A 56,435-nucleotide genomic window follows, 5' to 3' on the forward strand; every position below is an offset into this window, starting at 1 on the left:
TGACGCCGTGCAGCAGCGCCGAACCATCGGCACGCTGCGTGATCTGGACGCGGTGATCCGGGGGTTCGGCGCACCACACGGCCCAGCGGCTATTCGCCATCGTGGGCGCGGGCAACGCCTGCAACTCCGCCAGGATGGCGAGCGCATCGGTGTGGCCCTCGAAAAGCTTGGCGAGGCTGAGATCCGCTGCCGCCACGCGGGCCAGCGCCTGCCACCGTTCGCGCGTGCCGCCCGAAGCGGGCAGCGGCAGCCGGTCGCCCCCCTGCTCGACAAGGGTCCGCAGCCACCGCCCCGGATCGAGCGGCGCATGGGCAGCTGAAAGCGCCTCATCGAGGATGTCCAGGCAGGACGGTTGAGCGGCAAGGCCGCGATGGTCTGTCATGAAGATTGGGGCACAAGGTGCGCAAGAAGATGCGCCCCGTTCAGCAAACGCCGTGCCCGTCACGGCGGGGGTGGCGACCACGCCAGCGCCAGCGCATCGCCTTCCACGCACGCGACTAACGACGCGCCCTGCCCGCCTTGCACCGGATGCCCGCCCGTGAAGTCGGAAAACGCCGGCAGCACGGTGATGCCGGGGCGCAGCCAGAAGGCCGGCCAGCTGCGCGGCACGCCCGGCACGCGCGTCTTCGGATGCACGTGGCCGGCAATGACGTGCCGGCCCTGCGTGTCCGGCGTTGGCAGATGCCGGAATAGGAATGGACCGTCGGCCCACGCCTGCCCAAGCTGGCGCATGCCCAGCGCCGGCGCGTCCAGGGCCCGGTCGTGGTTGCCGGCCAGCACCGCCACGTCCACGCCCGCATGCACCTCGCGCCACGCGATCCACGCATCGCGCCAGGCGGCCTGCGCGGCGGGGCCGTGCAGCACGTCGCCCACGATCAGCAATTCGGTCGACTGCGTCGCCGCGATCAGCGCCGACAAGCGATTCAAGTCATCCATCGTCGCGCCGCGCGGCACGGCGATGCCCGCCTGGCGAAAGACATGGCTCTTGCCCAGATGCAGGTCGGCAATCACCAGCCGGGACCGCGCCGGCCAGTGCATGGCGCGCGCGCCCAGCAGGACGACGCGTTCGCCCGCCAGCGCCATCGCCAGGCCTGCGTCAGGCGACGCGTGCATAACGCTTCTCCAGTTGCTCGGCGGCGCGCTTGACACGCGCCTGCCAGGTCTCGGTGCTGAGCTGTCCGCGCAGGCTTTCGGTCCACAGCGGAAACGACAGCGGCGTGAGCGCGCGCGGTTCGCACAAGGCCAGATCGCGGCGCTGGCAGTCCTGCAGCGCCGCCAGCAGGCGCGGCGCCTCCAGCTGCAATTCAAAGACTTCGCGCTCCGCCTGCGCCAGCAGAAGGTGATCGGGATCGTAGCGGCGCAGCACGTCGTAGAGCAGACCGCTGGACGCCTGCACCTGCCGCAGCGAGCGCGCCGCCTGCCCCGGCAACGACGGCGTCAACAGGCCGGCAACGCGGGCAATTTCCCGGAACTGGCGGCGCGCCATTTCACCCAGATTGACGCCGTCGCGCAGGTCTTCGGTCATGTTGTCGGGACTAAGCAGCGCGCGCAGCAGCGCGTCGTCCAGCGCGGCAGGTTCGGCCAGCGTCAGCATCAGCCCGTAGTCATTGACGGTGTAGGAAATCGTGTTGGGCTGGCGCCGGCCCCAGCGCAGCGCGACCATCGCGGCGATGCCCTCGTGCACGGCGCGGCCGGCGAACGGGAACAGGAACAGATGCGTGCCGCGCCGCGTCTTGATGAGCTCGGCCACCAGCCGCCCGTGGTCAGGCAGCGCGCTGGCCTCTTCCTGAATCCGCAGCAGCGGCCCGACCGCACGCATTTCCGGATGGTCGCCAGGATGGGAATACAGGCTTTCCACTTCGCTCGCCAACTGCGTCGACAAGGGCATGCGGCCGCCCTGCCACGTCGCGACGGGCCCGTCGCCGGCTTTTGCGCGGCGCACATAAGCGACCATGCCCTCCAGCCGCACCAGCTCCAGCGTGCGGCCGGCGAACTGAAAGCGGTCGCCGCGTCTCAGACGCGCCAGGAATCCTTCCTCGACGGACCCCAGGCTGCCGCCCCGCAGATACTTCACCGCTACCGCGCCATCGGACGTGATGGTGCCGATGGACAACCGATGCCGGAAGGCGATGCGCCGGTCGTGCACGCGGTAGCAGCCATCCTCGTCGCGCACCACGCGGTGGTAGTCCGGGTACTTTGCCAGCGCGCGCCCCCCTTGCACGATGAAATCCAGCACGGCCTGCCACGTTTCGGCGTCAAGCGTGGCGTAGGCATGCGTGCCGCGAACTTCCTCGTACAGCTGGGCGGCATCGAACCCGCCGCCCAGCGCCAGCGTCACGGCGTGCTGGGCCAGCACGTCCAGGCTGCCGATGGGCGGCATGCGCGATTCGATCTCGCCGCGCGCGATCGCCTGGCGGGCCGCGGCATATTCGATCAGTTCCAACGCCTGCGCCGGCACGCAGACGACGTTGCCCGATTCGCCCGGCCGATGCTTGGCGCGCCCGGCCCGCTGCAACAGGCGCGCCACGCCCTTTGGGCTGCCGATCTGCAGCACCTGGTCCACCGCCGGGAAATCCACGCCCAGATCCAGGCTGGACGTCGCGACCACGCAGCGCACCGTGCCGTCGCGCAGCCCTTGCTCGACCCCGGCGCGCAGCTTGGGATCCAGCGAGCCGTGATGCAGGGCCAGCGTGCCCGGGGCTTCTGGCCAGATCGATTCCAGCGCGCGATGCCACAGCTCGGCCTGCGCCCGGGTATTCGTGAACAGCAGCGTCGCGCGCACGTCGAAAAGGCGCTTGAAGACGCGTTCGAGCTGCGACAGCCCCAGGTGGCCCGCCCAAGGCAGCGCGCGGCTGCGTTCCGGCAGCAAGGTCGAGATCTGGATCTTGCGCGGCTTGGCGCCCGCCACCAGCGCGCTGTCCGGCGCCTGCGGCAGCAGCACCGCCCGGGCCTGCTCCAGATTGCCCAGCGTGGCGGACAGCCCCCACGTCCGTGCGGCCGGCGACAGCTTCCGAACTCGCGCCAGGCATAGCTGCAACAGCACGCCCCGTTTGTTGCCCAGGAGCTCGTGCCATTCGTCAACGACAATGCAGCGCAACGCGCGAAAGCGCAGCGACGCATCGGCGTACGACAGCAGCAGCGCCAGCGATTCGGGCGTAATGACCAGCACGTGCGCCTTGCCCTGCCGCGCCAGCCGCTTGTCACGCGCGCTGGCGTCGCCGGTACGCAACGCGACCGTCCAGTCGATGCCCAATTCGCTCGCCGTCTGCGTCAATGCCCGCGTGGTATCGGCGGCCAGCGCGCGCAGCGGCGTGACCCACAGCACGCGCGGCCCTTCGCCCGCGGCTGCGCGCACCGGTGTGTCGTCTTCAAGCGCTTCGAGCAGCGGGCCGCCAAATGCCGCCAATGTCTTGCCGCTGCCCGTCGGTGTGTGCAGCAACCCCGACTCGCCATCCAGATAACGGCGCCACGTTTCGCGCTGAAAAGGCGCGGGCTTCCAGCCGCGTGTCTTGAACCACGCGATCAGCGGCGCGTCCCTGCCCCGGGCCCCGCCACTCATCGCGCCAGCGCCTTCAGGGTGACAAGCTGATCGGCCTCGCCCGCAGGCTTGTCGTGCCGCCAGCGCAGGATGCGCGGAAAGCGCACCGCCACGCCGGACTTGTGCCGTTTGGACAGGTTGACACCCTCAAAGCCCAGTTCGAACACCTGCACCGGCTCGACCGAGCGCACCGGCCCGAAGCGTTCGCGCGTGTGGGCGCGCAGCCAGCGATCCAGTTCCAGGATCTCTTTGTCGTCCAGCCCCGAATACGCCTTGGCGATCGGCACCAGCGCATCGCCATCCCACAGCCCGAAGGTGTAGTCGGTGTAAAGCGTGCTGCGCCGGCCATGACCGGACTGCGCGTACAACAACACGGCGTCAATGGTGAGGGGATCGATCTTCCACTTCCACCAGTCGCCGCGCCGCCGTCCGCTTTGATAGGGCGCGCTGCGGCGCTTGAGCATGAAGCCCTCGACACCGCGCTCGCGCGATTGCGCGCGCAGTGCGTGGGCCTCGTCCCAGTCCGTGGGCGCCACGGCCGGCGACATGCGCAGCCGCGGATCGGGGTGGCTGCGCAGCAGCGCTTGCAGACGCTCACGCCGCTCTGCCTGCGGCAATTCGCGCAGGTCCTCGCCTTCCAGTTCAAGCAAGTCGTACGCCAGCATCTGCACCGGCGCCTCGGCCAGCCACTTGGGTCCCGGCTTCAGGCGCTGGATACGGGTTTGCAGCGCTGAAAACGGCATGGGATCCGTCTGACCATCCTGCCAGGCCAGCAACTCGCCATCGATGACGCAGTCCACGTTCAGCGCGGCGGCGGCCGCCTCCACTTCCGGAAAACGCCCGTCCAGCCGCTCTTCGCCGCGCGACCACAACGACACTTCGCCGTGGCGCCGGATCAACTGCGCGCGGATCCCATCCCACTTCCATTCCAGCAGCCACTCGTCGATGGGTCCCAGAATGGCCGGCTCGCCTTCAAGCGGCGAGGCCAGGAAGAAGGGGTAAGGCTGCTGGCGATCGCCGGGCAGTTCTTCCACGCTGAGCAAGTCGCGCAGGAACGCCGGGCTGGGGGACCACGCGCCCAGCATGCGCTGCGCGATGCGGGCGATGGGCACCCCCGACATCTCGGCCAGCGCCTGCTGCACCATGCGCTGCGACACCCCGACGCGCAGCGCGCCAGTCAGCAGCTTGTTGAACACGAGACGTTCGGCATAGGGCAGGCCCAGCCACGCCGACACGACGACCTCGCGCCGCTCGGTCTCGTCGCGATTGGCCACGGGCAGCAAAACCTCTTCGATCCAATCGGCCAGCCCGCGATCGGGCGCGGCCTGTACCGGATCCGGCACCAGCAACGCCAAGGTTTCGGCCAGGTCGCCGACCTGGTCATAGCAGGCGTCCAGCAGCCACGGGGCCGTGCCGGAGGCGTCGGCGGCCCATGCGCGCAATTCGCCCACGCCGGCAATCTTCTTGCGCGCGCTGGTGATCTTGCCGCCCGCCAGCAGATACAACGCCCAGACCGCGTCGCGCGGCGGCGCATCGCGGAAGTACGCCACCAGCGCCGCGCGCTTGTCCAAGGTGGCGGTGCTGCGGTCAAGCTCCTGATACAACCCCGCGAATCGCTTCATGCCTGCGTCCGTTCCCCTGTCGATGATCCAGGATGTTCGTGTCCTTCCTAATCGTCTTCGCCATACTGCGTCACCAGCGTCTCCGCGGCGACGCCCGAATCATTCAGCGTCCGCACCAGCGCCTCGGTGTCGCCGTGCGTGGCGATGACCCGCTTGGCGCCGGTGTCGCGGATCGTGCGCACCAGATCGGGCCAATCCGCATGGTCCGACACCACGAAACCCCGATCCATGTTGCGCCGCCGCCGATTGCCCCGCAGCCGCATCCACCCGGACGCAAACCCATGCTGCGCCTTGCGAAAGCGCCGCAGCCACGGGCTGCCGGCGGCTGACGGCGGCGCAAGGATCAGCTCTCCAGCAAATCCCGTGCCCGAGGCGGCGGGGCCGTCCGCATCGATGACCAGCCGCGTCTCGGCCAGCGGCACGCCCGCCTTGCGGTACACGTCCACCCCCGCGGCGATCGCGCCATGCAGGTAGACCGGGCGGTCGATGAATGGGATCAATTCCGCAAGCACGCGCTGCGCCTTGCCCAACGCATAGCAATACAGAATGGCCGCCTCGCCGCGCGCGCCACAGTGGTCGCGCCACTGCACGATGTCGCGCGCCACGTCCGAGGCGCTGGGCCAGCGATAGATGGGCAGCCCAAAGGTGGCCTCGGTGATGAAGGTGTCGCAAGGCACGACTTCAAAGGGGCTGCACGTGGGATCGGGCTGGCGCTTGTAGTCGCCGGAGACGACCCAGACTTCCCCGCCGACTTCGATGCGCACCTGCGCCGACCCAAGCACGTGGCCGGCCGGATGCAGCGACACGCGCGCGTCGCCCAACGTGAAGGTCTCGCCGTACGCATGGACGCGGTAATCCTGGTCGCCCAGGCGCCATTGCAGAATGGGCAAGCCTTCGGCGCTGGTGTGGTAGCGGCCCATGCCCGAGCGCGCATGATCGCCGTGGCCATGCGTCAGCACGGCCACGTCCACCGGCCGCCAGGGATCGATATGAAAGCCGCCGGCCGGACAGTACAGCCCTTCCGGACGCAATTGCACGATGTCGCGCATGGCACCTCCCGATCGGCGCGGCGCAAGGGGTTTGCGGCCGCTTGCCTTGGTTATACCCCGCGCCGCCGCGGGAAATCCGCGCCAACCGCGCGCCGCTAACATCCGATGAGAATTTAAAACTTCAGTTGCAGACGAGGGGCGTCGCAAGCAAGTAGTGTGTAGCGGTGGCTCAAAGGAGAAAATATGCGTACAAATCACATCCTCACCATCATTGCCCTGGTCGTCGTGGTGTCGATCGCCGTGTCGGTCGTGCCCTGGTAGGTAGCTAGCGACGAGGCCGGGCATGCCACGGAACGTTCATGCCCGCTGCCTTACCTCCCGCCTTGATCGCACAGACGCTGCGCGCCGTGGCGCGCCGCTACCGCGTCGCGGCAATGTCCGCACCCACGCGCGGGCTTGAAGATTCCGACCCTGCGGCGGCGCTTGCCGCCGCCATCGAAGCGGGCCGCGCGGCGCTGACTTCATGCGCCGAGCCGCAGCGCGAGCATCAGCATCTTTTTTTCGCTGCGCTGTCGCGGTTGATCCGCGACGCCCTGCGGGACCCGGGCGGAGATCCCGTTTTCCAAGCCATGGTCCTGCGCCATCAAAGTGCGCAGGTGCGCGAGCATGCTTCGCTATCGGCGCATGCGGGCGCGGACCGGCGCGCCGTGCGCACCGCGGTGGATGCGTTTGCGCATCCCGGCAAGCGTCGCCGGATGGCCGCCGGGCCGTTGGCGGATGCGCTTGCGGCCTTGCATGGCGCATCTGCGGCCGGCGAATGGCGCGTGCTGACGCAAGGCGTACAAACGCTGCTTTGCGCACTGTCGTCCGATGAAAAAGCGGACGCGGCGCTTGCCGGTCAACTGGAGGGGTTGCTTCGCGATCCCGCCTTGGCGCGTCTGCGGCGGCAGGACGACTTGGCGGCGGATCCCCAAGTTCAACGCTATCAATCCCTGTGGCAGCGCCAAGGCCCGCGCACCGGCACGCCCGAGGCCGCCGCCCAGGGGCTGGACGCCCGGCGCCGCGGTGTGGCCGTCGAGGCGCTCGCGGAATCGTCAATCGCTGCGCTGGCCAAACACCTTGAGCAGGCGGGTGGCGAGACCTATCGCGTCGCCACGTCCCTGCGCGTGCCGGCCTCGATACCCGGCAATGCCGACCGGGCCAAGACCGAATGGGACGTGGCCCTGCTGCGCCAGTCGGGTGGCGATGCGGCGAACCCGGTCTGGGACGTGTGTCTGCTGGTCGAGGCCAAGGCTTCCACAGATGCCGCGACCACGGATCTGCCCCGGTTGGTGCGCGGCCTGCGGCTGCTCAAGCATGCCGACGCGCAGACCACTTATGTGTTTGACAGCCATCAGGGCCCCCTGCGGCTGCGCGGCTCGGCGCTGGCCGCGCTGCCGGCGGACCCGGACGAGCTGGACAGCACGATCCTCTATTTTTCGGACGCACCCGCGGAACCCGCGCCCCGGCTGCTCAGCGCCGCGAGCCGCATGCAGCTGCTTTCCGCGCAAGAAAGTTTGGACTACGCCAGCCGGATGATCGCAGGCGAAGCGCCAGATTCGCAGACGCTTGCGCCGCTGTGGCATCACCTGCTCGCATCGCCACGCTGGAGCCCCGTGCTCAATCAGTTTCCGTGCTTGCAGCAGGTGCGGGCGCTGATGGTGCATGCCGACGATCTTGAGGCGGCCATCGCGCGGTTGGGTCAGGACGGCGTAGAAGCCTGATCGCTCGCGGCGGGAAGCGTCCCGCCCCAGTCCCGCGCATGCCGCTCGATGTGCTCGCGGATGAAGTCGGCAAGCACGCGCGTGGCCATCGACGGAAAGCGGTTCGGTGCAGTCAGCAGATAGATGGCATCGCCCACGCCCTCGGGCTCGAACGTGGGCAACACCTGCACCAGCGTCTGATCGCGCAGCATTTCCCACACGGCGTAGCGCGGCAGCAGCGCCACGCCCAGCCCCGCCAGCACCGCGTCGCGCAGGAACGGATAGTCGCCCGATTGCAGCCGGGGCGCCACACGCAGGATCAACGGATCGCCGTGCGCCTGCTTGAGCCGCAGATCGAAGCGCCGGCCCAGCGATTGCGGCGCGATGAGGTCGCAGCGGCCCAACTGTTCGATGTGCTGCACCGGCCCGTTGCGCGCCAGAAAGCCGGGCGATGCGCACAAGCACCACTGGATGCCGCATAGCCGCCGTGCCACGTGATCCTCGGGCGGAGACGAGGTGATCTTGAGCGCAATGTCGACCTCGGCGGAGATCAGGTCGCCGATGCCGTCGTTGATGTGCACGCGCAGCGCGATGTCGGGATGGGCGCGCGCGAACTCCAGCAGCACCGGCGCCAGATAAAGATGGCCAAGCCCCGTGGGCAGGCGGATACGCACATCGCCGCGCACCGCGCCATCGAGGCTGTCGATGGCCGCCTGCACCGCGCGCATCTCGTCCAGCAGCCTGATGCCGTGCTGGTACAGCAACTGCCCCGCCTGCGTCAGCTCGACATGGCGGGTGGTGCGCCGGAACAGTTGCGCACCCAGATCGAGTTCCAGCCGCTTCAGCCGATGCGACATGTTCGACCGCGTCATGCCGCAGCGCTGGGCGGCTGCGCTGAGATTGCGCGACTCGACCATCGCGACAAAGAGCCTGACGAGGTTCAGGTCCGGCATATTGTCAATCATGATTCACCATTCCCGGCACAAACCGATGGATTGTCCAATGCGTCGGCCGAGTCTAGCATCGTCTTCATTGCCCTAGACCCCTTGCCGAGGAGCGCCCGATCCCCATGCCGACCCCGCCCATTGACGCTTCTTGCGGCCCCTACGCCGGACTGCGTGTGCTGGACCTGAGCCAGGGGATCGCGGGCCCGTACTGCGCGCAGATCCTGTGGCAGCAAGGCGCCGACGTCATGAAGGTGGAGCCGCCCGACGGCGACTGGGGCCGGCACGTGGGCGTTGTGCGCGACGACCAGAGCGCGCTGTCCATCGCCTACAACGCCGGCAAGCGCGGCGTGTGCGTGGACGCGCGCCAGCCGCGCGGCAAGGCACTTCTGGCGGAGCTGGCGCAACGCGCGGACCTGGTGATCCAGAACTTCCGGCCGGGCGTGGCCGAGCGCATGGGGGTGGGCTACGACAGCCTCGCGGCGCGTTGCCCCGGCCTCGTCTACGTGTCCATCAGCGGTTACGGACCGGACGGCCCCTATGCCAACGCGCCGGCTTCGGATTCGGTGATGCAGGCCGACAGCGGCCTGATGTTCGCCAACCAGACGCCCGCCGGCGAGCCCCGCCGCATCGGCCTCTTGATGGCAGACATCGCCACCGCGCTGTACGCCGTGCAGGCCGCCAGTGCCGCGCTCTACCAGCAGGCGCGCAGCGGCCGCGGCCAGCATGTGCAGCTCAGTCTGCTTGCCGCCTGCGCGGCCTTGCAGGTGAACGACATTCTTGCCTACGGCATCGCAGGACAGCGCGAGGCGGTGGCGGTCAGCGCGCCCAATGGCGTGTTCGACACCGCCGACGCGCGCCTGTCGGTGCTGGCGCTGAACAACGATCAGTTCGCGCGCTTGTGCCGCGCGCTGGAGCGGACCGATTGGCTGGCCGATCCGGCCCTGTCCACCAACGCGGGGCGCATGGCGCAGCGCGACCGCCTGCATCGGGAAATGGCCGAGCAACTGGCGCTGCATCCCGCCGCGCACTGGGTGGAACGCCTGGCGCGCGAAGACGTGCTGCATGCCCGCGTGCGCGATTACGACGGTCTGGCCGCGCATCCGCAGGCCGCGCACCTGGGCTTGCTGGAACCGCTGGCGCAGCCGGGCGGCGAGCCGCTGCCCTATGCGCGCGCGGCCGGCGCCTTGTCGCGCCGGCCCCTTGCCGCCGCGCCCGCGGTTGGTGAGCACACGGTGGAGGCGCTGACCGATTGGGGCGTGCCGCGCGGGGAGATCCAGGCCCTGCTTGAGACCGGCGTGCTGCGCCAGGCTGCTTGCAGCAAGGAGGCCGTCTGATGCGCGCCCTGGTCTGCCATCGCCACGGTCCGGTCGAGGACGTCGTGCCCGGCGAGCTCGCCGACGCGCCTGCCCCCGCCCCCGACGAGGTCACCATCGCCATCGAGCATGCCAGCGTCAGCCACGCAACCAAGCTGCTGATCGAGGGGCGCTATCAAAGCCGTCCGCCCCTGCCCTTTGCGCCCGGCACGGAGGCCGCCGGCCGCGTCATCGCCTGCGGCGCCAAGGTCACACGCCTCAAGCCCGGCGACAGGGTGGTGGCGCTGGCGCGCTGGGGCTGCTACGCCGAACGCCTGACCGTGCCCGAATACACCGTCTATCCGGTGCCCGAGGACTTGCCGCTCCTGACCGCGCTGCCCATCCCGATTTCGTATGGCACCGCCTGGGCAGCGCTGCTCTGGCGCGCCGCCATGCAGCCCGGCGAGACGGTGCTGGTGCTGGGCGCCGGCTCCGGCGTGGGGCTGGCGGCCGTCGAGATTGCGTCGGCGCTGGGCGCGAACGTGATCGCCTGCGCCAGCACGCCGGAAAAGCGCCAGGCCGCGCTGGACGCGGGCGCGGCCCATGCGTTCGCCGCCGACGCGGACATGCCGCAGGCCGTCAAGGCCGCCAGCCACGGGCGTGGCGCGGACGTGGTGCTGGACGCCGTGGGCGGCGACGCCTTCGAACACAGCGTGCGCGCCGCGGCGGCCAACGCGCGCATGGTGTCGGTGGGTTTCGCCAGCGGCCGCATTCCCGACGTGCCGCTGAACCTGCTGCTTGTGAAGAACATTGCCCTGCATGGGTTTTTCTTTGGCCGCTACATCGGCTGGACGCCCGCGGACGAACGCATCGTCCACGCGCCCGCCGTGCAGCGGACCATGTCCACCCTGTTCGACTGGGCCCGCCGCCAGCGGATCCGGCCGGCTGTAACGGCGATCTATCCGATCACCGGTCTTGCCGCAGCACTCGCCGCCCTGGAAAGCCGACAAGTCGTCGGCAAGGTGGCGATCACAATAACGACGGAGACAACCCCATGCGTACCCACGACTTCCGGCGCGCCGCCTGGCCGCGCCGCGCCCGCGCGGCGATCGATGTAGCGCCCCGCATTCGCCAGCTTGCAGCCTTGGCCCTGGCGGCCAGTTGCGCCTGCTTTACGGTCGCGGCGCAGGCAGCCGATGCCTACCCCAGCAAGCCCATCACCATGGTGGTGCCCTACCCGCCGGGCGGCCCGACCGATATCGTGGCGCGGCTGGTGGCCGCGGAAATGTCCAAGACCATCGGCCAGAACATCGTCGTCGACAACAAGCCGGGCGCCAGCGGCATGATCGGCGCGGACCTGGTGGCGCGCGCCGCGCCCGACGGCTACACATTCCTGGCCAACGCCTCGCTGCACGTCATCAACCCGTACATCTACGCGTCGATGCGCTATGACGCCTTCAAGGATTTCGTGCCCATCACGCAGCTGGCGGACGTGCCGCTGGTGCTGGTGGTGCCGCAGACCTCCAAGGTGCGGACCGTGCAGGACCTGGTGGCGCAGGGCAAGACCCAGCCGCTGAACTTCGGTTCGGCCGGCTCGGCGTCTGCGCAGCAGCTTGCGGGCGAGTCCTTCAAGGTGCGCGCCGGCCTGCCGATGCAGCACGTGCCCTACAAAGGCAGCGCGCCCGCGCTGACGGATCTGGTGGGCGGACAGATTCAGCTGATGTTCGATTCCATGCCGTCGGCCATGCCCTTCATCAAGTCCGGCAAGCTGCGCGCGGTGGCGGTCACCACAAGCCGGCGCGTGGATGAGCTGCCCGACGTGCCCACGATGGCCGAGTCCGGATTTCCGGGCTTTGACATCAGCACCTGGTACGGTCTGTGGGCGCCCAAAGGCACGCCGCCGGCCATCGTGGCCAAGCTGTCCGAGCATGCGGCCCGGGCGCTTCGCCAGCCCAATGTCGTGACGCAGTATGCGGGCCTGGGCGCCAAGCCGGTGGGATCGGACCCCGCGACGTTTGCCCAATTCAACGTGTCGGAAGGCGAAAAGTGGCGGGACATCGTCAAGGCGGCGCAAATCAAGCCGCAATAGTGGGAAAGGCGGGCCGCAAAGACCATCTGACCGGACGCGGGCACGCGCGGCGCGGGTAATCCCCCATAAGCAGCGCCGCGCCGCTGGATAAGAATTCATGGTTCGCAAGCCAACCAGTCCAGAGGTCCCAGGCATGAAGGCGTTCTTTCACGACGATCAAAAGCTTCACCACCCGCAGACCTATTTTTCGCGCGGCAAGATGCGCACGCCGCAGGAGGTGCCGTCGCGGCTGGACGGCCTGGTGCAGGCGGCGCGCAAGCTGGGCTTCGACGTCCAGGCGCCGGCCGACCACGGGGCGGGCGCGATCGCGGCGGTGCACAGCCTGGATTACCTGCGCTTTCTGCAGGATGCGCACGAAGACTGGATGAAGCTGCCCGGAGACTGGGGCGGCGAGGTCGTGTCGAACGTCTTCGTGCGCGAGCCCAACGCGCTGCGCGGCGTGCTGGCCAAGGCCGGGCGTTACCTGGCCGACGGCAGTTGCCCGGTCGGTCCGAAGACCTGGCATTCGGCCTACTGGTCGGCGCAATGCGCCATCGCGGGCGCCGATGCGCTGCTGGCCGGCGACCGCAGCGCCTACGCCATCTGCCGCCCGCCCGGCCACCATGCGCGGCGCGATGCCGCGGGCGGCTTCTGCTACCTGAACAACGCCGCCATCGCCGCCCAGCGGCTGACCAGCCGGTTCCCCCGGGTCGCCGTCCTGGACACCGACATGCACCACGGCCAGGGCATCCAGGAAATCTTCTACGAACGAAGCGACGTGCTGTACGTCTCCATCCACGGCGATCCCGAGAACTTCTACCCCGTGGTGGCGGGCTTCGAGGACGAACGCGGCGCCGGCGCGGGCTACGGCTACAACATCAACCTGCCCATGCCGCACGGCTCGCCGGAATCCGTGTTCTTCGAGCGGCTGGCGCAGGCGCGCCGCGCGATCGCATTGTTCCAGCCCGATGCCCTGGTGCTGTCGCTGGGCTTTGACATCTTCGAGAAGGATCCCCAGGCCATGGTCAGCGTGACGGAAGACGGCTTCGAGCGCCTGGGCCGCGAGGTCGGCGGCCTGAACCTGCCCACACTGATCGTGCAGGAAGGGGGCTATTACATCGATGGGCTGGAATCGAATGCGACGCGGTTTTTTGCGGGGCTGACGGGCGCTGGGCGCTAGGCGACCGCCCCGGCCAGTCACGCGCCGCCGGCAACCGGCAGGCGCATCGCCACACGCCGCTGCGCGGGCAGCCCGTGCCGGGCTTCCGCTTGCAGCACCGCGTAAAGCCGCGTCCCGGGCAACGCGGCCTCCTCGCGAAACCCCATCCGCGCATACCACGGCGCATTCCAGGCCAGATCGCGGAAGGTCGTCAGCGTGACCGCGGACAGCCCCGCAGCCGCGGCATGGCCGCACGCCGCCCGCACGAGTCGCTGACCGAGCCCCATCCTTTGATGATCGGCATCGACCGCCAGCTCCCACACATGCAGGTCGTCGTCAAAGCGCTCCGCGCATAGAAATCCGCACACGCGCTCGGCCTGCTGCGCCACCCACGCCGTGCCCAGCGCGATCAGGCGCCGATGCTCGGATTCGGACATGACCGCATCGTCCGCGATCCACGCCAGCCCGGGCGCGGCGCGAAACACCGCCGCCGCGGATCGTTCGATGGCGGGCAGCAGGACGGCATCTTCGGGACGGGCGAAACGGATCGACATGGGGCGCAGGAATCTCCAAATGCAGGCGCCAGCGATTCTACGCCGCCCCATGTTGCAATCCCGTCCGTGCAATCCGTTGTTTAATCGGCGATCCCTCGCGGGACACTTCGCCTGGGCGGCCGCAATAGCCTGGCCCCGGCGATTCCAACAACAAGATTCAGGATGCCGCACGTGTTTCATGTCATCACCGCGTTTATCGCGCTCTACGTCATCTGGCGCTTCGTCTGGCGTCTGCACTGGCCGGCCGCCGGCAAGGTGTTGCTGTCGGCATTGGTGCTGCTTGCCGCCGAACATCACCTCATCACCCGCACCTTCTTCGGCACCATGGCCTCGCCCGAGGTGCCCGCCGCCGTCCTGATGGCGCTGGGCTGGGCGTTTGGCGCGCTGATTCTGCTGGCCGTCTTCCTGTTCGTCTCGGACGTGGCGGGGCTTGCCGTGTCGTTGTTTTCGCGCCGCCGCGGCCGCGCGCTGCTGGGCTGCCCGCGCCTGCGCGCCGTGTCCGCCGTGGCCGCGCTGGCGCTGTCCGCGCTGGGTGTCTGGCAGGCGGTGCGCGTGCCGCAAGTCGAAACCATCGAGGTCGCCCTGCCCAATCTGCCGCGCGCCTACGACGGCTTTCGCATCGTGCATCTGACCGACCTGCACGCCAGCCGCCTGCTGCAACGCGACTGGATGCAGGCCGTCGTGGCGCGCGCCAATGCGCTTGAACCGGACCTGACGCTTATCACCGGCGATCTGGTCGACGGCACGCCCGCGGCCCGCGCCGCCGACGTGCAACCGCTGGCCGATCTGCGCGCGCCGCATGGCGTGGTGGCGATCCCCGGCAACCACGAGTATTACGCCGAGTACCTGGGCTGGCTGCAGGCCTTCGAGAAGCTGGGCCTGCGCATGCTGCTGAACGAACACATGGTCCTTGACCGCGACGGCCAGCCGCTCGTGCTGGCGGGCATCACCGACAGCGTGGCCGCGCGCGTCGGCCAGCCGCTGCCGGATATCGACGCGGCCATGAAGGGCGTGCCGCCGTCGTCGGCGGTGATCCTGCTGAGCCACCGGCCGGTCGGCGCCAAGCGCCACGCGCAGGCAGGCGCCGGCCTGCAGTTGTCGGGCCACACGCACGGCGGCCAGATCCTGGGCCCGCACCTCGTCACGCAACTGGCCAACGAGGGCTATGTGTCCGGCCTGTACACGGTCGGCGGCATGCAGCTCTACGTGAGCAACGGCGCGGGCCTGTGGCCGGGATTTCCCATCCGGCTCGGACGGCCGTCTGAAATCACGCAGATCGTGCTGCGCGCCGCGCCCCCCGCCTGACGCTGGCGAGCGTGCCACTGCGGCGGCGCATTGACAAGCGCCGCCGCGCTGACTTAGCATTCGGCCCTGCTTTTTCAACCCTTGCCATCTTCTGGGTGCAACCGTGTCTGCCATTCGTCAATTCGCCTGAACGCCGACGAGTACCGTCCTGGTACCGCGGTCAGCCTGCCCGCATTCGCTGCTCAACGCCATGTCATGAGCACACCCCGCCCGGCAGGCGCGGATCCAGGAAGCGCAACACCACCCCACCTCTGCTTCCCCTCCCGTAAAGACTGCGTTGTCGGCTTTTCCCATCTGCTGGAGAAGACCCATGACGCTGGATTTCTGCGCCTACGCGCAATCGCTGGACCTGTTCCGATATCCCCGAACGCCCCACCTGGAAGGCTCGCGCCTGCAGGACGGCGACGAAGGCCACGGCCACGTGCCCTATCGCACGCTGGCGGGCCAGACCCTTGTCGTTGAAGAAAAGCTCGACGGCGCCAACACGGGCATCAGTTTCAGCCCGTCTGGCGAACTGCTGCTGCAATCGCGCGGCCACTATCTGGTGGGCGGCGGGCGCGAACGGCAGTTCAGCTTCATCAAGGCCTGGGCCGCCGCGCATGCGGACTGGCTTCTGGACCGGCTGGAAGACCGCTACGTGATGTACGGCGAAACCCTGTCGAAAAAGCACTCCGTGTTCTACGACGCGCTGCCGCATCACTTCTTTGAATTCGATGTACTGGACCGCCGCACCGGCGAATTCCTGTCGACCGGCGCGCGCCGCGCGCTGCTGGCCGGAGGCCCGGTGCTGTCCGTGCCGGTGCTGTACGAAGGCCCGGCGCCCGCGCGGCTGGCCGATCTGAAGGCCCTGCTAAAGCCTTCGCTCGCCAAGACGGCCGGCTGGCGCGACGCGTTCGAGGCCACCGTGCTGCGCGAAGGCCTGGACCTGGCGCGCGCCTGGAAGCAGTGCGACAAGTCGGATCTGTCCGAAGGCCTCTACATCAAGGCCGAAGCGCACGGCAAGACGCTCGCCCGCTACAAGTGGGTGCGCCGCGACTTCGTGCAGGCCATCCTGGATTCGGACATGCACCATTCGGAGCAGCCCTACATCCCCAATCTGCTCGCCGACGGCGTCGACCTGTACGCGCCGCGCCTTGCGGTGGACTGGGACACCTTGCGCGGCGCCACCCGCGACGGAGAGACATCATGAACTACGAACAGATCCGGGCACTGATTCCCACGCCTGCGCGCGGCGTAGATTACGCCGCGTGCCTGGCGGCCTTTCCCGCGCTGGAGCTGGCCAAGACCACGCCGCAGGACCCGCGCTATCACGGCGAGGGAGACGTATGGACGCACACACAGATGGTCGTGGACGCGCTGCTCGCGCTGCCGCAGTACCAGGCTGCGTCACGCGCCGACCAGGAGATCGTGTTCCTGGCCGCGCTGCTGCATGATGTGGCCAAGCACAGCACCACGGTGATCGACCCGGTGACGGGCGCCATCGGCCAGCCCGGCCACTCGCGCAAGGGCGCCATCGATGCGCGCATCGCCTTGTGGGACGCCGGCGTCCCCTTCGCGGTGCGCGAAGCCATCTGCCGGCTGATTGCCACGCACCAGGTGCCGTTTTTTGCGCTGGAAGGCTCGCGCCGCGGCCGCCCGCCGGAATTCATCGTGCGCGAGCTGTCCTGGCACGTGTCCCTTCCGCTGCTTGCCATGCTGGCCGAGGCCGACATGCGCGGCCGCATCTGCGCGGACGCGGGCCGCGTGCTGGACAACATCGCCCTCTTTTGCGAACTGGCGCGCGACGAAGGGTGCTTCGGCCAGCCCCGCGCCTTTGCCGATGCGCACACCGCCGTCAGCTATTTCCGCGGCGCGGACGTGCATCCGGACTACGCCTTGTTCCAGGAGCCCGGTTCGCGCGTCATCGTAATGTCGGGCCTGCCCGCCTCCGGCAAGAACACCTGGGTGGCGGCGCATCATCCCGATCTGCCGGTGGTGTCGTTCGACGATGCGCGCGAGGAACTGGGGTTGCGTCACGGCAAGAACGAGGGCATGGTGGCGCACCTGGCCGTCGACCGCGCGAAGGCCCTGCTGCGCGCCCGCGCGCCCTTTGTGTGGAACGCCACCAACCTCAGCGAGCTGATGCGCAAGAAGACCCTGGACCTGCTGTACGCGTATCAGGCCGACGTTGAGCTGGTGTATCTGGAAAAGCCGCGCGCCGAGCTGCTGCGGCGCAATGCCCGGCGCGACACCTCGCTGTCCAACAAGACCCTGACGGGCATGCTGCACCGCTGGGACCTGCCGCTGCCGACCGAGGCGCACCGCGTGATCTACGCGGTGTAGCGCCGGTCAGGCCGGGGCCGGCGCCAGCATGCTGTCCCGCAGCCGCAGCACGGACGCGCAGGAGGTGTCGCGATGCGTCACCAGCGACAGGGACAGCGCGCCCTGCGCGTCCGGGTCGGTCAAGGGCACAAAGGCCACGTGCGGCGTCGAATAGGCACGGGTCACGCCGGGTACCAGCGCCACACCCAGGCCGCTGGCGACCAGGCTGACCAGCGTCTGCACCTGGATCGCTTCCTGGCTGATGCGGGGCGAAAACCCCGCCTTGTGGCATAGCGCCAGCGTCACCCCGTTCAGCCCCGGCACCTTGGCCGGCGAATACAGCACGAAGTTCTCGGACCGCATGCGTTCCAGCGCGATCGGGCTGGCGCCGGCCAGCGGATGCCCGGCGGGCACGGCCAGGATCAGGTCGTCGCGCTCGACCACCCACGAATCCAGTTCGTTGTCTTCGGCCAGCGGCCCGCGCACCAGGCCGGCGTCAATTTCGTTGGCGCGCAGCATCGCCACCAGGCCGACCGTGCTGTCCTCGCGCAGATCCAGCTGCACGTCCGGGTATTGCGTCCTGAACGCGGGCAGGCAACGCGGCAGCAGCATGTAGGTGGCAGAGCCCACGAAGCCCAGCCGCAGCGTGCCCCATTCGCCCAGCGCCACCCTGCGGGCGGCCTGGCGCGCCTGGTCGGTATGAAACAGCGCGCGGCGCGCGTCGGCCATCAGTGCGTCGCCCGCCGGCGTGGTTGAGACGCCCTTGGCGCCCCGCACAAGCAGCGGCACGCCCACCGCGTGCTCCAGTTTCTGGATCGACACCGACAGCGCCGGCTGCGCGATGTGCAGCGCATCGGCCGCGCGGCGGTAACTTCCCAGTTCGGCAATCGTGACGAACTGCCGAAGCTGGCGCAAATCTATAGCCATAACAGATTCCGTATCAAGCAATACCGAAGCCATATTAGACGCGTATGTGCGGCGCCGATAGGATTTCCGCCATGACCACGCCTCCCTCCCCGACCGTCTCCGCGCTGGACGGCATCCGCATCCTGGACCTGACCTCCGTCGTGTTCGGCCCCTACGCCTCGCAGATCCTGGCCGACTACGGGGCGGACGTCATCAAGGTCGAAGCGCCCGGCGGCGATTCCACCCGGCACACCGGCCCCGCGCAGGAGCCCGGCCTGTCCGCGATCTTCCTGGGGCTGAACCGCAACAAGCGCAGCATCGTGCTGGACCTGAAGCAGCCGGCCGCGCGCGAGGCTCTGCTGACGCTGGTGGACCAGGCCGACGTGCTGATGCACAGCATGCGGCCTGCCAAGATGGCCGCGCTGGGGCTGGACCCCGCCACGCTGTGCGCCCGCCATCCGCGGCTGGTGTATGCGGGCCTGTATGGCTTTGGCGAAGGCGGCGCGTACGACGGCCGCCCGGCCTACGACGACATCATCCAGGGCCTGTCCGGGTTTGCCGACCTGGTGCGCCGCCAGACCGGCGCGCCGCGCTACCTGCCCACCGTCGCCGCCGACAAGACTTGCGGCCTGATCGCCGCGCACGCCATCCTGGCCGCGCTGTTCCAGCGCGAGCGCACGGGCCAGGGCCAGCAGCTGGAAGTGCCCATGTTCGAAAGCATGGCGTCGTTTGCGCTGGTGGAGCATTACTACGGCCGCCATCTGGCCGATGCGCCCGGCCCGGCCGGTTATCCGCGGGTGCTGACGCCGTGGCGCCGGCCTTGCCAGACCGCCGATGGACACGTCTGCCTGATGCCCTACACGGACGCCCATTGGCGCGATTTCTTCAACGCCGCAGGCCGCCCCGACCTGGCCCGGGACGCGCGCTTTGCCGACATCTCGGCGCGCACCCGGCACATCGACACGCTGTACGAACTGCAGGCGGGCATCGTCGCGGCCCACGACACGGCGTACTGGCTTGCCCTGTGCGAGCGGCTGGAAATCCCGGCCGCACCCGTGAACCGGCTGGAAGACCTGGAGACCGATCCGCACCTGGAGAGCGTCGGTTTCTTCGTGCCGCTGCAAAGCGCGTCCGGCAGCCATTACCGCTTTCCCCGCAACCCGGTGCGCCTGCAGCAGTCCAGCGTGCCGCCCGCCATGCCGCCGCGCCTGGGCGAGCACACCCACGAAGTGCTGCGCCAGGCCGGCCTTGCACCGGCCGCCATCGACGCCCTGCTGCAAGCGGGCGCCGCCGGCCAAGCGCCCTCTCCCCCTTCCGACAACGCCAAGGACACCGCATGACCCAAGACCGCAACGCCGCTCCCGCCGCCCAACTGGGCCAGGGCTACTACTGGCAGGACCTCACGGTCGGCCAGCGCTTCCTGACGTTTCGCCGCACGGTCACCGAGACCGACATCGTCAACTTCATCAGCGTCACGGGCATGCTGGAGACCATCTTCATCGACGCCACCTACAGCCACGGCGCGATAAAGGGCCGGCCCGCCCCCGGCGCGCTGACCTATGGCCTGATCGAAGGGCTGATCATGCAGGGCATGGTGCAGGGAACGGGCCTGGCGCTGCTGGAAGTCCACAAGAAAATGATCGCGCCCGTGGTGGCCGGCGACACGATCTGGGCCGAAATCGAAGTGACCGGCGTGCGCCCCACCTCGCAGCACAACCGCGCGGTGGTCACGTCCGCGATCGACGTCCGCAACCAGCACGGCAAGCCGGTGATGGCCTACACGGCCGTGCGCATGCTGGCCGGCAGACCCGGCTGAATGCCCCTGCGGCGGCAAGCGTCCCGCCAGAGGACGCGGCCGCCAGTTCGCAGTACCCATAACAGCACAAGGAGACAACCATGAAAAAAGCAATGCTGGCCGCGACGCTGGCCATCCTGGCGCTGGGAGACGCCGCAAGCGCCCAGGCCGCATGGCCCGACCGCCCGATCACGATGGTGGTGCCCTTCCCGCCCGGCGGGCCGACCGACCTGGTGGCGCGCGTGCTGGCCAAACAGCTCACCGACCAGCTCGGGCAGACCGTCGTCGTCGAAAACAAGGGAGGCGCCAACGGCAACATCGGCATGCAATACGCGGCCGCGGCCAAGCCCGACGGCTACACGGTGCTGTACAACACCTCGTCCATCGCGCTCAGCCCCAACCTGTACCGCTCGCTGGCGTTCGACCCGGTCAAGGACTTTGCGCCCGTCTCCAGCACGGCCGTCATTCCACTCGTCCTCCTGGTGCATCCCTCGGTGCCCGCCGACACAGCGTCCGCGTTTGTCGACTACGCCCGCAAGCATCCGGGCAAGCTGTCGTATGGATCGGCGGGCGCGGGCAACGTCACGCACCTGGGCGCGTTGCTGCTCCTGAAGTCGCTGAACATCGACGCGGTCCACGTGCCCTATCGCGGCAGCGCCCCGGCCATGACCGACCTGGTCGGCGGCCAGGTCCAGGTGATGACCAATACGCTGAACGACTCGCTGGGCTTCATCCGTGAAGGCAAGCTGCGCGCCCTGGCGGTGACCAGCCAGACCCGCAGCGACCAGTTGCCCAACGTGCCGACGGTGGCGGAAACGGTGGCCCCGGGCTTTGGCATGGGCGCCTGGCAAGGCGTCGTGGTGCCAGCAGGCACGCCCGCGCCCATCATCGACAAGCTGAACGCCGAGATCCTGCGCGCGCTCCAGTCCCCGGAAATGCAGAAGCAGCTCAAGGTGCAGGGCGCGCAGGCGCTGGGATCGACACCGCAGGAATACGCCGCCTACATCAAGAGCGAGATCGCGCGGTGGGGCGAGGTGGTGCAGGCGGCAAACGTGAAGCTGGACTGACTGCGCAGCCCACGCATTTGCCAAAAGGAAACGCCCGCGGCAAGCGGGCGTCTTCTATTCTGCGGGCGGGCCGGATCAGCGTCCGGCGGCCTTGGCGCTCAGACCATTGGCCACGCCCATGTCCGTCTTGGGCACGTCGCGCAGGATCACCCGCACGTCTTCGCCCGACATGTCGAGGCTGGCGCACACGGCCTGGTTCAGCGCCGCGATCAGCGCGGCCTTCTTGGCTTCGTCGCGGCCTTCGATCAGGTCCACGTCCACGCGCGCCATGCGCTTGCCGATCTCGCCCGCCACGATCACGTGTTCCGCCGGGATTTCGTGCAGCACGGCGCGCACGCTGGGCACCGGGGCCGCGATGCTTTCGACCACCGCGTTGGACGCCGCCTTCAAGAGGGCGGCTTTCTGGGCGGCCGAGTGGCCTTGCATGATCTGGACGTTCAAGAGGGGCATGACAGGTTCCGAGGGTGCATGACGAGGAAAGCCGGCCAAACCGGCCGGCAAGCCATCATATCGTGACTGCGCCCGCATGCAAGCGGGTGCACGCGGGCGCATGGGGTCATGCCGACAATGCGGGGATCAGGCGGCGGCCTTGCCCTCGCTTTCCTGTTCGGGCTGGGCCGTCAACGCAGCGGCATCGGGCGTGGCGGTGTCGCTCGCCACCTGCGTCTCGGTCAAGGCAGGAGTCACCAGCTCCACGACCTTCTTGCGCGACAACATGCCCAGGAACTCGTCGTCCTCGCCCGTCACCGCCACCGGCTGGTCGCTGTGCACCAATTGCGCCAGCACCTCGCCCAGTCCCGCGGTTGCGGGCACCGACGCCAGGTCCTCGACGAAGCGGGACACGTCGCGCACGCCTTCCTGCATCGCCTTCTCGGCGGCCTCGGCGGTCAGCACACCAGCCAGACGCTTGCCGTCCAGCACCGGCGCGTACTCATAGTTCAGCGCCTTCATGCGGTCCACGGCGTGCGCCGGGCGCGAGCGCATCGTCAGCGTCAGACGCGCCGGATTCACGGCGTGCGTGGCGTTGAGCACCTTGGTGCGGTTCACGTCCTGCAGGAACGACTGCACATAATCATTGGCCGGGTTCAGCAGGATGTCTTCCGGCGTGCCCTCCTGCACCAGTTCGCCGTCCTTCAGGATGGCGATGCGGTTGCCCAGGCGCAGCGCTTCGTCCAGATCGTGCGTGATGAAGACGATGGTCTTGTTCAGCTTGGCCTGAAGCTGCAGGAGCTGATCCTGCATTTCGCGGCGGATCAGCGGGTCCAGCGCGGAAAACGCTTCGTCCATCAGCAGGATCTCGGCATCGGTGGCCAGCGCGCGCGCCAGGCCGACACGCTGCTGCATGCCGCCCGACAGTTGATGCGGATACTGGTTCTCGAAGCCCGACAGGCCCACCTGTTCCAGCCATTCGCGGGCGCGCTTCTCGCGTTCGGCCTTGCCAACGCCCTGCACGGTCAGGCCGTACGCAGCGTTGTCCAGCACGGTGCGGTGCGGAAACAGGCCAAAGCGCTGGAACACCATGCTCATCTTCTTTTGGCGGAAGATTTCCAGGTCGCGCTTGTTCAGGCTGACCACGTCCACGCCGTCGACCAGGATGTGGCCCGCGCTGGGCTCGATCAGGCGGTTGAAGTGGCGGATCAGCGTGGACTTGCCCGAACCGGACAGCCCCATGATGACGTAGATGCTGCCTTCTTCGATGGACAGGCTGATGTCGCGCAGGCCGAGCGTGTGGCCGCTCTTGGCCAGCAGCTCTTCCTTGCTCATGCCGCCCTGCGCGGCTTGCAGCCATTTCTTCGGATGCGCACCGAAAATCTTGTAGATGTTCTTGACTTCGATCTTGCTCATCGCTGGCCTCCCATGCGCATGCGCTGTCCATACGATTGCGTGATCCGGTCGAACAGCACGGCCAGCACCACGATACCCAGGCCGGCGAGCAGGCCCCGGCCCACTTCCAGGCGGTTGATGCCCAGGAGCACTTCATAACCCAGCCCGCGCGCGCCGATCATCGACGCAATCACCACCATCGACAGCGCCATCATCGTGGTCTGGTTGATGCCGGCCATGATGTTGGGCAGCGCCAGGGGCAACTGCACGCCAAACAGCTGCTGGCGCGGGTTGGCGCCAAAGGCGCGCGACGCTTCCAGCACTTCGCGGTCGACCAGGCGGATGCCCAGGTCGGTCAGGCGGATGAGCGGCGGCACGGCGTAGATGACGGTTGCGATGATGGCGGGGATCTTGCCCAGGCCGAACAGCATCACGACAGGAATCAGATACACGAAGCTGGGCATCGTCTGCATCACGTCCAGCACGGGCAGCATGCCCGAGCGCAGCCAGTTCACCCGCGCCATCAGCACGCCCAGCGGAATGCCGATCAGCACCGACAGACCGGCGGCCATGATCATCAGCGCCAGCGTCTGCATGCCGGCGTCCCACAATCCCAGCACCCCGATGACGCACAGCAGCGCGCCCATCGCCAGACTCAGGCCGATGCGGCGGCTCACGCCGTAGGCGATCGCGATGGTGACCGCGACCACCGCCCACCAGGGCGAGTTGCGCAGCAGTTGCTCCAGCCACACCAACGCATGCAGCACCGGCTGGGAGAGTTTCTCCAGCGTGTCCGCGTAGTTGGTGACCAGATGATCGACGAAACCGTCGATCGCCCCCCGTACCTGACGGGCGGGAATAATTTCAGGAAACATACATTCGACTCCATTCTGGCGCGCTCGCCGCCCGTGTCGCCACCGGGCACGCTGGCGCAGGACAAGACATCGAGACTGAGACTGGCGCCAGGCACCCGGAAGGACCGCTGATTGCGCAAATCCATTCCGCATCGGTGCCCGGCACCGGAATCACTGCCACCGCGGGTGGCGGCACAAGCACGCTTGCCGGGCCGGACGCATGCGCCCGGCCGGCGGCCATCCCGGCAAAGAGTTCCGGCCCCTTGACGGGCCGGTACGCGCCACCGCGGCGCGCAGCCAGGATCACAGTGCTTTACAGCGCGCTTTGGACGCGCCCGGCGACGTCGGCGGGGACCCACTTGGTCCAGACGTCGGGTTTGTTCTTCAGGAACCACTTGGCCACGGCGTTGGACTCATCGCCGGACTCTTCCATGTGGGCCAGGGTTTCATTGATGACCGGCAGCGGCACCGAGACCTTGGACAGGAATTCGGTCAGCTTGGGCGCATCTTCGGAGAACTTGGTGTTCACCGCGGTAAAGACAGGGTTGTCGGGGTAGGCGCTGGGCTCGGGCTTGGCGCACTTGGGCGACGTCAGGCACTTGTGCTTTTCAGCGTCGTAGGCCGGCAGGTCCAGCTTGACCAGATCCATGGCGCCGACCAGCGGCGTGGGCGACCAGTAGTAGAAGACCACGTTCTGCTTGCGCTTGTAGGCCGACATCAGGGCCGCCTTCTGCGCCGCGCCCGTGCCGGGCGAGTACAGCGTGTAGGTGTCGTCCAGCTTCAAGGCGTGGAACAGGTTGTTGCTGGTGACTTCGCAACCCCAGCCAGCCGGGCAGCCATAGAAACGGCCCTTGCCGGGTTCTTCCGGATCCTTGAATTGATCCTTGAACTTGGGCAGGTCCGCCGCCGACTTAAGCTCGGGCAGACGCTCGGCCGTGTACTTGGGGATGTACCAGCCTTCGGCGCCCATGTACAGGTCGCCGATGCGCTTGACCTTGCCGGTCTTCTCGGCGCGGGCCCAGGGATCGGCCACGCTGTTCAGCCAGATCTCGGTGTTGATATCCAGATCGCCGCGCTCAAGGGCGGCCAGGGCGGGCAAGGTCTCGGTGGGCAGGGTTTCGGTCTTGCAACCGTAGCCCTTTTCCATGATGAATCGCTCGACGTCGACCAGGACCAGGTTGGATTCCCAGTTCATGGCGCCGAACATGACCGGACGCTTGAGTTCACATTGCGGGGCGTCGGCGGCTTGGGCCGAACCGGCAAACGCAAACAAAACGGCCGCGGCGGCCAGGGACTTGACAGGGGTAAAACGCATTGGCTTTTGCCTCCATAGGTTCAGGCACTCACGCCAGGATGAAAGCCTGGGCGGCACCGTGGAGCTAAGGGGGTTGTGCGGAAGACGGGCTGAACCGCCAATACAAACCGACACTAGCAACAAGACTGCCCGCGAGGGATGCGGCGTCTTGCAAGACAGGGAGCTTCAAAAACGGGTTTTTGAATACTCACAGAAAGAGAACAAACTGAACGAAGAAGGCAGCATCTTAAACGAAATTGCTGCGCCGCCCAACCCCAAGGGTGAATGAAACAGATACATTCGCGACGAAAAAGCTAAGGGAAAACCCGGCTATCGCTTGGGCGATTGACGATTTTCCCCAGGAGAAATTCCCCTGGGAAAGCACGATACATTTAGTTAACAATATGTTCGGATAAACACATACAGGGCGTTCCAAAGTGGGTTTTGGGGCAGCGAAACGGGCCCATCGGGGCCTGTTTCATGCGCTTTTGCTGGCGGCTACGCCAGCATTTTTCGCGCCATCGCTCGGTGCCTGACCTGCTTGCCGCAGTGCGGCAATCGGGATGGCATACGCCCTGGTGTCAGACACCGGCGTGACGCTGTCACTTATTTGATGGCAAGTGACTGCTGATACGGACCGGCATCCAGCGCCCCCGCCGGCAGATCGCCCTTGAGCGTACCGTTGTCCTTGAAAATCTGGAATTCGCGATTGAGCGTTTCCAGGTCCGCGTCGTTCAGCGAGACGCGGTAATTGTCGTTCCACAAGTCGGCAAACACCTGCGCATCCGCCTGCGGCAGGTTGCCGGCTTTCTGCACCGCGCTGACTACCTGCGCGGGATGGGCGCGGCCGTATTCCAGCGCCTTGCGCAACGCCACGATCGCCCTCACCACCGCATCCGGATTTTTCTGCTGGTAGTCCGCACGGACCAGGCCCACCGCGTTGTAGGGCACGCTATCGCTCTTGGTCAGGGTCTTCCACTCTTGGCCAAATGTCGACAGCGTGCGCACCTTCAGGTCCTTCAACTGCGCGGTCGTGACGTTGCGCAGCGCAGCCGCGTCCACCTCTTTCTGCGCGAGGAACTGCACCAGGCGCGGCTCGTTGCCGGGCACCAGCGTGAAATCCTTCTCCTTGATCCCATGATTGCCGGCCAGCACGGCGCTGGCGATGGTGGCGGTGGAGCTGCCGGCGGGCGACATGCCGATCTTCTTGCCCTTCAGGTCGGCCAGCGACTTGATGGGCGAATCCTCCAGCACCACGAAGGACACATTTGAGGGCTGGGTCGCCAGCACGATCTTCACCGGCACGCCGTCCGTTGCCAGCGCAAACGCGCCCGCGGCGGGGGATCCAAAGGCCAGATCGATAGCGTTGGCGGCGATGGCGCGGGTGGGACCATTGACGTCCGAGAAGTGCACGTACTCCACGTCCAGACCCTGTTCCTTGAAGAAGCTGCCGGCCTCAAGCACCGCGCCGTACCCCAGGGTCAGGCCGCTGGGCCAGTAGCCGACGCGGATCTTTTCCGCCTGCGCGGGAAGCGCGGCCAGTCCGCCGGCCAGCGCCGCCAAGAGCGCGGCACGTTTGATCAATTGCAAGGCTTTCATGAATGCTCCAGTAGTGAGTCCTGCCGGTCAATGCGCGGCAGGCAGGTGTCGATAGGTGGGGTCGGTTTGATCCAGGCCGCGCAGCAGCGCCTGCCACAGGCGGGGGCTGCTACGTCCGGCAGCGCGATCGAAGGTCTGTGCCGCGCGTTCAATGGCGCCGCGGTCCGGTATGGCGACGGCCTGGCCCGTCGCCTGGATCTGCAACTGCGCGCGGCAGGCGAACTCCAGGAAAAACATCAGCTCGAAGGCCTCGGCCACGGTTGCGCCGCAGGTCAGCAATCCGTGGTTGCGCAACATCAGCGCCTTGTGCGGCCCCAAGTCGCGCACGAGCCGCGCGCGTTCGTCCAGCTCGACCGCCACCCCTTCATAGGCGTGATAGCCGATGCGGCCGTGAAACCGCGCCGCGTGCTGCGTGTAGGGCAGCAGGCCATCGCGCAAGGCCGACACCGCCACGCCGGCCAGCGTATGGGTGTGCATGACGCATACGGCGTCCGGCCGGGCCTGATGCACCGCCGAGTGAATGACGAAGCCGGCCCGGTTGATGCCCAGGCCTGTGGGATCGTCCAGCAGCTCGCCTTCCGGCCCGACCGTCACCAGGTTGTCGGCCCGGACTTCGTCGAACAGCAGGCCGAAGGGGTTGATCAGGAACTGGTCTGGCGCTCCCGGCACCCGTGCCGAGATGTGCGTATAGATGAGGTCCGTCATGCCGAATTGCGCCGCCAGCCGGTGGCACGCGGCCAGGTCGATACGCATCTGCGCGCGCGCCGCGTGCAAGGCGTCAGGATCGAGCTTGGGTATCCGCGCCACCGGCAGCCTCCCAGAAGACGATCTTGCGATGCAGCCAGCGCACCGTCTGCGCGCCGGCAATGCCGAATGCGGCCAGCAGGATCACGCCGGCGAACATGGTGCTGACGTTCAGGTTGACCGCGGCCGAGCCGATCAGATAGCCCAGGCCGGCTTCGGACGAGACCAGTTCGCCCACCACGGTGCCGATCAGCGCAAGCGACACGCCGATCTGCAGACCGGCAAAGATGTCGCCAGCCGCCGCGGGCAGCTTCACGTGACGGAAGAGGTACCAGCGCGACGCGGAAAACGCGCGGCACGCATCGATCAGGTCGGGATCCACACGCCGGATGCCGACGATGGTATTGATGAACAACGGAAAAAAGCAGATCAGCACCACCAGAACCACCTTGGACGCGAGCCCGAAGCCGAACCAGACGAGGATCAGCGGGGCCAGCGCCACCTTGGGCGTGGCCTGGATTGCAACCAGCAGCGGGTAGACGAACTTCTCGAACGTGCGCGATTCCGCCAGCAGCGCGCCCAGCACCAGCGCCAGCGCGCTGCCGATGGCGTAGCCGATGAGGGTCGCGGCCACGGTGTACCCGATGTGGCGCCAGATCGTGCCGTCCTGAAATACCGACACCAAGGTGCCGAACACGGCGCCCGGCGTGGTCAGGATGTAGTCGGGCACCTTGAAGAACGCCACAGAAAAGTGCCAGGCCAGCAGCACCACGGCCAGCGTGGCGAGCGGATAGAGGATCGCGGTCAGTCTTTGCATGGTCATCCGATGAAGTGGCGCCGCAGATGGTCGGCGGCGGCCGTGAACGCGGGTTCGGCCAGCGTGGCCATCGAGCGCGGACGCGGGATGTCGACGCGGAAATCCTCGACGACCCTGCCCGGCCGCGCCGACATGACCAGCACACGGTCCGACAGCATCACGGCTTCGGCAATGCTGTGCGTGATGAACAGCACCGACTTGCGATCGCGCATCCAGATCCGCTGCAGCTCCAGCGTCAGGGCCTCGCGCGTCATCGCGTCCAACGCCGCAAATGGTTCATCCATCAGCAGCAGCCGGGGATCGCGCTGCAACATGCGCGCCAGGCCCACCCGCTGCTGCATGCCGCCGGACAATTCGTTCGGATAGTTGCCGGCAAAATCTCGCAGGCCCACGAGGTCCAGCAGTTCCCGCGCGCGGCGCTCGGCATCGGCCCCGCGCTCGCCCGCGGTCTCGCTGGGCAACAGCACGTTGTCCAGCACCGTTCGCCACGGCAGCAGGGTGGGCTTCTGGAAGGCGACACCGATGTCGCGGCTGGGGCCCGTCACGACGGCGCCCCCTACTTCGACGTGGCCCCGCGTTGGGGCCAGCAGGCCGGCGGCAAGCTTGAGCAGCGTGGACTTGCCGCAGCCAGAGGGCCCCAGGATGGTGACGAACTCGCCCTCGTCCACCGCAAGATCCACGTCGCGCAGCGCATCGATGCTGCCGCGCCGGGTCTGGTAGGACACCGACACGGCGCGCGCCTGCAGCACGGGCACTGCCGTCATTGGGCCGCCTTCGCCTGCGCCCGCACCGCCGCGGCGTCAAACGTCGAGAACTGCGGAACGAGTTGGTTGCTGAAGATCTTCTCGACCGGAATGTCGTCCGTGTTGAACTCGCCCGCCGCGTGCATCGCGCCCACGAAGGACCGGATCACGGGCAGGTCGAACTCGCCCGGCACGCGGTCCGTGCCATCGGGGCGGCGCAGGGTGCTGTCCATGCGCTTTTTGACCAGCACGACGGCTTCGTCCAGATTCTTCTGGTAGTCGCCATCCTTGGGTTTGGCTTCCGGCTGGTACTTCCAGAACGTCTCGGCGCACAAGCGCGGGTTTGCGTCGCACGCCAGCACGGCCTTGGTATAGGCGCGCCCGAAGCGGGCCAGCAGGTCGGGCTGGTCGCGCAGCGTGTCTTCATGTGCCACGAAGCCATTGCTGTTGATCTTCTGGAAGATCGGCGGATACGGCAGGCGGCGCACCTTCGTCCCGGTCAGCTCCAGCATGGCGGTCCACGAACTGTTGTAGTTCAGGGCGTCCACCCGGCCCTCCCGCAACGCCAGAAAGCCCGATCCCAGCACGCCGACCGCCACGATATCCACGTCCTTGCCAGGCACCAGCGACTCCTGGCGCAGCAACGCCCGCGTGGAGGGGATGGTCCCCCAGGTCAGCGCACCCACCCCGATCTTCTTGCCCTTCAGGTCCTTGATCGTCTTGATCGGACCATCAGCCAGCACCGCCAGCTCCAGCTCGTTGGACGGGATGGCGTTGTAGAAGTAGCGCACCGGCAGCGGCGTCTTGCCGGTTTCATAGCTCGACAGTACGGGTTCGGGCAATGGCAACCCGATGGTGACCTTCTTGGACGCCACCTGCGGCAGCAACGCGCCCGCGCCCTGGAACACGATCGTCTTGACCTCGATGTTCTCCTCGCTGAAGTAGCCCAGGTCCTTGCCTAGCCCGTATACGCCGCCGCTGGCGACGGTAAGCGGAATACCCAGGGCCACGGTGACGGTGTCGGCCGCCTGCGCGGCCGGGACGGCGGCCAGCGCCAGGGCGGCCGCGGCGAAGCGGGCCAAGGTGGATGCGGATGTCTTCATTGCAGTGTTCCGTTGTTGTTCTAGCGGGTGAGTTGTTGTGCGGATGGAAGTTCGTGGGGGGTCCCGCGCGCCACGGGTGTCAGACCGCCGGCGCCACGGGGGCGGCCAGCGCGTCCCGGGCACGCTGCTTGAGCAGGTTGCGGTCGACTTTGTTGGTGGAAGCCAGCGGCAACGCGTCCAGGAACCAGACGCGGCGGGGGTGCTGGTAGGCCGGCGCGTGCGTCAGCACATGCTGCTTGACGCCGTCTTCGGTCAGCGCGCCGGCGGTGACGGGCACCACGAATGCCACCGGCTTATGGCCCTTGATGTCGTCAGGCACCGGCACCACGCAGGCCTGCTGCACGCCGGGCAGCGTCTCCAGCACTTTTTCGACCTCGCCGGGAAAGATGTTCTCGCCGCCGGATACGAACATGTCGTCGTCGCGGCCGACGAAGTAGTAAAAGCCCTGCGCATCGCGGCGCAGCACGTCGCCCGTGACGTAATAGCCATCATCGGTGATGGCCGCGCGGATGTCGGGCCGGTTGTGATAGCCCAGCATGATGCCGGGGCTCTTCACGTGCAGCACGCCCTGGTCGCTTTCCTGGCCTTGCGCATCCACCAGCCGCACCTGCACCTGCGGATGCGCGTGACCGATCGACATATCGGGCTGCGGCAGCCCATCGGGATGCGGGCCGAACGTGACCGGGCCGGCCTCCGTGGTGCCATACGAATTGATCACACGGGCCTGCGGCAGCGCGCGGCGGATGGCGGCCTGCAAGGCTTCGCTCACGGGCGCCGATCCCATGCGCACGACCTGCACGCTGCTCAGATCGGCGCGGGCGAGCAAGTCCTTTTCGCGCAGCACCATCGCCATCATTGGCGGTACCGAGGTGAGCCAGGTGGGACGGTAGCGCGCGATGGCCTCGATGTAGGGCCGCGCCTTGAACTGCGGCAACAGGACGATGGTCGCCTGCCCTGCCAAGGCAAGCTGGCACAGGGCCAGCGCATTCATGTGATACATCGGCGCGGCGATCAGATAGCGCTGCCCCGCCAGGCGTTGGCCCGCCAGCCGGGTGCGCACCACCCACAGATGGCTGCGATGCGACAGCACCACGCCCTTGGGCTTGCCGGTGGAGCCCGACGTGTACAGGAAGAACGCCGCCTCGTCCGGCGCGGGCTCCACGGCCTGGAACGGTCCCGGATCCAGCAAGGCGTCCAGGCCCGCGGCGCCGGCCGCGCCAAACTCCACCACCGGCAGCCCATCCGGCGCCTGGGCGCGGCGCGCGGCATCGCAGAACACCAACCGCGCGCCGCTGTCCTGGATGACGAAATCCGACAACGCGCGCGGAAATTTATAGTTCACCGGCACCACGACCAGGCCCGCCCGCTGCGCGCCCAACAGCACCGCCAGGAACTGCGCGCTATTGGCCGCCAGCACCGCCACCCGGTCCCCGCGTTGCAGCCCCCGGCGCAGCAGCCCGCGCGCGACGGCGTTGGACAGATCGTCCAACTGCCCGATGGTCAGGCGGGTCTCGTTCTGGTCGTCGTCCAGCGCAATCACGGCCAGGTCGCCGGGCGGTGCGCCGCGCGGCGTCAGATCGCCGAGATTGCGGGGATGGAAGGCGGGATCAGGGCTCATAGATAAAGTCCAATAGCGTGTTCAAGTCCGGCAGGGAAACGGCGAGGCCGCGATGGCCGTCGCGCCGCCACGGCCGCGTCCGCAGCGCGTCGCCCAAGGCGGCAACGTGACGCTCCAGCGCGTCGGGGTCGGCCGCGCGCAGCGAGATGGCGCCGAAAAAACTCTGGCGGCCCAACGCGTCGCAGGCAAGGTCGCCATAGCGCTGCCCGTAGGCATCGGCATCCAGCAGCGTCACTGAAAAGCCGGGGCTTGGAATCGAAAAGCCGCGTTCGTCCAAATGGACCTGGCCGAACGCAGCCTGCGCATACGCCTGCGCGTCGGCCTGCGCTCGGGTGGACACCAGCGTCAGGCCCGACAGGCCACGCACGCCATTGGCATGCGCCTGCCACTCCCGGCGCCACACCAGTTCCGGCGTCAGGTGCTGGCAGTAATAGACGCGGCCGGCCTCGAACGCGCCCGGCTGGTAACGCACGGTGCGAAAGCGGGCCTCGTGCCGCACGCCATCCAGTTCGAGTGGGCGGCTGAAGGCGTGCAGCGGCGCAACCGCGGCGCCCGACCGCGTCAACGCCTCATGCACCGCATCGGCCGAGGCCGGCTTGTAGACCAATCCATCGATGCCTGCGGGGTTGTCCAGGATCTCCTGGCGCAGCGTCCCGCCATCGGTGGGCAGCCCGATCAGTTCCAGGTAATCGTCCTGAAACACCATCAGGTGATTCACCGATCCGAACGCGTGCCGGCCTTGCGGCGTCAGCGTGAAGCCCAGCGCCGAAAACAGGCCCGCGGCCGCATCGGTGCCGAAGCGGGTATTGATCACCAGGTGATCGAGCGGCAGCGCGCTGTGCATGCTCCTGCCCCTCAAGCCTTGGGCGGCGTGGTCAGGTATACGCCGCGCCCGCTGGCCAGCAACACGCCCTGCGCATCCTCGATGCGCGCCTCGGATACCGACAATTGCTTGCCGGCCTTGACGACCTTGCCGCGTATCGTGAGGTCGCCTTGGATCGCGGGCCGGTGATAGTCAACCCGCAAGTCCACCGTCGGCACGCCGCGGCCAGTTTGGGAAACCAGCGCCCAGTCCGCGGTGAGGTCGATCAACGCGGCCAGGATGCCGCCGTGCGTGTAGGGGTTGTCTGGGTTGACCGACCATTCCTCGCGCCACGTGGCCTGCAGGACGATCTCGCCGTCGCCGACCGACAGCACTTTCAGGCCAAGCCACTGGTGATAGGGACTGCGCAACAGACGCGCCTGGATATCGGCCGCGGCGGGCAGGTTCAGTTCTGACATGTTCGAAATTCCAGCAGGGGGGGGGTTCAGGGAGCGACGATGATCTTGCCGATGACCTTGCGGTCGCGGATGGCGGCCAGCCCTTCGGCCGCCTCTTCCAGTGGCACCTCGCGGTCGATCAGCGGCGTGATCTCGCCGCGGTCGACCTGGTCCAGCAAGGCGCGCAGGTTCTCGTCGTAGAAGCTGTTGGATCCCTTGACGGTCAGCTCGAAGCTCCAGATGTAGCGCAGGTCTTCCTTCGGGTCGTAACCGGCCGTGGCGCCGCAGGTCAGCAGAATGCCGCCGCGCCGGATGCATCGCAGCGACGGCACCCAGGTGTCCCCGCCGGTGAAGTTCACCACCACGTCCACCCCGCCTTCCGTGCCCCGGCGCTGCGGCTTGCCATACTGCTGGATGGCCCATTTGGAGAAGTCGGTTTCGCGATAGTCGACCACGTGATCCGCGCCGATCTCGCGCAGCCGGGCCAGCTTGTCCGCGCCGCTGGCGCAGGCGATCACCTCGGCGCCCAGGCGTTTGGCCAGGATGACGCTGGCCGTGCCCACGCCGCCGCTGGCGCCCAGGATCAGCACCTTGTCGCCGGCCTGCACGGTCCGGTGGGTGACCAGCATGCGGTGGGCGGTGCCGTAGGCCACCGGTAGGGCGGCCGCCTGCGCGTACGTGACGTTGGCCGGCAGCGGCAAAAGCTGCGCCGCCGACACCAGGCAGTACTGCGCCATGCCGCCGTCGAGCATCTCGCCCATCAGTCCCTTCTCGCGGTTCAGGGGATTGACCAGCACGCGATCGCCCGCCTTCCAGCCGTCGACATCCGCGCCGACCTCAGCAATGTCGCCCGCCAGATCCAGGCCAATCACCACCGGCAGCGGCACCTTGATGCCAGGCATCCCCTGCACCGTGAAGACATCGTGGTAGTTGAAAGACGAGGCGCGCACGCGCACAAGGACGTGTCCGGGAATGACCTGCGGCACAGGTTTGTCGTGGACAACCGACAATTGGTCCAGGCCGCCGTGCGCGTTAAGCACGAGCGCCTTCATGGTTTGGGACATGAGAATGAATCCGTGAGGGAGGAAAAAAAGGGAAATCAGTCCGCCGGGGCGCGGCGCCAGCGGAACAGGTGCGACTCCAGCGGCTTGAGCACGCAGAACTCGATCAGCACCATCAGGCCGACCAGCGTGATCGTCCAGGCGAACACCTGATCGGTCTGCACGAGGTCGGCCGCCTGCCGCAGCCGGTAGCCCACGCCGTTGGATGCGCCGATGGTTTCGGCCACCAGCGACACGCGCCAGCCAAACCCGAAAGCCAGGCGCGCGCCGGAGAAGAAATCGGGCAGAATCGACGGCAGATAGATCTTGCGCAGCACGCGCAGCGGCGACATGCGGAAGCTGCGCGCCAGTTCGACCAGATCGGGACGCACCGACCGGGCGCCCTGCCATACATTGGTCAGGATCAACGGCAACGCGGTCATGAACACCACGAAGATGGTCGTCGCGTTGGAGATGCCGAACCAGATGATGGCGAAAATGGCCCAAATGGCCGAGGAAATCGTGTTGGTGACGGCCAGCACGGGCTCGAAGAATTCGCCCAGCTTGCGGCGGCTGCCAAACAGCAGCCCCAGGGCGGTGCCCACGACGGCAGCCAGCGAAAACCCGGCGATGACGCGCCAGAACGTCACGCCCAGGTCGCGCCAGAACGTTTCGCTGGCGACGAGTCTTCCCAGGGCATCGGCGACGCGGGCCGGCCCCGGCAGGATATACGCCGGCACGCCGCGAGCGGCGAACGCCCATGCCGCCAGCAGCAGCGCGACCAGCAGCAGGCGGCGGCCCGCATTGCCGCCCAGGACCCGCCACGCCGACGCGCGTCCGGCTGAAATTGTGGTCTGGTTCATGGCGCTACACCCGCACACGCAACTGACGGATCAGCTCGGCGACGTCGGGTTGCGACGGCGCACGCGGCCTTGCCAGCGTCACCGGGGCGACTTCCCGGATACGGCCGGGACGTGGCTGCAGGATCACCACCTGGTCCGCCAGCACGACCGCTTCCTCGACGTCGTGCGTCACGAATACGACGGTCATACCGCGGCTGGCTTGAATCTCCAGCAATTCGGCGTGCATCTGCGCGCGGGTGCCAGGATCGAGCTTGGAAAAAGGTTCATCGAGCAGCAGGATGCGCGGTTCGTTAACGAGGCTGCGGGCCAACGCCACGCGGCTGCGCATGCCGCCCGACAGCTCGTGCGGGTAGGCCGATCCGAAGCCGGACAGCCCCACCGCCTCCAGCGCCGCCCGCGCGCGGGCATGGCGTTCTGCGCGCGGCAGGCGGCCAGCCTCCAGGCCGAAGCAGACGTTGTCCCGCGCGGTGCGCCACGGCAGCAGGCGGTCGTCCTGGAACAGATATCCCACGGCACGCCAATCGGTGTAAGCCGCAGTGCTGGCGCCTTCCACCAGGATGCTTCCCGTGTCGGGGTGCGCAAGGCCCGCAATCAGATTTAGCAGCGTGCTTTTGCCGCAGCCCGACGCGCCCAGCACTGCCACGACATGGCCATGCGGGATGTCCAGATCGATGGCGTCCAGCACATGCAGCGGCGCGTCGTTGCGGCGCTCAAAGCGCTTGGACACCTGACGCAGCGAAATGGCGGCAGGCGCAGGCTGACGGTCGGAAGACGGGCGATGCAGATGAGGGATGAGGGAGAGATCGGTCATGAAAGGCACAGGTTTTGGCGATGCCTTGCGCGCCACGCTTGCAACGAAACGACATCATGTCCAGCAGCTTAAGCGTCCTACTCATGCATAGGAACGAACGATTTCCCATCTGCAAATAGCACGCGGTCCTTAGGTGAAAACCAGCTATCGGCATGCAGAAATCTTCGTTGGCCGCACGCGCGGGTGTGCCTATGTTCAGGAGCCTTCATCACCTGTATCGGACAAACACAGCATGCCAGCCCGCCTCACCGTCACGCCCGCCGTCGAACTGATCGACACCCCCCGCGTCTTCACGCTTGACGGCTTTCATCCTCATTCCCGCGTGACGCTTACGGTCACCTCGCGCCAGCTTGACGGCCAGCGCTGGCGCAGCCTCAATACCTACGTCGCCGACGCGACAGGCGCCGTCGACGTGTCGCGGCAGGCCCCCGAGCCGGGCGGTTACGGCATTGCCGACGGCCAAGGTCCCATCTGGTCGCAGACCGTGGCGCAAGCCGACGACATCGAAGAAGGCGATGCCGCGCAGTTGCCCGCCCCCGATGGCGCGGCGGGCGCAATTCTTGCGATCGCGTCCGCGAGCGATGCGCACGGTAATCACGCCCGCGCCGTCTTCGAACAGCGCCACGCCAGTGCCGGCGTGACGCGGCACGCGCTGGATGAGGACGGCTTGATCGGCGTCTTGTTCACGCCCGCCGGTCCGGGACCGCACCCGGCCATCGTGGTGCTCAACGGATCGGGCGGCGGCATCAACGAAGCGCGCGCCGCCCTCTTCGCCTCACATGGCTATGCCGCGCTGGCCCTGGGCTACTTCGGCGCGCCGGGCCTGCCGGACTACCTGTCGGAAATTCCCCTGGAGTACTTCGAGCGCGCGTTGCGCTGGCTACGCGCCACGATCAAGCCCGCCGGCGATTTCGTCGCGGTCAGCGGCCATTCGCGCGGTGGCGAGTTGGCGCTGTTGCTGGGCAGCCGGTATCCGCAGGCCGTGTCGGCGGTGATCGCCTATGTGCCCAGCTCCGTCGTGCACGGCGTGCTCAATGCCGGCAAGCCCGGCGCGGGCCGCTTCGGCGCGGCATGGACGCAGGCCGGCAAGCCGCTGGCGCATGTGTGGGAAGGCAACCCCGCGCAGAACTGGCACGTCGTCGACAGCCTGCCCGAACCCCGCCGCCAGGCGCAGGTTTTCGTCAATGCCCACCAGGATGCGGCCGCCGTCGCGCGCGCCCGCATTCCCGTTGAACGCATCGCGGGGCCGGTGCTGGTGCTGTCCGCTGGCGATGACGGGTACTGGCCGTCAACGCACTATGCAGGCGAGGTCGCGCAGGCGTTGAAGGCCGCGCACCATCCGCACGCGGTCGAACACCTGGATTATCCCCGCGCGGGACACGCGCTGCAGGCGCCGGGGGTTCCCACCACGCAAATATCGCGCCCGCACGCGGTCTCCGGCATCGTGCTGACGGGTGGCGGCGACGCGGCGGCCAACGCCCGCGCCAATGCCGACTCGTGGGCGGCGGTGCAACGCTTTCTTGCCGCCGCCGTCGCGCAACGCGCCGAGCTCGCCGCATGAGCGGGCCGCAAGCGCCCGGCATGGGCGCCCTGGCCGGCATCACCGTCATCGAACTGGAAGGCATCGGCCCGGCGCCCATGGCCGCGATGCTGCTGGCGGACATGGGCGCGACCGTCCTGCGCATCCAGCGTCGCGATCCCGTCGAACAGGGCATTCAGCGCGAGCGGCGTTTTAACCTGCTGCTGCGCAACCGCACCTCCATCGAACTGGATCTCAAGCAGCCCGAGTCTGTTGCCCTGGTGCTGGACCTCGTGGAGAACGCCGACGCCCTCATCGAAGGCTTTCGGCCCGGCGTCATGGAACGCCTGGGCCTTGGCCCCGATGCCTGCCTTGCGCGCAATCCGCGCCTTGTCTACGGCCGGGTGACGGGCTGGGGGCAGGACGGCCCCCTGGCGCAGTCGGCGGGACACGACATCAACTACCTCGCGGTGACCGGCGCCCTGCACGCCATCGGCCGCCAGGGCCAGCCGCCCACGCCGCCGCTGGCGTTGCTGGGAGACTTCGCGGGCGGCGGGTTGTATCTGGCGCTGGGCATGCTTGCCGCGTTGATCGAGCGCACGCGCAGCGGCCTGGGACAGGTCGTGGACGCGGCCATGGTCGACGGCGTGGCGTCGCTATCCACGGCGTTTTTTGGCCTGGCGGCCGCAGGGTTATGGCAGTCCGAGCGCGGCGTGAATCTGATCGATTCCGGCGCGCCCTTTTATGACGTCTACGCCTGCCGCGATGGACGCTTCGTTTCCGTCGGGCCGCTGGAACCCAAGTTCTTCACGCAGTTGCTAGCCCTCTTGGAACTGCCAAAGGAATTGGCCGCCTGGCAGCCCGACCGCACGCGCTGGCCGGCGCTGCGCGATCGGCTGGCGCAGGCCTTTGCCGCCAGAACGCGTGACGACTGGACCGCCCGCCTTGCGGGAACCGATGCCTGCTTCGCGCCGGTGCTGAGCTTTGACGAGTCGCCGAGCCACGCCCATCTGCGCGCGCGCGGCACGTTTGTCGAGGTGGACGGCATTGCGCAGCCGGCGCCCGCGCCGCGCCTGAGCCGCAGCGCGGCGCCGCCCATCGCGCCGGTCACGGCCCCGTTACGGGGCGCAGCGGCCCTTGCAGCGCTGGAATGCTGGCTGTCGCCTGCGGCGCTGGCGCGTGTCCAGACGCAGGGCCTGATCACGGACAGGCCCTGACCGTCAGCTCCCCGCGCTGGCGTGGGCGGGTGTGAAGAAGTAGTCCTTCCAGCTTTCGGCCTGCCCTTGCAGCACGCCGATCTCGCGCAGCTTGTCCGCGTACACCTTGGTCTGCTGCGGCGTGATCGTGAACTGGTTCTCGGGATCGTCCAGGATCTTCTTCACAAAATCCGCCGGCAGCTTGGAATTCTGCTGGCGGATGAAGATCGCGGCGGCCTCGTCCTTGTGCGCGGGAATCCACGCCGCGGCTTCGGCCAACGCGGCGTAGAACGCGTTGTACGTCTTGGGATTGGCGTCGTGGAATTTCTGCGTGGTGTACAGCACGTTGAACGTCGCGGGGCCGCCCAGGATGTCGTACGAACTGATCACCTTGTGCACCGCTGGATTGCGCTCCAGCGCCTGGTAATAGAACGGCGCACTGGAAAAATGCGCATTCACTTCCAGGCCGCCGGAGATCAGCGCGGTTGTCGCGTCCGGATGCGGCAGGCTGATGGAGATATCGTCGAATCGCTTGAAGTTGTCCTTGCCGTAGCGTTTGGCCGCTTCGATCTGCAAGGTCCGCGACTGGAATCCCACGCCCGCGGCCGGCACCGCAATGCGGTCCTTCGCGCTGAAGTCGTCCAGCGTCTTGACTGCCGGGTTGTTGCTCAGCAGATAGTTGGGCAACGACCCCAACGCCGCCACCAACTTCACGTTCTGCTTGCCGCGCGTGCGGTCCCACAGCACCAGCGCCGGCGGCACGCCCGCCGACACCATGTCCAGCGCGCCGGCAAGCAGCGCCTCGTTCATGGCCGACGCGCCGGAAATCTGCGCCCATTCCACCTTGATGTCCAGGCCGGCCGCCTTGCCGTGTTTTTCGATCAGTTTCTGGTCCTTGACCACATCGAGGATCAGGTAGGCGATGCCGAACTGCTGCGCCACGCGCAACGTGCCTTCGGCATGAGCCGGCGTGACTGCCGCGCCCAGCGTGGCGGCGGCCAGCGCCGCGCCGGCCGCCAAGCGCCGCAAGAGAATGGGATTGAAGGACATGGGGTTGCGGGCTCCTTGGGCCAGTGGGTTCGCACGAAAGTGACGAGCGATCCTAGCAACAGGCGCGCAGCAGTGGAACGAACAATTTCTGCTATCCAAATACCCCTGGCGCCGCGCCCCCTTGAGCACCGCCGGAACGCGTCGCCCTACCCGGGACCGCAGCGCGCGGCCGCCGAAACAAGCATATGTCTAGATAATCTTTGTCGGCGCAGCCTTCGCTCCGTAGCATGACCTCAAGCTATTTCACATGCCTATCGGGGTTGGAATCATGAGTTCGTACAAAAAGCTGCCATCCATTGACGCCGCGCGCCGGCGCCTGCTCTTTCATATCGGCGCCGTGGCCGCCGCGGGCGCTGCGGGCGGCCTGCCCGGCGTGACGCTGGCGCAGTCCCGCGAACAGGCCACGCTGGCCTCTGGCAGCGCGGGCTACACCTGGGCCCTGCCCTTCGTGGCCGAAAGCGCGGGCTATTGGAAGGCGCGCAATGTGGACCTGAAGGTGCTGGACTTTCCGACCGGACGCGATTCCATGCAAGCCCTGCTGGCCGGCTCCGCGAACTTCTCGACCACCACCGACACGCCGCTCGTCTTTGCTGTGCTGCAAGGCCTCAAACCGGGCATCCTGGCCAATTTCAGCCGCTATTCGTACGACATGAAGATCGTGGCACGGGAAGGCAGCGGCATCGCCGCCGACACGCCCGCGAGCCTGAAAGGCAAGAAGATCGGGACGCCCGCCGGCACGTCGGGCCAGTATGCGCTGGCCAAATACCTTGAGTTCGCCAAGCTATCCGCCAGCGACATCACTCAGGTGAACCTGGCGCCGACCGACCTCATCGGCGCGCTGGTGCGCGGCGACATCGACGCCTTTTCGTGGACGGCACAGGCCGGCAACGCCGCGCTGCGCCAAAGCGGCGGCAAGGTGTTCTTCCTGACGCAGGATGGCTACGAGAAGTACTTCCGCAGCCACCAATTGCTACTGGTCAATCAGCACACGCTGGATACCCGCAAGGCGCTCGTCAATGACGCCATCGGCGCGCTGCTCGATGCCGAGAAGCGCATTGCGCAGGATCCCGCGTGGCCGGACCTGATCGCCACGCGCATCCGCAGCACGCCGGCCGAGGTCAAGCAGGCCACCTCGGTGTTCGAGTTCAAGGTGGGTTTCGACGACACGTTCGTCGACGACCTGGTGAACCAGGCCCAATGGGCCATCGACGCCAAGCTTGCGCCCGCGCCCGCTGGCGATCTGCGCGCGTTGTTCCGCGCCGCGATCAAGGATGCGCCGCTGTCGGCCGCGGCGCCCGATCGCGTCAAACTGGCCTGACGGCATGGCCGCCCTGATCGAATTCCAGCGTGTCTCGCAGTTCTTCGCCACGCGCGGGGACGCACCGGCCCAGGCGCTGCACGACGTGTCGCTGGATCTGGCAGACGGAGAATTTGCGTGCCTGATCGGCCCTTCGGGTTGCGGCAAGACGACCCTGCTGCACCTGCTTGCGGGATTCCTGCAGCCCACCGACGGCACCGTCAGGTTCCAAGGCGACCGGGTCGAACGCCCCGGTCCAGAACGCGGCGTGGTCTTCCAGGAATACGCCCTCTTTCCCTGGATGACGGCCCGGCAGAACGTGGAGTTCGGTCTGCGGGCGCAATCGGTGGCCGCGCGCCAGCGCCGCCACCGCGCGCTGGCGGCGCTGGCGCGCGTGGGTCTGGCCGCCTCGGCGGACCGCTATCCGCATGAATTGTCCGGCGGCATGCGTCAGCGCATCGCCGTGGCGCGATCCTTGGTCGTCGAACCCAAGGTGCTGCTGATGGACGAACCCTTTGCGGCGGTCGACGCCTTGACCCGCGCCGCGCTGCAGAAAGACTTGCTGCGGCTGTGGCAGGAGACGGGCGTGTCGGTGGTGTTCGTCACCCACAACATCGACGAAGCGATCTTCCTGGCGCAGCGCGTCATCGTCATGGCGCCGCATCCGGGCACGATCAGCGACGACATCCGCATCGGCCTGGACTACCCGCGGCAGCGCGGTTCCATCGAGTTCGCGCAGCATTACAACCGGATCGAGGCCGCGCTGGCGGCCGGCACTTACAGGCAGGCAGCATGAACGCATTGACCTTGCGCCGCGAGTCCGCGGCCGAAACGACCACCGACATTCCTGTGCCGGCCGGTCACGACGCCAGCGGCGGCGCGCCGGCGGCACGCCACAGCCTGGCCGAACGCTTCCAGCAATCGCATGTCCGCGCGGAACGCATCCGGCGACGCCGGCGGCTGTTGCTTAACCTTGCCGGAATCGTGCTGTTCCTCCTGGGTTGGGAAGCCATTCCGCACGTGTTCACCTGGATGAACCCGGCGCTCTTTCCGCCCCCCTCGCGGGTCCTGCAAGCGGCGCTGCCCATGATCGAGTCGGGCGAACTCGCAGGGCACATCGCGGCCAGCCTCTCGCGCGCCACGGCGGGATTCGGCATCGCATTGATCCTGGGCATCGCCGCCGGCATCCTGACGGCGCGCATCACATTCCTTCATCACCTGAGCGAACCCGTGCTGCACGGCTTCCGATCAGTGCCGTCGCTGGCCGTCGTTCCCCTGGCGGTGCTGTGGTTCGGCATCGGCGAGCTGCCCAAGATCGCGCTGATCGCGTGGGGCGCCTTCTTTCCCATCTGGATCACCACCTTCATCGGCGTGCGCGACACCCACATCGTGTACCTGCGTTCGGCGGCGGCGCTGGGCGCCGGGCGGCTGCGGACCCTCTTCCAGGTTGTGTTGCCCGCCGCCTTGCCCTTTATCCTGGCGGGCGTGCGGCAGGCCATCGCCGTATCGCTGATCGTGCTGGTCGCGGCCGAACTGTCCGGATCGACGCGCGGCATCGCCTACATGATGTCGCTGGGCCATCAGCTCTTTCAGGTGGAGATCATGTTCATCGGCCTGGTGCTGCTGGGCACGTTCGGTTTCCTGGCGGACCGCTTGTTCGTCTGGGCGGCCAAGCGGCTTTTTCCCTGGTACCAGAGCGCGTCGTGACATGAGGCCTGCAGAAAAGCGGCATGCGTTGCGCACGCTGGTCCTGCGCAACGCGCGCATCCACACCTTTCACCCCGCCCGGCCGCAGGCCCATGCGATTGCGCTGGCCGGCGGCCGGGTCGCGGCTTACGACGACGAGGCCACGGCGCTCGCGGGTGCCGACGCCCGCGTGATCGACCTGCAGGGCGCAACGGTGATCCCGGGCATCAACGACAGCCACGCGCACATGGAGCGCGAAGGGCTAAAAGCGCTGCGTCCGTCGCTGGCGGCAGCGCGCAGTGTCGAGGACGTGTTGCGCGTGGTCCGCGAGCAGGCGAAATCGACGCCGCCCGGCGAGTACATCGTGACCATGCCCGTGGGCACGCCTCCCTACTACTTCGGCGGCGCCGCCCAGCTCGCGGAAGGCCGGCTGCCCAACCGCCAAGAGCTGGATGCAGCCGCGCCCGGCCATCCTGTCTACATTCCAGCCCCCTTTGGAAATTGGGGCAGGCCGCCCGGCAGCGGCGCGCTCAACAGCCTGGCTTTGGCGCGCAATGGCCTTACATCCGCATCGCAGCCGCGCTGCAGCGGTATCGAGCTGGGCCGCGACGCCTCGGGCGACCTGGATGGCCGCATCGTGGAGCGCAACGCGCGTCCCGCCGTCGAATTCGACCTGCTGCCGGACGTCCCCCGCTTTGGCTTTGCCGACCGCCTGAAGGGGCTGCGCATTTCCCAGCAGCTCTATCACGCCAAGGGAACCACCAGCATCTATGAAGGCCACGGCTGCGCCCCCGAGACCATCTCGGTCTACCGCAAGCTGTGGGAAGACGGCGGCCTGACCATGAGGTCGACATTGGTCGTCAGTCCCGCGTGGAGCGATCTGGCCGAAGCGGCGCGCGCCATGCGCGACTGGCTGGCTACCGCGCGCGGGCGCGGGTTGGGCGATCCGTGGTTCCGGGTCAGCGGCATCCATATCGCCTACGGCGGCGACCCCGTGGTGGCCTGCTGCGCGCGCGCCAACCTGCCGGATACCGGCTGGTCCGGATTCGTGGAACAGGCGGTCACGCCGCCGGACTTCCGGGCGCTGTGCCTGCTGGCGGCCGAACACGACCTGCGTGTCAACGTCATCGTCTCCGACAAGCTGCATGAGGTCGTGCCGGTGCTGCGCGAGATCGACGCCCGGTTCCCGCTGGCCGGCCGCCGCTGGGTCGTGCAGCACATTGCCAGATCGCGCCTCGACGACCTGAAAGCGCTCAAGGCGCTGGACGTCCTGGTCACGACCATTCCCACCTATTTCCTCTGGAAAGGCGGCGCCGCCTACCTGGACGAGCCCGACGGCGGAGAGGGCGTGGTGCCGCACGCCGCGATGCTGGCGCTGGGGCTCGATGTCTCGCTGGCGACCGACAATATTCCCTATGACCCGTTCCACACGCTCTGGGTCGCGGGCGTTCGGCAGGAGCGGCTGACGGGCCGCGTCATTGGCGCCGGCCAGACGCTGTCTGCTCGCGACGCGCTGCACGCGTTCACCGTGGCCGGCGCGCGCCTGAGTTTCGATGAAGACTGGAAAGGTCCGCTGGCGCCGGGATTTGCCGCCGACCTGGCCGTGCTGGACCGGGACCCGATGACATTGCCGCCAGCCGCCTGGCGCGACGTGCAATGCACGATGACCCTTGTGGGCGGGCGCATCGTGCACGGCGAGCCCGATGGGCTAGCGCCGTGACCCCCGCTTCGGTGGCCATCGTGGGCGGGGGGGCCGCAGGCACTTTGCTGGCCCTGCACCTTTCCCGGTTGCATGGGATTCGCGTGACGCTCTTCGACGCTGCGGGCGCATTCGGCCGCGGCGCGGCCTACAGCGCCACGTCGCCGTGGCACCGCCTGAACGTGCCGGCACTGAAGATGGGCGGCTGGCACGCGGACGATCCCGATGGCTTTCCGCAATGGCTGGCGGATCGCGACGGCGGCACGGCGTCATCGCACGGCCGCCGGTATGTCGAGCGCGCCGTCTACGGCGAATGGCTGTCCGCGCAATTGTTCGACGCCGTTCGCGCAGGCCACGTCCAGCTTGTGGCGGCCCGCGTACGGGCGCTGCAGCGCCCATCCCAAGCTGTTCCCGGCTGGGAACTGACGCTGGACGACGGGCGGCGGCATTGGGCCCGGGCCGTGGCGCTATGCCAGGGCAACGCGTTGCCGCGTGCCCTGCCGGGATTGGCAGCCCATCCCCGTTGCATCGGCAATCCGTGGCTGGCACGGGCGCTTACGCCCATCGGCAGGCAGGATGACGTCCTGATCGCGGGATCGGGCGCCAGCGGCGTGGACGCCGTGCTGGAACTGCTGCACACGGGACACCAGGGCCGCATCCATCTGGTGTCCCGCCGAGCCTTGCTGCCGCAGGCCGATGCTCTGCCCGGCCCACTTGCCGCGCCCTCACCGGTCACGATCGATCCGTCCCGCGATCCGCCCGCCTTGCGCGACCTGCTTCGCACGGTGCGCGGCGCCATCGGCGCCGATCTCCGCAGGTCCCGGCCGTGGCAACACACCATGGATGCCGTGCTGCGCCAGGCTGACGCGCTATGGGATGGCCTGACGCTGACCGACCGCGAGCGCTTTCTGCGCCATGTGCGTCCGTATTGGATGGCGTTCAGGCATCGCGCCGATCCCGCTGCGCTCGCCCGCCTGCAAGCTGCCGAACGCAGCGGCCAGCTACGCCGGCTGGCGGCGCGCATCGGTTCGGCCGCCGCGCGCGGCGACGGACTGAGCGTCACGCTGCAACGCGCGGGCCGGCCGCCGGCAGGCATTGCGGTGGATTGGGTGATCAACGCGACAGGCCCCGACGAACGCATCGCGTTGCGCGGCGATCCGCTGATCGCGGGCCTGCTTCGCGACGGCCATGCGCGGGTCAACGATCTGGGTCTGGGATTGCACGTCACGGCACATGGTGAAGTCCTGGCCGCCGACGGACGGCCGGCAACCGCCCTGTATGCGCTGGGGCTGCCCACGCGTGGCGTGTTCTGGGAAGTAACGTCGGTGCCCGCCTTGCGCGCGCGGGCGGCGCCCCTGGCAGTGCGTCTGGCGGAACACCTCCAGCGGGGCGGACCGCGCTGAAGCGGCAAACATGACCCGCCCCCCGCGCCCGATCGGCGCCATCAACCCCGGCCGATGCGGCTAGCGCCCCGGGCCGCCCCCCAGCAGTTTGAACGACTGGTCTGCCGCGCGCAGATCGCTCGATTCCCGGGTCCAGCCGATCTGGCGCCGATAGCTGCCCAGCAGGCCCGCCCGCACCAGTTCATCTTCTGCGACGGGCGCCGGCGCATCGGCTTGGGGCGACACATACATGGCGTCCTCGGGACACCACGCCTCGCACATGAAACAGGTCTGGCAAGCGTCCTGGCGCGCGATGACCGGCGCCGCCCCTTCCACAATGTCGAACACATTGACCGGGCACACCCGCACGCAGATATTGCAGCCGGTGCAACGGTTGTCGCTGATGAGTTCGATCATGCGGCCAACCTCGTTTGCGTTGCGGATTGCGCCTTGATCCCGTCCAGGGCGCGCGGCTGCACCCAGACCTCGTCCAGGCCACCGGCGCTCAGGTGATGGTGTTGCGCGGCGTCCTGCGCCAGGAAGTCGTAGCGCTTGTGCATGCCGCGCGTCTCGCGGCGGGCCAGCGCGCTGCGGTACATCCAGCGTGACGTGGCCAGCATGGCCGCCGCTTCCCGGGTGGCCAGCAGGTCCACGGCGGCCGCGGGCGCCGCCAATCGCAACGCGTGCCATTGCGCATCCAGCCTCGCGACCGACGGCGCAAGCACGTCCGCCGTCCTGAAGTAGTTCCGCTCGAACGGCATTACCTCGTCCTGCACCGCCCTGACCAGGGCGGCAGCGTCCACCGCGCGCGCGCCCGGGCCGCGCAGGCCCGCAACGCCCGCCGCGAAGGCGGCTCGTCCACGGCCGCGCCCGTGAATCGCGTGCGCGGCCGCGCCTGCGCCCGCCCACGATCCGGACGAGATGGCCCAGGCGGCGTTATGGCTGCCGCCCCCCGTGAACCCGCCGCAGATGAACTCACGCGTGGCGGCATCACCGGCCGCGTACAACCCCGGCACCGTTGTCGCGCAATCCGGCCCGGTGAGCCTCAGTCCCCCCGTGCCGCGCACGGTTCCTTCCAGGCGCAAGGTCACGGGAAAGCGCTGCGTGAAGGGATCGATGCCGCTGCGGTCGAACGGCAGGAAGAAGTTCGGTTGCGCGGCGCGCATCGCCTGCCGCGTGCCCTCGTCCGCCAAATCCAGGCGCGCGTAGACCTTCTGGCGCAAGAGCTCGCGCGCGATGACCGAGCGCCCCCCCTTGGAGGCCGCGCCCGGTATCGGCACGCCGTCGGCGTCAGTGAATGTCGCCCAGCTGTAGAACAGCGTCTTGGTCACGGAGCCGAATTCCGGGGAGATTCCGTACGCGTTGGAAAACTCCATGCCGGACAGCTCCGCGCCCAGTTCGGCCGCCATCAGCAGGCCATCTCCAGTCAGCACGTTGCAGCCCAGGGCCCGGCTCAAAAAGGCGCAGCCGCCCGTGGCGATCACCACCGCACCTGCGCGCACCGTCCACGCGCCGCCCCGCTGCCTGTCCACGCCCGCCGCGCCTGCCACCGCGCCCTGTTCATCGCGTAGCAGCTCAAGCACCGGATGATGGTCCAGAATCTTGCCGCCAGCCTGCTTGACCTGTTTGCGCATCAGGCGCATGTACTCCGGGCCTTGCAGGGAGTTGCGGCGCGAAACGCCACTAGCGTCCACCGGAAATGGATAGCCCCAATCGGCCAGGGTGTTGATGCCGTCCCAGGTGCGGTCGAGCACGCGCCGCATCCAGCCGTGGTCCGCCAGACGGCCCCCCATGTCGTAGCGGCTGGCCATCGCGGCGTCGCGCTTCTGTTGATCGGGATCGACATACCAGACGGCGGTGCCGGCCGCGGCGGTTGCGCCGGACGATCCGCAATACCCCTTGTCCGCCAGGATGACGCTGGCGCCGGCCTGCGCGGCGCATACCGCGGCCCAGGTTCCGGCAGGGCCACCGCCGATGACCAGCACATCCGCCTCGTAGCCCGAATTGGCGCTGCCTCGCGGCGCCGCGTGTTTGCCAGCCATGGAACCCCCTGCTTCATGCTTGATTGCAATGGAAGGTTCGATGGTATGTCGCTGGCCAGACATCACGAACGACGGATCGGCGATTTGCAAATCACCAGGACGGCGCGCATCGCCCGGCCCCTCAATGCCCGGCCGATCTCCCATACATATAGTCCCGCCGCCACGGATAAGACAGATCCCCTGGCCCATCCAGTTCGTCCGCGCGGCCCGACGCCGGATGCTGGACAAGAATCTGATGCAGTGCGATCCACCCATGTTCGAACGCCATGGCGCAACCGGCCAGATACAGCCGGTACGCGCGCAGCGACCGCTCGCCCTGGTCCCCGCCCAGGATGCGGGCCGCTTCGGGCAACCGCGCCTCCAGTCCATCACTCCAGGCCCAGAGCGTGCGCGCATAGTGCGGCCGCAGGTTCTCCACGTCCAGGTCTTCCAGCCCGCCATTGGCCAGCGCCTGCATCACCACGCTGACGTGCGTCAGCTCGCCGCCCGGAAAGATGTACTTCTCGATGAACTCGCCCATGCCATTGCCCAGCTCGGCGTTGTACACGCCGGCCGCGGTGATGCCGTGATTCATGATCAGCCCGCCCGGCCGGAGCAGCCGCCGCAGCTTGGCGAAGTAGCTTTCCAGCTGCGCGCGCCCCACGTGCTCGAACATGCCGACCGATGCGATCTTGTCGTAGGGCTGCGATTCGTCCAGCTGGCGGTAATCCAGCAGCATCATGCGGACCCGCCCGGACAACCCCTTCTCTTCGATCAGCCGGCTGACGTGCGCATGCTGGTTGCGCGACAGCGTGATGCCGGTGGCGTCGACGCCATAGTTCTCGGCGGCCCACAGCAGCAACCCGCCCCATCCCGCGCCCACGTCCAGGAACCGCTCGCCGGCGGACAGACGCAGCTTGCGGCAAATGTGATCGAGCTTGGCCTCCTGCGCCTGCGCCAGCGTCATGCCCGGTTCGCGGTAGTAGGCGCACGAATAGACGCGGCGCGGATCCAGCCACAGCGCGTAGAAGTCGTCGGACAGGTCGTAGTGGAACTGAATCTGTTTGGCGTCGCGCTCGACCGAATGCCGCCACACCGACATCACTTTGCGCACCAGATCGGTCAGCCATCCGCCCCGCGCGGCGTCCATGGGCGAACCGGGCAGGAGCTTTGCCGCGGCCGCCATGACGTCGCGCATGCGTCCTTCGATATCGATGCGGCCTTCGACGTAATCCTGGCCCAGCACGCCGACGGCCCCTTCGGCCAGATGGGCCAGCGCACTCTTGTCGTGCGTCACGAACCGCACGCGGGGGGACGGCGCGCCGAGCACGGCGCCATCGGGCAGCACGAGCTGCACCGGGACAGGCAGGGCCTGAAGTTTGCGTTCCACGACAGATAGCAAAGGATTCACGGCTTCTCCTCCGGATGCGTAACGGCGCCAGGGACGCTCTCGGAAAACACCCGCAATTTTCCTGTAAGCCAGCCCATGATAAAGTCCCCGGCTTGGCGCGGCCAGTACAGACCCTGCACCGCCACGCGCCCTGTCCCTGCGTTTCATCGCGATCTACATGCCCCCATCACAGACATCCCGCAGCAGCCTGCCCGGTTGGCTCATCCTCATGGGCGCGCTGACGGCCATCGGCCCGTTCGCCATCGATATGTACCTGCCCGCGTTCCCCACGATCGCGGCCAATCTCGGCGTCTCCCGCGGCGATGTCGAGCGCACGCTGGCGGCGTACCTGATCGGCCTGGCGATGGCGCAGGTGTTCTACGGCCCGATGGCCGACCGCTTCGGCCGCAAGCCGCCGCTGCTGGTAGGCCTGACCCTGTTCATGATCGCCTCGCTGGGGTGCGCGCTGTCGGGATCGGTCGAAGCCCTGACCGGCTGGCGCGTCGTGCAGGCAATGGGCGGCGCGGCCGGCATCGTGATTCCGCGCGCGGTCATCCGCGACCACTACGAGACCCACGAAGCCGCGCGCGCCATGTCGCTGCTGATGCTCATCATGGGCCTGGCGCCGATCCTCGCGCCGCTGATCGGGGGCCAGTTGCTGGCCATCACCTCGTGGCGCAGCCTTTTCTGGGTGATGCTCGCGGGCGGCGCGATGCTGATGACGGCCGTCATCCTCATCATGAAGGAATCGCTCACGCCCGAGCGCGTGGTGCCGCTGCGCTGGAGCACCATCCTGCAGAACTATCGCGGCCTGTTCGCGCACCGCGGCTTCATGTCGCACAGCCTGGCGGGCGGTTTTGGCCAGGCCGGCATGTTCGCCTACATCATCGGCTCGCCCCGCGTCTTCATCGAGCTCTACGGCGTGCCGCCGCAATACTACGGCCTGCTGTTCGGCACCAATGCGCTGTCGCTCATCATCTGCTCGCAGATCAGCGCGCGGCTGCTGCGCACCTACACCCCGCGCCAGTTACAGCGCCGGGCGCTGGTCACGCTGGCCTGCGCCAGCCTCGCCGCCGTCGCGCTGACGCTGGCCGGGCTGCTGACGCTGCCGCTGCTGATGCTGTGCCTGATCTGCTACATGGGCAGCCAGGGCTTCGTGAACCCCAACTCGGCGGCGCTTGCGCTGGCGGACCAGGGCAAGCGGCTGGGCGCGGCGTCCGCGCTATTGGGGACGCTTCAGTTGTCGTGCGGCGCCCTCGCGGGTTTCGCCGTCAGCGCCTGGCAATCGGACACCGCCCTGCCTCTTACGACTACCCTGGCGGCCTGCGCATGCCTGTCCTGGACGGCCGGGCGTGTGGCGCGTTCGCACACCGCGTAACCCTGCAGCTTGATTTATTTAAGATTTTCGTATTAGAATCGCGGTCTTCACATGAAGTTTCCCGTGCAGGACTACTATGCTTTGTAGTTCAGCACTCTGACCCCCAACCGCGTGTTGTGAATGCAAGCGGGCGGCAGGCAGCGGGTATAAGCACTGGGGTGAAATCACTTTCCCCCTCATCCACTAAGACTGGGTGGCCGGCCAAGGCAGCGTACAGCAGCCTTCACAGCCCGGCGGCTAAACCCCCGTCTACTCCCCCGAAGCGATGCGCGGCAAGAACGACACTAAAGAGGTGCATCCATGGCACGCGTATGCCAAGTGACCGGCAAAGGCCCGATGGTGGGCAACAATGTTTCGCACGCAAACAACAAGACCAAGCGTCGCTTCCTGCCCAACCTGCAATCGCGCCGGTTCTGGGTTGAAAGCGAAAACCGCTGGGTTCGCCTGCGTGTTTCTGCCAAGGCCATCCGCACGATCGACAAGAACGGCATCGAAGCCGTGCTGGCCGAAATGCGTGCCCGCGGCGAAATGGCCTAATCGGCCGCCCCGCCAATCTACATACTAGGAGCACGACATGGCCAAAGGTATCCGCGAAAAGATCAAGCTCGAGTCGACCGCCGGCACGGGTCATTTCTACACGACCACCAAGAACAAGCGCAACATGCCCGAGAAGATGCTGATCAAGAAATTTGATCCGGTCGCTCGCAAGCACGTCGACTACAAGGAAACCAAGCTGAAGTAATTCAGCCGGTATCCCGCAAAAAAGGCCCTGTCATGCAGGGCCTTTTTTATTGCCGGCTTTTTATTGCCATTAATTTGCCGCTTCGCCGAGGCCCATGTTTCAATTAGGCCGCACCGGCGGCGCCCCAGGGCGCGCGCGAGGCCCGATTCATCTTCAGCCTGCGATTACTCCACCATGATCCGTCCCTGCCTCACTTTGCTGCGCCGCGCGCTTGCGCCCGCGATCCTGGCCCTGGCCCTGGCTCCGGCCGCCCCCGCCGCCGCCAAAGACAAGGAGCCGCCCATCCGCATCGGCGAGATCAACAGCTACAAGGCCATTCCCGCCTTCCTGGGCCCGTACAAAAAGGGTTGGCAGCTGGCGCTTGAAGAGGTCAACGCCGCGGGTGGCGTCCTGGGCCGAAAACTCGAAGTCATCTCGCGCGACGACAACGGCAATCCGGGTGACTCCGTCCGCGCCGCACAGGAACTGCTGGCGCGCGAAAAAGTCGAGCTGCTGTTCGGGGGGTTCCTTTCCAACACCGGCCTGGCGCTGACCGATTTCGCCAAGCAGCAAGAGGTGTTCTTCCTGGCCGCCGAGCCGCTGACCGACAAGATCACCTGGCAGGAAGGCAACCGCTACACCTACCGCCTGCGTCCGTCCACGTGGATGCACGTGGCGGCGGTGGCGCCCAAGGCGCTGGCCCTGCGCAAGAAGCGCTGGGCAATCGTCTACCCCAATTACGAATACGGGCAATCCGCCGTGGCCACGTTCAAGGCCATGATGCAGTCGTTCCAGTCCGACGTGGAATTCGTCGCGGAACAGGCCGTGCCGCTGGGCAAGGTGGATGCCGGCGCGGTGGTGCAGGCGTTGGCCGACGCCAAACCCGACGCCATTTTCAACGTGCTGTTCGCCGCCGACCTGACGCGCTTCGTGCGCGAAGGCAACACGCGCGGCCTCTTTGAAAACATGCCGGTCGTCTCGCTGCTGTCCGGCGAACCCGAATATCTGGAGCCGCTGGGCGCCGACACCCCCACCGGCTGGATCGTCACTGGCTATCCCTGGTACGCCATCGACACGCCGGCCAACAAGACCTTTGTCGACGCCTACAAGAAGCGCTTCAACGAAACGCCCAAGGTCGGGTCGGTGGTCGGCTATGCATCGTTGATGTCGATCGCGCAGGGCCTGAAGGCCGCCGGTTCCGTGGACACGGAAAAGCTCGTCGATGCCTTTGCCGGCCTGAAGGTGGACACGCCCTACGGCCCGATCCAGTACCGCAAGATCGACCATCAATCCACGATGGGCGTGTACGTGGGCGTGACCGCGGTCGAGGACGGAAAGGGCATCATGAAGGACTTTGCCTACATCGACGGCGCACGGCTGCAGCCGCCTGACGAACAGGTGCGCAAGATGCGGCCGGCCCACTGATGAATGTGTCCGGGCTGCTGCTGCAGCTGCTCAACGGCCTGGCCGACGCCAGCGCGCTGTTCCTGGTCGCCGCGGGCCTGTCGCTGATCTTTGGCGTGACCCGCGTGGTCAACTTCGCGCACGGCTCGTTCTACATGCTGGGCATCTACCTGGCCTGGACCTTCACCAGCCATTTCGGCAGCGGCGCGGGTTACTGGTTCGGCCTGCTGCTGGCGGCGCTGGCGACCGGACTGATCGGCGCGGCGGCCGAACTTCTGGTGCTCAAGCGCCTTTACCGCGCCCCCGAACTCTTCCAGCTGCTGGCGACCTTCGCCCTCGTCCTCATCATCGGCGACGCGGCCCTGGCCATCTGGGGCCCCGAAGACCTGTTCTCGGCCCGCGCGCCCGGCCTGTCGGGCGCCGTGCAGATCCTGGGCCGCCGTTACCCTGAATACGACCTCCTGCTGATTGCCGCCGGCCCCATCGTGCTGGGTCTCTTGTGGCTGCTGCTCATGCGCACCCGCTGGGGCCGGCTACTGCGCGCCGCCGCTGAAAACCGCACCATGCTGGCGGCGCTGGGCGTGAATCAGGCCTGGCTGTTCACGTCCGCCTTCACGCTGGGCGCGTTCCTCGCCGGCCTGGGCGGCGCGCTTGCCGCGCCGCGCGTGCCCGCCACCCTGGGCCTGGATCTGGAAATCATCGCCAGCGCGTTTGTCGTGGTGGTCGTGGGCGGCCTGGGATCGGTGCCGGGCGCGTTCCTGGCGGCCGTGCTGATCTGCTCGGTCAAGGCGCTGTTCGTGTTCCTGGGTCAGGTCGCCATCGGCCCGTGGGTATTCAACCTATCCAAGCTCACGCTGCTGGCCGAATTCGCCGTGATGGCCGTGGTGCTGGTCGTGCGGCCGTGGGGCCTGATGGGTAAGCCCCCCGCGCCCTCCTCGCACGCGGGCATGCCGGAGCGGCCCCTATCTCCGGCGGGCCCCCGCCTGCGTCTGGCCTATGGCGTGCTGCTGGCCTTGCTGGCGCTGGTGCCCGTCGCGACGCTGTACTGGCCCTACCTCAGCATTCTCATGACCGAGATCCTGATCGCCGCCCTGTTCGCCGCCAGTCTGCACTTTCTGACCGGGCTGGCGGGCATGACCTCGTTCGGCCACGCCGCCTGGTTCGGACTGGGCGCCTACGGCGCGGCGCTGCTCCTGAAACTGGCCGCCATCCCCATGGAGGCAGCGCTGCTGCTGGGCCCGTTTGCCGCCGCGTTCGGGGCCCTGGTGTTCGGGTGGTTCTGCGTGCGTCTGTCCGGTGTGTATATGGCGATGCTGACGCTGGCCGTCGCGCAGATTCTGTGGGCCCTGACCTATCAATGGGATGACGTGACCGGCGGCAGCAACGGTCTGACGGGCTTGTGGCCGTCGGCCTGGCTGGCGCAGGGGCCCTGGTTCTACTACCTCACGCTGGCGCTGTGCGCGGCCGGCGTCTGGTGGCTGCGCCGGCTGGCGTTTTCGCCGCTGGGTTTCGCGCTGCGCGGCGTGCGCGATTCGGCCTTGCGCGCCGAAGCGCTGGGCATGGACACGCGTCGCATCCAATGGGCAGGATTCGTGGCCGCCTCGTTCGCCGCGGGCCTGGCGGGCTCCCTGTATGCATTTTCCAAGGGCAGCATCGCGCCCGACGTGCTGGCCGTCAGCCGCTCGGTCGATGGACTGGTGATGGTGCTGCTGGGCGGCATCCAGACGCTGGCCGGCCCGCTCGTCGGCGCGGCATCCTACACCTGGCTGCAGGATGCCGCGGCGCGCAGCACCGAGTACTGGCACGCGGTGCTGGGCCTGGCGATCCTGGCGCTCGTCATGGCCTTCCCCGACGGCCTGGCGGGCGCTGCCGCCCGGCTGCGCAGGAGGTCCGCATGACCCCGGCCGCCCCCCTGCTGCAGGTGCGCAACCTGCGCAAATCCTTCGGCGGCATCGACGCGCTGGCCGATGTGTCGTTCGACCTGGAAGCCGGCCACATGCTGGCCCTGATCGGCCCGAACGGCGCGGGCAAGTCGACCTGCTTCAATGTGTTGGGCGGCCAACTGCGCCCGGACTCGGGTTCGGTACGGCTGGACGGGCGCGAACTGGTCGGCCTGTCGGCCAGCAAGATCTGCCGGCTGGGCGTGGGCCGCAGCTTCCAGACCGCCGCCACGTTCCGCTCGATGACCGTGCTGGAAAACGTTCAGACCGCCCTGCTGTCGCGCGACCGGTTGCTGTTCAACCCATGGCGGCGCGCCGGCCGCCATGCGGTTGACGAAGCGAAGACCCTGCTGTCGCAGGTGCAGATGGCGGACAAGGCCAACGAGGCTTGCGGCACGCTGGCCTATGGCGACGTCAAGCGGGTGGAGCTTGCGATGGCGCTGGCGCACCAGCCGCGTCTGCTCTTGATGGACGAGCCCACCGCCGGCATGGCCACCAACGAACGCCACGCGCTGATGCGCCTGACCCGCCAGCTGGCGGACACGCAGCGCATCGCGGTGCTTTTCACGGAACACAGCCTGGATGTCGTGTTCAAGCACGCCGATCGCATCGCGGTGCTGGTGCGGGGCGGCCTGCTGGCCAAAGGCGCGCCGGCCGACATCGCAGCCGACGAACGGGTCAAGGCCGCTTATCTGGGCACCGAGACGCCGCAGAAAGCCTGACCCGCCAAACGCCTCAACCGTCGCGCTGCGGGCGGTCCGGCTGGCATTCCCAGAAAATCCGGGCCGTGCACCCTGCGCAGATGTTCCGGTCCAGCCTGGCGTAGATCTCGTGCAACGCCGTCGCCTTGTCCGGAAAGATGTGGTCCTCGCCCAGCCGGGCCAGAAATCCGGTGCGGCGCCACATGTCCATCACCTCGGGCCGCGGCCGATGGAAATACAGATCGCCGCCCATCGCGCGCCGCGCCGCCAGCTCGTCGTCCCAGACCTGCGCGCCGGCCAGGTCGATGAAGTTCATGCTCTTGGCCATCACCAGCAGATGGCGCGGCGCGCCCGGCGCCGAACGCAGATCGTGCAGCCGCTGCGCCACGTGCGCGGCCGCACCGAAATAGACTGACCCCTCCATGCGCAGCAGCTTCAGTTGCGGGCATTCCGGCAAGGCGTCCGGGTGATGCTCCAGGACGACGAAGCGGCGATCCGGCCCGCGCGAATCAAAGCCCATCGTGCGCATCGCCGGCCGCGACGTGCGGTGCAGGTACACCATGAGCGACAGCACGGTCCCCAGCAGGATTGCGACCTCCATGCGGATGGCGATCGTGGCGGCCAGCGTGGCCGCGGCGATTGCGCATTCGCCGCGTTGCGTGCGCAACAGGTGACGCCAGCGCGGAATGTCCAGCAGCGTCCAGGCCACCAGCAGCAGCAGCCCCGAGATCGCGGCATGCGGGATCAACGCCAGAAGCGGCGCCGACACCGCCACCAGCAGCATCAGCAGCAGCGCGGAAAACACCGACGCCAGCGGCGTTTTTGCGCCCGCCTCGAAATTTGGAATGGAACGATTGAGCGAGCCGCAGGACAGGTAGCACGAAAAAAAGCCGCCCACGATGTTGGACAAGCCCTGCCCCACGAACTCCCGGTTCGCGTCGATGCGTTGGCCCGATCGCGTCGCAACCGCCTTGGCAATCGAGATGGATTGCGCCAATGCGACGATGGTCAGCGCAAATGCCAGGCTCAAGAGATCGGGCAGCGCGCGCCAGTCGACGCTGGGCACATGAAACGGCGGCCACGGTTGGGCGATTGCCCCCAGCAAAGGCACCGGCGCGCCCCCTTGGGACGTGACCACCGAATTGTAGGCCCACGCCGCGAATGTCCCCGCCGCCAGGCCCAGCAGCATGTAAGGC

At 67.7% G+C, this 56,435-nt stretch carries 52 protein-coding genes (2 of these 52 cut by a window edge); 24 read left to right on the forward strand and 28 right to left on the reverse strand.

Translation table 11 applies throughout. The annotated features are described in order from the left end of the window. The 5 genes in view from HV786_RS09755 to HV786_RS09775 are tightly spaced (at most 59 nt apart) and all read right to left on the reverse strand, a layout consistent with a single transcriptional unit that may run on beyond the window. Positions 1 to 382, reverse strand: the 5' end (the start) of a protein-coding gene (locus HV786_RS09755) for an acyl-CoA dehydrogenase family protein (protein WP_175210650.1). 662 nt of this gene lie to the left of the window's left edge; 382 of the gene's 1,044 nt are visible here — the first part of the coding sequence; it begins with the start codon at positions 380 to 382; its stop codon lies beyond the left edge, outside the window. 59 nt (positions 383 to 441) lie between these two features. Next, on the reverse strand, positions 442 to 1,113 hold the full coding sequence (pdeM, locus tag HV786_RS09760) for a ligase-associated DNA damage response endonuclease PdeM (RefSeq protein WP_175210652.1): 672 nt from the start codon (positions 1,111 to 1,113) through the stop codon (positions 442 to 444). Next, the gene (locus HV786_RS09765) at positions 1,097 to 3,559 is read right to left on the reverse strand and encodes a ligase-associated DNA damage response DEXH box helicase (RefSeq protein WP_128828467.1); all 2,463 of its coding nucleotides are present in this window, start codon (positions 3,557 to 3,559) and stop codon (positions 1,097 to 1,099) included. The genes pdeM and HV786_RS09765 overlap by 17 nt, the downstream gene beginning before the upstream one ends. After that, on the reverse strand, positions 3,556 to 5,160 hold the full coding sequence (locus HV786_RS09770; RefSeq protein WP_128828468.1) for an ATP-dependent DNA ligase: 1,605 nt from the start codon (positions 5,158 to 5,160) through the stop codon (positions 3,556 to 3,558). Before HV786_RS09770 ends, HV786_RS09765 begins: the two co-directional genes overlap by 4 nt. Positions 5,161 to 5,207: 47 nt before the next feature. Beyond that, positions 5,208 to 6,209 carry a ligase-associated DNA damage response exonuclease gene (locus HV786_RS09775; protein ID WP_128828469.1) on the reverse strand — a complete coding sequence of 334 codons (1,002 nt, stop codon included), beginning with the start codon at positions 6,207 to 6,209 and terminating at the stop codon, positions 5,208 to 5,210. A 299-nt stretch (positions 6,210 to 6,508) separates the two neighbouring features. Here HV786_RS09775 and HV786_RS09780 point away from each other — a divergent pair, with 299 nt between their 5' ends. Further along, complete coding sequence (locus HV786_RS09780) at positions 6,509 to 7,912, forward strand: 3-deoxy-D-arabino-heptulosonate 7-phosphate synthase (RefSeq protein ID WP_175210654.1); 1,404 nt, start codon at positions 6,509 to 6,511, stop codon at positions 7,910 to 7,912. On the opposite strand, the gene HV786_RS09785 is transcribed toward HV786_RS09780, so the two are convergent. Next, the gene (locus HV786_RS09785) at positions 7,891 to 8,856 is read right to left on the reverse strand and encodes a LysR family transcriptional regulator (protein WP_128830176.1); all 966 of its coding nucleotides are present in this window, start codon (positions 8,854 to 8,856) and stop codon (positions 7,891 to 7,893) included. The genes HV786_RS09780 and HV786_RS09785 overlap by 22 nt on opposite strands. A 104-nt stretch (positions 8,857 to 8,960) precedes the next feature. Here HV786_RS09785 and HV786_RS09790 point away from each other — a divergent pair, with 104 nt between their 5' ends. From HV786_RS09790 to HV786_RS09805, 4 genes are all read left to right on the forward strand, one after another. Continuing rightward, positions 8,961 to 10,172, forward strand: coding sequence for a CaiB/BaiF CoA transferase family protein (locus HV786_RS09790; protein ID WP_175210656.1), 1,212 nt, complete (start codon positions 8,961 to 8,963; stop codon positions 10,170 to 10,172). Continuing rightward, positions 10,172 to 11,248 (forward strand): NADPH:quinone oxidoreductase family protein, encoded by a 1,077-nt coding sequence (locus tag HV786_RS09795; protein WP_175210658.1) that lies wholly within the window; start codon positions 10,172 to 10,174, stop codon positions 11,246 to 11,248. The genes HV786_RS09790 and HV786_RS09795 overlap by 1 nt, the downstream gene beginning before the upstream one ends. Further along, a complete protein-coding gene (locus tag HV786_RS09800; RefSeq protein ID WP_128829202.1) occupies positions 11,185 to 12,219 on the forward strand; it encodes a Bug family tripartite tricarboxylate transporter substrate binding protein in 1,035 nt (344 codons plus the stop codon). The genes HV786_RS09795 and HV786_RS09800 overlap by 64 nt, the downstream gene beginning before the upstream one ends. Before the next feature lie 133 nt (positions 12,220 to 12,352). Continuing rightward, positions 12,353 to 13,378: a histone deacetylase family protein gene (locus HV786_RS09805; RefSeq protein WP_175210709.1), complete on the forward strand. Its 1,026-nt coding sequence runs from the start codon at positions 12,353 to 12,355 to the stop codon at positions 13,376 to 13,378. 17 nt (positions 13,379 to 13,395) lie between these two features. Here HV786_RS09805 and HV786_RS09810 read toward each other — a convergent pair whose 3' ends face one another. After that, positions 13,396 to 13,911: a GNAT family N-acetyltransferase gene (locus HV786_RS09810; protein ID WP_158216717.1), complete on the reverse strand. Its 516-nt coding sequence runs from the start codon at positions 13,909 to 13,911 to the stop codon at positions 13,396 to 13,398. A 171-nt stretch (positions 13,912 to 14,082) separates the two neighbouring features. On the opposite strand from HV786_RS09810, the gene HV786_RS09815 reads away from it, so the two are divergent. The 3 genes from HV786_RS09815 (at position 14,083) to HV786_RS09825 (ending at position 17,538) form a co-directional block, all read left to right on the forward strand. Further along, positions 14,083 to 15,216, forward strand: coding sequence for a metallophosphoesterase (locus HV786_RS09815; protein ID WP_175210660.1), 1,134 nt, complete (start codon positions 14,083 to 14,085; stop codon positions 15,214 to 15,216). A gap of 310 nt (positions 15,217 to 15,526) precedes the next feature. After that, the gene (locus HV786_RS09820) at positions 15,527 to 16,405 is read left to right on the forward strand and encodes an RNA ligase family protein (protein WP_175210661.1); all 879 of its coding nucleotides are present in this window, start codon (positions 15,527 to 15,529) and stop codon (positions 16,403 to 16,405) included. Beyond that, positions 16,402 to 17,538: an AAA family ATPase gene (locus HV786_RS09825; protein ID WP_175210663.1), complete on the forward strand. Its 1,137-nt coding sequence runs from the start codon at positions 16,402 to 16,404 to the stop codon at positions 17,536 to 17,538. Before HV786_RS09820 ends, HV786_RS09825 begins: the two co-directional genes overlap by 4 nt. A 6-nt stretch (positions 17,539 to 17,544) precedes the next feature. Here the strand turns inward: HV786_RS09825 and HV786_RS09830 are convergent, their stop codons facing one another. Beyond that, entirely contained in the window at positions 17,545 to 18,444 is a 900-nt protein-coding gene (locus HV786_RS09830) for a LysR family transcriptional regulator (RefSeq protein WP_128827429.1), read from the reverse strand. A 71-nt stretch (positions 18,445 to 18,515) separates the two neighbouring features. On the opposite strand from HV786_RS09830, the gene HV786_RS09835 reads away from it, so the two are divergent. The 3 genes from HV786_RS09835 (at position 18,516) to HV786_RS09845 (ending at position 21,285) form a co-directional block, all read left to right on the forward strand. Next, a complete protein-coding gene (locus HV786_RS09835; protein ID WP_128827428.1) occupies positions 18,516 to 19,763 on the forward strand; it encodes a CaiB/BaiF CoA transferase family protein in 1,248 nt (415 codons plus the stop codon). Beyond that, positions 19,760 to 20,239, forward strand: a complete 480-nt coding sequence (locus HV786_RS09840; protein ID WP_128827427.1) for a MaoC family dehydratase — start codon at positions 19,760 to 19,762, stop codon at positions 20,237 to 20,239. The genes HV786_RS09835 and HV786_RS09840 overlap by 4 nt, the downstream gene beginning before the upstream one ends. An 80-nt stretch (positions 20,240 to 20,319) precedes the next feature. Beyond that, a complete protein-coding gene (locus HV786_RS09845; RefSeq protein ID WP_128827426.1) occupies positions 20,320 to 21,285 on the forward strand; it encodes a Bug family tripartite tricarboxylate transporter substrate binding protein in 966 nt (321 codons plus the stop codon). Between the two features lie 75 nt (positions 21,286 to 21,360). Here the strand turns inward: HV786_RS09845 and HV786_RS09850 are convergent, their stop codons facing one another. The 15 genes from HV786_RS09850 to HV786_RS09920 form a co-directional block, all read right to left on the reverse strand. Next, complete coding sequence (locus tag HV786_RS09850; protein WP_056322842.1) at positions 21,361 to 21,735, reverse strand: tautomerase family protein; 375 nt, start codon at positions 21,733 to 21,735, stop codon at positions 21,361 to 21,363. 126 nt (positions 21,736 to 21,861) lie between these two features. Next, the gene (locus tag HV786_RS09855) at positions 21,862 to 23,130 is read right to left on the reverse strand and encodes a quaternary amine ABC transporter ATP-binding protein (RefSeq protein WP_128827425.1); all 1,269 of its coding nucleotides are present in this window, start codon (positions 23,128 to 23,130) and stop codon (positions 21,862 to 21,864) included. Continuing rightward, complete coding sequence (locus HV786_RS09860) at positions 23,127 to 23,984, reverse strand: ABC transporter permease (RefSeq protein ID WP_008166290.1); 858 nt, start codon at positions 23,982 to 23,984, stop codon at positions 23,127 to 23,129. The genes HV786_RS09855 and HV786_RS09860 overlap by 4 nt, the downstream gene beginning before the upstream one ends. A gap of 292 nt (positions 23,985 to 24,276) precedes the next feature. Further along, entirely contained in the window at positions 24,277 to 25,278 is a 1,002-nt protein-coding gene (locus HV786_RS09865) for an ABC transporter substrate-binding protein (RefSeq protein WP_128827424.1), read from the reverse strand. A 585-nt stretch (positions 25,279 to 25,863) separates the two neighbouring features. Next, entirely contained in the window at positions 25,864 to 26,856 is a 993-nt protein-coding gene (locus HV786_RS09870) for an ABC transporter substrate-binding protein (protein ID WP_128827423.1), read from the reverse strand. Between the two features lie 27 nt (positions 26,857 to 26,883). Further along, complete coding sequence (locus HV786_RS09875; RefSeq protein ID WP_252869999.1) at positions 26,884 to 27,663, reverse strand: class II aldolase/adducin family protein; 780 nt, start codon at positions 27,661 to 27,663, stop codon at positions 26,884 to 26,886. Next, complete coding sequence (locus HV786_RS09880; protein WP_175210667.1) at positions 27,635 to 28,417, reverse strand: ABC transporter permease; 783 nt, start codon at positions 28,415 to 28,417, stop codon at positions 27,635 to 27,637. Before HV786_RS09880 ends, HV786_RS09875 begins: the two co-directional genes overlap by 29 nt. A 2-nt stretch (positions 28,418 to 28,419) precedes the next feature. Then, complete coding sequence (locus HV786_RS09885) at positions 28,420 to 29,181, reverse strand: ABC transporter ATP-binding protein (RefSeq protein WP_128827421.1); 762 nt, start codon at positions 29,179 to 29,181, stop codon at positions 28,420 to 28,422. Then, positions 29,178 to 30,263, reverse strand: a complete 1,086-nt coding sequence (locus tag HV786_RS09890) for an ABC transporter substrate-binding protein (protein WP_128827420.1) — start codon at positions 30,261 to 30,263, stop codon at positions 29,178 to 29,180. The genes HV786_RS09885 and HV786_RS09890 overlap by 4 nt, the downstream gene beginning before the upstream one ends. Before the next feature lie 79 nt (positions 30,264 to 30,342). Beyond that, positions 30,343 to 31,881: a class I adenylate-forming enzyme family protein gene (locus tag HV786_RS09895; protein WP_128827419.1), complete on the reverse strand. Its 1,539-nt coding sequence runs from the start codon at positions 31,879 to 31,881 to the stop codon at positions 30,343 to 30,345. Next, entirely contained in the window at positions 31,871 to 32,725 is an 855-nt protein-coding gene (locus HV786_RS09900) for a VOC family protein (RefSeq protein WP_128827418.1), read from the reverse strand. Before HV786_RS09900 ends, HV786_RS09895 begins: the two co-directional genes overlap by 11 nt. 11 nt (positions 32,726 to 32,736) lie before the next feature. Then, positions 32,737 to 33,162 (reverse strand): PaaI family thioesterase, encoded by a 426-nt coding sequence (locus tag HV786_RS09905; protein ID WP_128827417.1) that lies wholly within the window; start codon positions 33,160 to 33,162, stop codon positions 32,737 to 32,739. A 26-nt stretch (positions 33,163 to 33,188) separates the two neighbouring features. Beyond that, complete coding sequence (locus tag HV786_RS09910; RefSeq protein WP_217284641.1) at positions 33,189 to 34,193, reverse strand: zinc-binding dehydrogenase; 1,005 nt, start codon at positions 34,191 to 34,193, stop codon at positions 33,189 to 33,191. Between the two features lie 47 nt (positions 34,194 to 34,240). Then, positions 34,241 to 35,044 (reverse strand): ABC transporter permease, encoded by an 804-nt coding sequence (locus HV786_RS09915; protein ID WP_128827415.1) that lies wholly within the window; start codon positions 35,042 to 35,044, stop codon positions 34,241 to 34,243. Positions 35,045 to 35,048: 4 nt separating this feature from the next. After that, entirely contained in the window at positions 35,049 to 35,855 is an 807-nt protein-coding gene (locus HV786_RS09920; RefSeq protein ID WP_175210669.1) for an ABC transporter ATP-binding protein, read from the reverse strand. Positions 35,856 to 36,087: 232 nt separating this feature from the next. On the opposite strand from HV786_RS09920, the gene HV786_RS09925 reads away from it, so the two are divergent. Further along, entirely contained in the window at positions 36,088 to 37,416 is a 1,329-nt protein-coding gene (locus HV786_RS09925; protein WP_175210671.1) for an acyl-CoA thioester hydrolase/BAAT C-terminal domain-containing protein, read from the forward strand. Positions 37,417 to 37,436: 20 nt separating this feature from the next. Next, positions 37,437 to 38,591, forward strand: a complete 1,155-nt coding sequence (locus HV786_RS09930) for a CaiB/BaiF CoA transferase family protein (protein WP_175210711.1) — start codon at positions 37,437 to 37,439, stop codon at positions 38,589 to 38,591. Between the two features lie 3 nt (positions 38,592 to 38,594). On the opposite strand, the gene HV786_RS09935 is transcribed toward HV786_RS09930, so the two are convergent. After that, entirely contained in the window at positions 38,595 to 39,620 is a 1,026-nt protein-coding gene (locus tag HV786_RS09935) for an ABC transporter substrate-binding protein (RefSeq protein WP_175210673.1), read from the reverse strand. 268 nt (positions 39,621 to 39,888) lie between these two features. Between HV786_RS09935 and HV786_RS09940 the strand changes: the two genes are divergently transcribed. From HV786_RS09940 to HV786_RS09960, 5 genes are read left to right on the forward strand one after another with little or no spacing between them, the layout of a single operon-like run. Continuing rightward, positions 39,889 to 40,938 (forward strand): ABC transporter substrate-binding protein, encoded by a 1,050-nt coding sequence (locus HV786_RS09940; protein WP_128830214.1) that lies wholly within the window; start codon positions 39,889 to 39,891, stop codon positions 40,936 to 40,938. Between the two features lie 4 nt (positions 40,939 to 40,942). Continuing rightward, positions 40,943 to 41,713 (forward strand): ABC transporter ATP-binding protein, encoded by a 771-nt coding sequence (locus HV786_RS09945; protein ID WP_128830215.1) that lies wholly within the window; start codon positions 40,943 to 40,945, stop codon positions 41,711 to 41,713. Beyond that, on the forward strand, positions 41,710 to 42,624 hold the full coding sequence (locus HV786_RS09950) for an ABC transporter permease (RefSeq protein ID WP_128830216.1): 915 nt from the start codon (positions 41,710 to 41,712) through the stop codon (positions 42,622 to 42,624). The genes HV786_RS09945 and HV786_RS09950 overlap by 4 nt, the downstream gene beginning before the upstream one ends. A gap of 1 nt (position 42,625) precedes the next feature. Then, positions 42,626 to 44,323 (forward strand): amidohydrolase, encoded by a 1,698-nt coding sequence (locus tag HV786_RS09955; protein ID WP_128830217.1) that lies wholly within the window; start codon positions 42,626 to 42,628, stop codon positions 44,321 to 44,323. After that, the gene (locus HV786_RS09960) at positions 44,320 to 45,705 is read left to right on the forward strand and encodes an FAD/NAD(P)-binding protein (RefSeq protein WP_175210675.1); all 1,386 of its coding nucleotides are present in this window, start codon (positions 44,320 to 44,322) and stop codon (positions 45,703 to 45,705) included. The genes HV786_RS09955 and HV786_RS09960 overlap by 4 nt, the downstream gene beginning before the upstream one ends. 60 nt (positions 45,706 to 45,765) lie before the next feature. Here the strand turns inward: HV786_RS09960 and HV786_RS09965 are convergent, their stop codons facing one another. The 3 genes from HV786_RS09965 to HV786_RS09975 all read right to left on the reverse strand — a co-directional run bounded on the left by HV786_RS09965 (position 45,766) and on the right by HV786_RS09975 (position 49,116). Continuing rightward, complete coding sequence (locus tag HV786_RS09965) at positions 45,766 to 46,101, reverse strand: 4Fe-4S dicluster domain-containing protein (protein ID WP_175210677.1); 336 nt, start codon at positions 46,099 to 46,101, stop codon at positions 45,766 to 45,768. Continuing rightward, on the reverse strand, positions 46,098 to 47,726 hold the full coding sequence (locus HV786_RS09970; RefSeq protein ID WP_175210679.1) for an FAD-dependent oxidoreductase: 1,629 nt from the start codon (positions 47,724 to 47,726) through the stop codon (positions 46,098 to 46,100). The genes HV786_RS09965 and HV786_RS09970 overlap by 4 nt, the downstream gene beginning before the upstream one ends. A gap of 121 nt (positions 47,727 to 47,847) precedes the next feature. Continuing rightward, positions 47,848 to 49,116 carry a class I SAM-dependent methyltransferase gene (locus tag HV786_RS09975; protein WP_128827413.1) on the reverse strand — a complete coding sequence of 423 codons (1,269 nt, stop codon included), beginning with the start codon at positions 49,114 to 49,116 and terminating at the stop codon, positions 47,848 to 47,850. Positions 49,117 to 49,273: 157 nt separating this feature from the next. Between HV786_RS09975 and HV786_RS09980 the strand changes: the two genes are divergently transcribed. The 6 genes from HV786_RS09980 (at position 49,274) to HV786_RS10005 (ending at position 55,260) form a co-directional block, all read left to right on the forward strand. Then, positions 49,274 to 50,473, forward strand: coding sequence for a Bcr/CflA family multidrug efflux MFS transporter (locus HV786_RS09980; protein ID WP_128827412.1), 1,200 nt, complete (start codon positions 49,274 to 49,276; stop codon positions 50,471 to 50,473). 300 nt (positions 50,474 to 50,773) lie between these two features. Further along, complete coding sequence (gene rpmB / locus HV786_RS09985; RefSeq protein WP_050447723.1) at positions 50,774 to 51,010, forward strand: 50S ribosomal protein L28; 237 nt, start codon at positions 50,774 to 50,776, stop codon at positions 51,008 to 51,010. Between the two features lie 37 nt (positions 51,011 to 51,047). Beyond that, positions 51,048 to 51,215: a 50S ribosomal protein L33 gene (gene rpmG, locus HV786_RS09990; protein ID WP_003810296.1), complete on the forward strand. Its 168-nt coding sequence runs from the start codon at positions 51,048 to 51,050 to the stop codon at positions 51,213 to 51,215. 174 nt (positions 51,216 to 51,389) lie between these two features. Then, positions 51,390 to 52,619 carry an ABC transporter substrate-binding protein gene (locus HV786_RS09995; protein WP_128827411.1) on the forward strand — a complete coding sequence of 410 codons (1,230 nt, stop codon included), beginning with the start codon at positions 51,390 to 51,392 and terminating at the stop codon, positions 52,617 to 52,619. Further along, complete coding sequence (locus HV786_RS10000; RefSeq protein WP_128827410.1) at positions 52,619 to 54,496, forward strand: ABC transporter permease; 1,878 nt, start codon at positions 52,619 to 52,621, stop codon at positions 54,494 to 54,496. Before HV786_RS09995 ends, HV786_RS10000 begins: the two co-directional genes overlap by 1 nt. Then, entirely contained in the window at positions 54,493 to 55,260 is a 768-nt protein-coding gene (locus HV786_RS10005; RefSeq protein ID WP_128827409.1) for an ABC transporter ATP-binding protein, read from the forward strand. The genes HV786_RS10000 and HV786_RS10005 overlap by 4 nt, the downstream gene beginning before the upstream one ends. Positions 55,261 to 55,273: 13 nt before the next feature. Here the strand turns inward: HV786_RS10005 and HV786_RS10010 are convergent, their stop codons facing one another. Then, a protein-coding gene (locus HV786_RS10010; RefSeq protein ID WP_128827408.1) for a SulP family inorganic anion transporter crosses the window boundary here: on the reverse strand, positions 55,274 to 56,435 show its 3' portion. 608 nt of this gene lie beyond the right edge of the window; 1,162 of the gene's 1,770 nt are visible here — the last part of the coding sequence; its start codon lies off the right edge, out of view; the stop codon is at positions 55,274 to 55,276.

It is taken from the genome of Achromobacter mucicolens (assembly GCF_902859725.1).
Taxonomy (GTDB): Bacteria; Pseudomonadota; Gammaproteobacteria; order Burkholderiales; family Burkholderiaceae_B; genus Achromobacter; species Achromobacter mucicolens.

Bases quoted from the DNA above. Each gene is read 5' to 3' on its own strand.
- HV786_RS09865 (WP_128827424.1), bottom strand. From the start codon at position 25,278: ATGCGTTTTACCCCTGTCAAGTCCCTGGCCGCCGCGGCCGTTTTGTTT.
- HV786_RS09945 (WP_128830215.1), top strand. From the start codon at position 40,943: ATGGCCGCCCTGATCGAATTCCAGCGTGTCTCGCAGTTCTTCGCCACG.
- HV786_RS09950 (WP_128830216.1), top strand. From the start codon at position 41,710: ATGAACGCATTGACCTTGCGCCGCGAGTCCGCGGCCGAAACGACCACC.
- HV786_RS09930 (WP_175210711.1), top strand. From the start codon at position 37,437: ATGGGCGCCCTGGCCGGCATCACCGTCATCGAACTGGAAGGCATCGGC.
- HV786_RS09820 (WP_175210661.1), top strand. From the start codon at position 15,527: ATGACGCTGGATTTCTGCGCCTACGCGCAATCGCTGGACCTGTTCCGA.
- HV786_RS09920 (WP_175210669.1), bottom strand. From the start codon at position 35,855: ATGACCGATCTCTCCCTCATCCCTCATCTGCATCGCCCGTCTTCCGAC.
- HV786_RS09965 (WP_175210677.1), bottom strand. From the start codon at position 46,101: ATGATCGAACTCATCAGCGACAACCGTTGCACCGGCTGCAATATCTGC.
- HV786_RS09925 (WP_175210671.1), top strand. From the start codon at position 36,088: ATGCCAGCCCGCCTCACCGTCACGCCCGCCGTCGAACTGATCGACACC.
- HV786_RS09775 (WP_128828469.1), bottom strand. From the start codon at position 6,209: ATGCGCGACATCGTGCAATTGCGTCCGGAAGGGCTGTACTGTCCGGCC.
- rpmB (WP_050447723.1), top strand. From the start codon at position 50,774: ATGGCACGCGTATGCCAAGTGACCGGCAAAGGCCCGATGGTGGGCAAC.
- HV786_RS09830 (WP_128827429.1), bottom strand. From the start codon at position 18,444: ATGGCTATAGATTTGCGCCAGCTTCGGCAGTTCGTCACGATTGCCGAA.
- HV786_RS10000 (WP_128827410.1), top strand. From the start codon at position 52,619: ATGAATGTGTCCGGGCTGCTGCTGCAGCTGCTCAACGGCCTGGCCGAC.
- HV786_RS09910 (WP_217284641.1), bottom strand. From the start codon at position 34,193: ATGAAGGCGCTCGTGCTTAACGCGCACGGCGGCCTGGACCAATTGTCG.
- HV786_RS09890 (WP_128827420.1), bottom strand. From the start codon at position 30,263: ATGAAGACATCCGCATCCACCTTGGCCCGCTTCGCCGCGGCCGCCCTG.
- HV786_RS09915 (WP_128827415.1), bottom strand. From the start codon at position 35,044: ATGAACCAGACCACAATTTCAGCCGGACGCGCGTCGGCGTGGCGGGTC.
- HV786_RS09855 (WP_128827425.1), bottom strand. From the start codon at position 23,130: ATGAGCAAGATCGAAGTCAAGAACATCTACAAGATTTTCGGTGCGCAT.
- HV786_RS09900 (WP_128827418.1), bottom strand. From the start codon at position 32,725: ATGCACAGCGCGCTGCCGCTCGATCACCTGGTGATCAATACCCGCTTC.
- HV786_RS09885 (WP_128827421.1), bottom strand. From the start codon at position 29,181: ATGACGGCAGTGCCCGTGCTGCAGGCGCGCGCCGTGTCGGTGTCCTAC.
- HV786_RS09880 (WP_175210667.1), bottom strand. From the start codon at position 28,417: ATGCAAAGACTGACCGCGATCCTCTATCCGCTCGCCACGCTGGCCGTG.
- HV786_RS09785 (WP_128830176.1), bottom strand. From the start codon at position 8,856: ATGATTGACAATATGCCGGACCTGAACCTCGTCAGGCTCTTTGTCGCG.
- HV786_RS09790 (WP_175210656.1), top strand. From the start codon at position 8,961: ATGCCGACCCCGCCCATTGACGCTTCTTGCGGCCCCTACGCCGGACTG.
- HV786_RS09840 (WP_128827427.1), top strand. From the start codon at position 19,760: ATGACCCAAGACCGCAACGCCGCTCCCGCCGCCCAACTGGGCCAGGGC.
- HV786_RS09845 (WP_128827426.1), top strand. From the start codon at position 20,320: ATGAAAAAAGCAATGCTGGCCGCGACGCTGGCCATCCTGGCGCTGGGA.
- HV786_RS09980 (WP_128827412.1), top strand. From the start codon at position 49,274: ATGCCCCCATCACAGACATCCCGCAGCAGCCTGCCCGGTTGGCTCATC.
- HV786_RS09970 (WP_175210679.1), bottom strand. From the start codon at position 47,726: ATGGCTGGCAAACACGCGGCGCCGCGAGGCAGCGCCAATTCGGGCTAC.
- HV786_RS09955 (WP_128830217.1), top strand. From the start codon at position 42,626: ATGAGGCCTGCAGAAAAGCGGCATGCGTTGCGCACGCTGGTCCTGCGC.
- HV786_RS09870 (WP_128827423.1), bottom strand. From the start codon at position 26,856: ATGAAAGCCTTGCAATTGATCAAACGTGCCGCGCTCTTGGCGGCGCTG.
- HV786_RS09850 (WP_056322842.1), bottom strand. From the start codon at position 21,735: ATGCCCCTCTTGAACGTCCAGATCATGCAAGGCCACTCGGCCGCCCAG.
- HV786_RS09995 (WP_128827411.1), top strand. From the start codon at position 51,390: ATGATCCGTCCCTGCCTCACTTTGCTGCGCCGCGCGCTTGCGCCCGCG.
- HV786_RS09895 (WP_128827419.1), bottom strand. From the start codon at position 31,881: ATGAGCCCTGATCCCGCCTTCCATCCCCGCAATCTCGGCGATCTGACG.
- HV786_RS09780 (WP_175210654.1), top strand. From the start codon at position 6,509: ATGCCCGCTGCCTTACCTCCCGCCTTGATCGCACAGACGCTGCGCGCC.
- HV786_RS10005 (WP_128827409.1), top strand. From the start codon at position 54,493: ATGACCCCGGCCGCCCCCCTGCTGCAGGTGCGCAACCTGCGCAAATCC.
- HV786_RS09800 (WP_128829202.1), top strand. From the start codon at position 11,185: ATGCGTACCCACGACTTCCGGCGCGCCGCCTGGCCGCGCCGCGCCCGC.
- HV786_RS09810 (WP_158216717.1), bottom strand. From the start codon at position 13,911: ATGTCGATCCGTTTCGCCCGTCCCGAAGATGCCGTCCTGCTGCCCGCC.
- HV786_RS09905 (WP_128827417.1), bottom strand. From the start codon at position 33,162: ATGTCAGAACTGAACCTGCCCGCCGCGGCCGATATCCAGGCGCGTCTG.
- HV786_RS09805 (WP_175210709.1), top strand. From the start codon at position 12,353: ATGAAGGCGTTCTTTCACGACGATCAAAAGCTTCACCACCCGCAGACC.
- HV786_RS09795 (WP_175210658.1), top strand. From the start codon at position 10,172: ATGCGCGCCCTGGTCTGCCATCGCCACGGTCCGGTCGAGGACGTCGTG.
- rpmG (WP_003810296.1), top strand. From the start codon at position 51,048: ATGGCCAAAGGTATCCGCGAAAAGATCAAGCTCGAGTCGACCGCCGGC.
- pdeM (WP_175210652.1), bottom strand. From the start codon at position 1,113: ATGCACGCGTCGCCTGACGCAGGCCTGGCGATGGCGCTGGCGGGCGAA.
- HV786_RS09765 (WP_128828467.1), bottom strand. From the start codon at position 3,559: ATGAGTGGCGGGGCCCGGGGCAGGGACGCGCCGCTGATCGCGTGGTTC.
- HV786_RS09935 (WP_175210673.1), bottom strand. From the start codon at position 39,620: ATGTCCTTCAATCCCATTCTCTTGCGGCGCTTGGCGGCCGGCGCGGCG.
- HV786_RS09825 (WP_175210663.1), top strand. From the start codon at position 16,402: ATGAACTACGAACAGATCCGGGCACTGATTCCCACGCCTGCGCGCGGC.
- HV786_RS09860 (WP_008166290.1), bottom strand. From the start codon at position 23,984: ATGTTTCCTGAAATTATTCCCGCCCGTCAGGTACGGGGGGCGATCGAC.
- HV786_RS09770 (WP_128828468.1), bottom strand. From the start codon at position 5,160: ATGAAGCGATTCGCGGGGTTGTATCAGGAGCTTGACCGCAGCACCGCC.
- HV786_RS09835 (WP_128827428.1), top strand. From the start codon at position 18,516: ATGACCACGCCTCCCTCCCCGACCGTCTCCGCGCTGGACGGCATCCGC.
- HV786_RS09940 (WP_128830214.1), top strand. From the start codon at position 39,889: ATGAGTTCGTACAAAAAGCTGCCATCCATTGACGCCGCGCGCCGGCGC.